Consider the following 56408-nt stretch of genomic DNA (forward strand, 5'->3'; position numbering starts at 1 on the left):
GACGAACTGCATGAAGGTGGGCATGAACGTCAGGGCGCCCAACATGGCGAAGCCGACGACCAGCGACAGTACGCAGCACATCGTGAACACCGGATTGCGGAACAGCCGCATCGGCAGAATCGGTTCGGCCGCCCGGGTTTCCGCCCGGACGAACATCGCCAGCGCCAGGACGGAACCGATGACCAGACCGATGATGGTCGGCGAGGTCCACGCCAGTTCGCCGCCCAGGCTGGTGGCCAGCGTGAGACCGGATGCCCCGATTCCGACCCACACGATGCCGGCGTAGTCGATCACCGGGCGCGCGCCACGGGACACCACTGCCGGGATCGTGGCGGCCGCGACGATCAGGACGACGACGCCCACCGGGATGCTGAGCCAGAACGCCCACCGCCAGCCGAGGTGATCGGTGACGAAGCCGCCCAGCAGCGGGCCGGCGACGGTGGTGACCCCGAAGACCGCACCGAGTGCACCCTGGTAGCGCCCGCGGTCCCGCAGCGGGATGACCTCGGCGATCAGCGCCGAGGACGTCACCATGATCGCGCCGCCGCCGATCCCCTGCAGCGCCCGGGCGGCCACCAGCATGGCCATCGATCCCGACAGGCCGCTGAGGACAGATCCGATCAGAAAACACAGGACCGCCGCCTGGTACACCACTTTTCGGCCGAAGATGTCGCCGACCTTCCCGACCACGGCGGTGACGACGGTAGAGGCCAGGAGATAGCTGGTCACCACCCATGCCTGATGGCCCGCACCGCCGAGGTCCGCCACGACGGTGGGGAGCGCGGTGGCGACGATCGTCTGGTTGAGCGAGGCGAGCAGCATTCCGAGCAGGACGGCAACGAACACCAGGTTGCGCCTGCGCACGCTCAGGATCGGGGCGCCGGTCGGTTGCTCGCCGGTGGATGTTGTCGGGGTGGTCATAACTTCCTTTCGCCGGCCTGCCGGTACACCAGCGATATCGTTAGACAGGCTATGAAAGTTACAGCACAAACAAAGCCGCCCCGGACAGCCGGCGGTTCACCGGCTACCCAGGGCGGCTTCGATTGAAACGGACCGAGCTACCTGAGCTTATTGGGGGGGCCGGGAGACGCACTGCGCTGCGTAGAGCGCGTCACCCAACTTCTCCATCAGCTCGAGCTGGGTTTCCAGGTAGTCGATGTGACCTTCCTCGTCCGCCAGGATCGTTTCCAGGATCCGCGCCGACGTCGCGTCCTGCTTTTCGCGGCACATGATGATCCCGGGCTTCAGGCGGGCAACCACCTCGTACTCGATCGCAAGATCGGCCTCGAACTGTTCCCGAAGCGTCTGCCCTACCCGTAGCGAAAAGAGCCGCTGATAGTTGGGCAAGCCGTCCAGGAGCAGGATTCGGTCGGTGATGGTCTCCGCGTGCCGCATCTCTTCGAAAGACTCGGAACGGGTATGTTCGGCCAGTTCGGTAAATCCCCAATTATCTTGCATCTTTGAGTGCAGGAAATATTGGTTAATTGCAGTGAGTTCGCTCGTCAATTGCTCGTTGAGCAATTTCAGAACATCCGGATCGCCTTGCATCGTCACTCCTAAGCACCTTGAGGGCTGGTCAAGTGTTGCCGTTTGCCGTGCACATCCAATCTAGTGCAGGAAGCACCATGTGACGCAATGATTAACGGCCAATTCGGCGTGTTCGTGCGACGCATCGGGACCCATGGGGGCACCGGACCCGAAGCGTGGCCACGAGGAGTGGACTGGCTGTCCTAACTAAGGTTAGACTGCGCTAATCCGCGATGACACCCCGAAAGAAAGGTCGGCAAGAAATGAGTGAGTACGATTTACACTCGCTCATTCTGTCCTGCGACTTCCGCGTCGACGATGTCGACGAAATGTGGAAATGGATGGGGAAACATCGCTCGGGACTATTGTCGATCGGCGCGCATCACGTCGTGCTTTACAAATCAATTTGGGAGCCGGGCCGGGTATTGGTGACAATCGGCATTCGGCATGCCCGGTCCATCCGCGACGTACTGCGTTCGCCCGCAATCTTCGAGTGGTTCGATATTTCCGGCGTCGAAGATATTCCGCCGATATTCGGCGGCGAAGTGGTGGAGAAGATCGACCTGACCGAGCCCTCCCCGGAGGGCCACGTGGCCGGCGTGATCGTGGGTGCAGTGGCGACCGTCGACGACGTACCCACCTTGATGCGCAAGGTGCACGACGGCCTCGAACGCTTCGAGCAGGGCGGCATCCGCAAGATCTGGGTCTACCAGGCGCTCGACGACGGCCAGGAAGTGATGATCCTGCAGGAGGTCTCCGACGAGATCAGCGCCCGGCAGTGGATCGATCATCCGGACGCGGCCGCCGAGTGGATGACCACGGCGGGTTTCGGTGCCTACCCCAGCCTGTTCGTGGGCAAGTTGGCCCACATCATGAACGTCGACGAGCAGGACGACTGATGTTCGTCTGCCTGTGTACCGGGGCGACCAGTCAGGTCGTCAACGAGATCATCGAGTCCGGCGCCACCACCTCGAAGGAAGTGGCCGAGGCGTGCGGAGCAGGCGCCGACTGCGGCCGGTGCCGACGCACCATCCGCGCCATCATCGCCGCCCATCAGGCCGCCGAGGGGTGCCCCACCCAGTTCAACGGTTGCCCGTCGCGGGCCACCCGCTAACGCTTGCGGTCGGCGAACTGAGCCAGCGCGTCGACGTTGGCCGCCGCCCCCACCAATTCGACGAACAACGCCTTCTCCCGCTCCACAGCCGCCGAGATCTGGTCGCGGATCGGTGCCACCAAGGCCTGCTTGACGGCCATCAGGCTCGAAATAGGCTTGGCCGCCAGGATTTCGGCGTAGTGCCGAGCCTCGGTCAACAGCGTGTCGGGCTCGCAGACCTTCCACACCAGACCCATCTCAAGGGCCTCGGTGGCGCCCACCCACTCCGAGGACATCAGCAGCCACGCGGCATTCTGCCTGCCGAGAAGTCGCGGCATCAGATACGACGAAGCCGCCTCGGGCGCCACACCCAGGCTGGTGAACGGGCACTTCAGCCGCGCCTCCGACGACATGAACGTGAGGTCGGCGAACCCGAGGATGGTGGCGCCGATACCCACGCCGACCCCGTTGACCGCACAGATCAACGGCTTCGGGAAATCCGCGAGCACTTCGAGCATCCCGTAGAACCCGTGTTCGCCCGGGGTCGATTCCGGGTTGGTGATGCGCTCCTGCATCTCGACGAGGTCGTTGCCCGCACTGAATCCCCGGCCGGCGCCCGTCAACAGCACCACTGCGACGTCCGGATCCTCAGCGGCCGCACGCAGCGCGACGGTCGTCGCGTCGTACAGCGCCTCGTTGAACGCATTGAGCGCGTCGGGACGGTTGAGGGTCAGCGTGCGAACCCGGTTGTTGTCCTCGATCAGCAGGGTCATCTCTGTCTCCTCGCGTTCGCGCCGTGGCCGCTGCAGCCTAACTAGAACACGTTCCACTCTTGTCGGCCGGGTCTACCGGCGGACCGATCCGCGCCACGCGCGGGCGGATGTGCCACCGGCAGCCCGCCACGAGTGAGAATGGTGGGGTGCACACGGGTCGACAGGCAGCCGACGCACTCCGGCTCACTACCCCCGACGCCGGTGCGGTGGCCCGAAGCCTGATCGGCGTCCTGGCGGTGACCGCGGTCGCCCTGGCGTGGGGTTCCGGCGCGACAGCGATGTGGACGCTCGGCGGCGGCGTGATCGCGAGTGCGATCGCGCTGCAGCGCAGCCCAGGCGGCCGGGTCCCGCTGGTGGTGACGGGCTCGGTCGAACTGGCCATCGCGGTGCTGCTGGGCACCCTGGCCGGCGGGTACAGCCCCGTCTTCATCGCCGTGGTTGCGCTGTGGTGCTTCGCCGCGGGCATGCAGTGGTCACTGGGAGCCAACGCCGGACTGGTGGCCTCGGCGGCCAGCGCACTGCTGGTGCTGGCGCCGCCGGTCGCACCGACACTGGGTCAGTCGCTGCTGGCACCTCTTCTGGTCATCGTCGCCGGAGTGATCCAGGCCGCGCTCATCGCGATCTGGCCGCCCCGGCGCTGGCGGGCCCAGCGCGACGGACTCACCCGGGCCTACCAGTCGTTGGCCGGCGACGCCCGCAACGTCGCGACCGACTGCACCGCGACCGTCGACGACGCCCCGCTCACGTGGCTGCGGGAGGTGTTCGCCGACAGCCAGGTGAGTCAGCGGCCACGCGCCTACCACGGCGGTTATCAACTCCCGGAGCGCCTCGCCGGCACCCTGGCCTCGTTGCGTTCCACCGCGGACCGCGACACCGCGACCGACGACGAGAAGCCAGGTGACAGCGGACTCCCCCAGTTGCTGACCGCCGCCGCGGTGCTTCTCGACGCGATCGCCGACCACGGTCACACCGCGCGCCGTGACGCCGAGCACGCGCTGGTCCGTGTCCACACCGCGGCCGCCGCCGTCAGCGGACCAGAAGCGGCGCTGGCACAACGCTTCTGCGAACAGCTGCGCGAGGCCGCGGTGCTTAGATTCGGGCAGCTGCACCGGCCCGACCTGATCGGCTCGCTGGCCTCCGCGCCCGCCGTGGTCCGATCACACCTGACCTGGACCTCGCCGATCCTGCGCCACGCCATCCGGCTGTCGGTCACCACCGCGCTGGCGGTGGCGGCGGCCCGCTACGGCGGGCTCGAGCACGGCTACTGGATGCCGCTGACCGCCGTGGTGGTGCTGCGGCCGGAAACGGCGCACACCTACACCCGGTGCGCCGGGCGCATGGCCGGCCTCGGCGTCGGCATCATCGTCGCCTCGATACTCACGTTCGTGTGGCAACCCGGGCCGATCGGTTCGGCAGTGTGCGCGCTGGTGTTCGTCGGACTGGCCTACGGCGTCGCGCAATTCGGCTATCTCGCGGTCGGCGCGGCCGTGGGCGCGATCGTCATGTTCGCGGTCGGGGTGAGCGCGACCGCGCCGTGGTCGGGCAATATGGACCGACTGTTCGCGGTGATGATCGGCGGAGGCCTGGCCGTGATGGCCCACGTGGCCCTGCCCGACCACGCCCTCATCCGGTTACGCCAGCGCGCCGGGGAACTGTTGATGACCGAGATCGACTACGCCGCACTGGTGATCAAGGCATTCGTGCATGAAATCGACCACCCGGCCGAGATCCTGTCGGCAGCCTGGCAACGGGCCTTCCGCGCCCGTGCAGCGTTCGAGGCCGCCTGGGGTGCGACCAGCCTGGAGCCGCCGGTCCTGCGGCGTTGGCTGCGGTCCTACCGCACCGCACTGAATTCGGTGACCAGCGCCTGCACCACGCTGGAGAACAGCCTGCCGACCCACCCGTCGTCCGCCCTGCACGGTGAGTTCATCGCTGCGGTCGACGATTACGTCGAGGCCCTGCGCGGCGCGCCGCCGAGCCCTGCGGTGCCGTGGAGCCTGGACACCGCCGAGCTGTCCACCGCGCTGCGACGGGTACACAACGTGGCATCGACGCTGTCCGCCGACAACGGTGCGGCGCGCATCCTGATCGGAGAACTGACCACGATCACCCGCAGCCTGCAGGAGATCGCCATCGACCGGGTGGAACCGGCGGGTGAGACGCGCTAGCCGCGCGCCCATTTCGGCAGGATGAACACTCCTTCGGCCTCGGCGGTGATTCCGTCAGCATCGGAAACATGGCCGGAGGCAAAGGCTTTGATCCCATCCGTGCGGGTGATCCGCCCCTCGGCGTGCAGATCACCCAGCGGCGTGGCCCGCAGATAACGGATGGTCAGGGTCCCGGTGAACCGCGGGCGATCGGAGTCGCTGGCGGCCACCTCCCCCAGCACATGATCGAGCACCATCGCCACCATGCCGCCGTGGACGTGGCCGGGCGGACCTTCATAGGGCGCGCCGAGGTGAAAGTCGGTTCGCACCCCGCCGTCGGGATCCTTGACCATCACCAGCGGCGGGGCGATCGGGTTGCGGATGCCGATCGCCGGGTTGCCCCACGGCATCCGGTCACCATCGGACGTGAAGCGCACACCGAAGGGACCGTCGATCTGTTTCGCCTGCAGGCGCGCGGTCGCGTCGTCGATCTGGGCCCGTACCGCGGCGACCTCCTGGGCATCCACCTCCGAGCGGATCGAGGCATCGATGAGCGCACGCACCGAGTCGGCCAGCGGTGACCACACCTCCCGCAGACGCTGCACGTCAGCAGAACTGAGACCCTCGACATGCGTGTAACCCGGCATCCCAGCACTAGAACATGTTCGACGCGCCGGTGTCGAGCCACCCGGGTAGCGTCGGCACCGTGACGGACCCCGCCCAGACCGAACCGTATTACCGGCTCGGGACCTATCACCGGCCGACGGACACTCCCTCGCCGCCGGCCCAGGTCTGGTTCGACCGCGGCATGGTCTGGTCCTACGCCTTCAACCACGAAGAAGCGATCCGGTGCTTCGAGCGTGCCCTGCAGCTCGACCCCGAGTTCGCCCTCGCCCGATGGGGTATCGCCTACGCCGTCGGCCCCAACTACAACAAGGCCTGGGACGCTTTCGACCCGGCCGACCTGAGCACATCGCTGAGCCGGGCACGCGCCGAACTCGAGCGCGCTGCGACCGGCCGGGCATCGACGCTGGAACTCCAGCTGATCTCCGCGCTGCAGAAGCGATTTCCGACCGCCGACCCAGATGACGCCGAAGCCCTGACAGCGGGGCACGCCGACTACGCCGATGCGATGGCAGCGCTGGCCGTGGCCCATCCCGGCGACATCGATGTGCAGACGCTGGCCGCCGATGCCCTGCTGAACGTGACCGCGTGGGCACTGTGGGACGGCCGCACCGGTGAGCCCGCCCCGGGATCTCGTGTGGTGGAAGCCAAACGGATCCTCGACGCCGCGCTGGCGACTGCAGCCGGACGGCAACACCCAGGGGTGCTGCACCTCTACATCCACGCGATGGAGATGTCGACGACACCGCAGGCCGCGCTGCCCGCCGCCGATCTGTTGCGCGGGTTGGTGCCCGACGCCGGACACCTGCAACACATGGCCAGCCACATCGACGTGCTGTGCGGCGACTACCGCAGTTCGGTGACCGCCAACCTCGCCGCGGTACACGCCGACCGCAAGTTCGTCGAACGCGAGGGCGCGCTCAACTTTTATTCGCTCTACCGTGCGCACGACCTGCATTTCGTGGTGTATTCGGCCATGTTCGAGGGCAGTTCGCAGATCGCTCTGGATGCGGCCGGGGAACTTGCCGCCCAACTGACTCCCGAGGTGCTCTCGGTCGCCTCGCCGCCGATGGCGGACTGGCTGGAGGCGTTCGTCCCGTTGCGGGTGCACGTGCTGGTGCGGTTCGGCCGGTGGGATGATCTGATCGCCGAACCGTTACCCGCCGATCCCGAGCTGTACTGCACCACTACCGCGACGATCCACTACGGCCGGGGCGTCGCCTACGCAGCGACGGGGCAATTGGAGCAGGCCCGCGCGGAACGCGACAGCTTCATCGCGGCTTACCGGCGCATTCCCGACACGCGCTACCTTTTCAACAACACCAGCCTGGACATCCTGGCCATCGCCGAGCAGATGCTGGACGGTGAAATCGCCTATCGGGCGGGCGATTACGACACGGCCTTCGGCTACCTGCGCCGGGCCATCGAACTCGACGACGCCCTGCCCTATGACGAACCGTGGGGCTGGATGCAACCGACCCGGCACGCCTACGGCGCACTGCTGCTCGAGCAGGGCCACGTGGAGGAGGCCGCTCACGTCTACGCGGCCGACCTGGGCCTGGATCCGACGCTCAGCCGGCCCAGCCACCATCCGAACAACGTGTGGAGCCTGCACGGCTACCACGAGTGCCTCCGACGGCTCGGCCGCGACGCCGAGGCGGCCATCATCGACCAGCAACTGGAGTTGGCGCGGGCCCGGGCCGACGTTGCGGTGCGCGCCTCCTGTGCCTGCCGCCTCGACGTGGCCGATCCCTGCTGTGGCGGCGCCTGACCTGCCCGATGTCGGCACCGGCGTAAACTCGCCTCGTGGCCATCAGCGAGAACGACCTCGGTCAGCTGCGCAAATGTGTCGAGTTGGCCCGTGAGGCACTAGAGGACGGCGACGAGCCCTTCGGCTCGATTTTGGTCGACGAGGCGGGGACGACGGTGTTCACCGACCGTAACCGCGTCAAGGGCGGGGATGCCACCCAGCATCCCGAATTCGCCATCGCCCGTTGGGCGGTCGAGCATCTGCGGCCCGAGGACCGGGCCCGCGCCACGGTGTACACCTCAGGCGAACACTGCCCGATGTGTTCGGCGGCGCACGCCTGGGTCGGTCTGGGCCGCATCGTCTACGCCACATCGTCGGCTCAGCTGAGCGGCTGGCTCGCCGAATGGGGTGTCCCGGCCGCGCCGGTGGCACCGCTGCCCATCACCACCGTGGCTCCCGGGGTAGACGTGGACGGACCGGCCACCGAGCTGGCCGAAACCATGAAAGACCTGTACGCGGCGAAGTTTCGTGCCTGAGCCCGGGTGGATCGCACATGCCATCTGGTGGCAGATCTATCCACTGGGTTTCGTCGGTGCGTTCCCCGCGGACCAGCCGCCGTCGGCCGATGAGCACCGGTTACGCCGGATCGTCAGCTGGCTGGATCACGCCGTGCAACTCGGCGCTTCCGGCATCGCGCTCGGACCCATCTTCTCGTCGCGCACCCACGGCTACGACACCACCGACCATTTCCGCATCGATCCACGCCTGGGTGACGAGCAGGACTTCGACCATCTGGTGGCCGAGGCCCGAGGGCGCGGGCTGCGCATCCTGCTCGACGGGGTGTTCAACCATGTCGGCACCGAGTTCGCCCAGTACCGGCAGGCGCTCGACGGCGGCCCCGACCATCCGGCGTCGCGTTGGTTTCGCCGTCGCGGCAAGGCATCTCGATTCGACACGTTCGAAGGTCATGACGAGCTGATCGCGCTCAACCACGACGAGCCCGCGGTGGTGGAGCACACCGCCCGGGTGTTGCGGCACTGGTTGGGCCGAGGCGCCGACGGTTGGCGCCTCGACGCAGCGTACGCGGTACCCGACCGGTTCTGGGCGCAGGTGCTGCCGTCGGTGCGCCGCGAGTTCCCCGACGCCTGGTTCGTCGGTGAGGTGATCCACGGTGACTACGCCGCGACCGTCGGCGCCTCCACCTTCGACTCGGTGACCCAGTACGAACTGTGGAAGGCGATCTGGAGCGGCCTGAACGACGGCAACTTCCACGAACTGGACTGGGCACTCAAGCGGCACAACGACTTTCTCGGCACGTTCGTACCGCTGACCTTCGTGGGCAATCATGACGTGACCCGGATCGCCAGCCAGTTGCAGAATGCCGCGCACCTCGAGCATGCCCTGGTGTTGCTGATGACGGTCGGTGGAACCCCGAGCATCTATGCCGGCGACGAGTCGGCCTACCGCGGCATCAAGGAGGAGCGGCGCGGCGGCGACGATGCCGTGCGCCCGGAATTCACCACTGCACCAGAGGATTCCGATGCGCTGCGCCTGCATCAGTATCTGATCGGACTGCGGCGGCGGCATCCGTGGCTGCACACCGCGACCACGTCACCGTTGCTGCTGACCAACACCCAGTACGTCTACCGGACCGCCGCCGGCCCCGAATCGCTGATCGTCGCGCTCAACATCGGCGATGCACCGCTGCCCCTGTCGCTGCCCGACCTCGGAATGGCATCGGGCCGGGTGATCGCGGGGTCGGGAGCACCGCCGCAGGACGACCTCAGCCAGACGGAGGCCCCCCCGCACGGCTGGCTGATCATCCAGCCGCACTGAGCGTTTCGAGAGTCCTCGGATCGCCGAGTCCGTCGTAGAACTTGTCGAGCACGGACTGGAAGTCGGCTCGCTCGGCCGGATCGGCAACGGCGGCGAACAGCGTCATGGACGAGCGGACCTTGAGGCAGTCGGGCCAGCCGAAGATCTGCTCGGCTGTCGACCCGTCCACCTGGGCAGCCAGCCGGGCGCATTCCCGTAGCCTCGGGCCCAGAGTCGGGTGGGCCAGGTACGCACGTGCCTCGTGGGCGGAGGCGATGCCGTAATGGTCGGCGGTCTGGCTCCGGCCGAGCCCGCGCAGCTGCGGGAAGATGAACCAGATCCAGTGACTGCGCTTGCGCCCGTCCCGCAACTCGGTGCAAACGTCGGCATAGACGTCGGCCTGGGCGTCGACGAATCTCTGCAAGTCGAACTGATCAGTCATGACGAAGTTTGTCGCGCAGCCTCACGCAATACATCGTGACAAGCTAATCTTCGGGATTCAATGACTACAACAGCCGCCGCCGAGCGCGTCGCTCCCACCAGGACTGTGCGTAGACGCGTGATGTCCCGGATCAGCATTCAATCAAAGCTGCTGGTGATGCTGCTGGTGACCAGCATTCTGTCTGCCGCCGTGGTCGGCGCCATCGGCTACCAGTCCGGTAGGTCATCGCTTCGCCAGTCGGTGTTCGACCGGTTGACCGAGGTCCGGGAATCGCAAACACGTCAGCTGGAGTCGAAGTTCGCCGACCTCGAGGATTCCCTGATCGTCTACACCCGGGGAACGACGACGGTCGAGGCCGTCGAGGCATTCTCCGGCGCATTCGGTCAGCTCGGCAACTCGACGATCAACCCACAGCAATGGCAGTCGATCGTCGACTACTACAACGACCAGTTCAAGCCGGTGGAAGAGAAGCAGACCGGTGACACCGTGGATGTGGCGCGGCTGCTGCCCACCTCCAACGCACAGAAATACCTGCAGGCGAACTACACCGCACCGGTCGTCGACCCGGAGAAATCGATCCGGGTCGACGACGCCCGTGACGGCAGTGCCTGGTCCGCAGCGAATGCCCGCTTCAACGACTACTTCCGTGAGATCGTCGAACGCTTCCAGTTCGAGGATGCGCTGCTTCTCGACACGGCCGGCAACGTGGTCTACACCGCGTACAAGCGCATCGACCTGGGCACCAACATCGTCACGGGGCCGTACCGGCAGAGCCTGCTGAAGGACGCCTACGAGGAGACCCTGGCGTCCAACGCCGTCGACTATGTCGGGGTGACCGACTTCGGTGACTACCAACCGGCCGATGAGCCCACGGCCTGGATGATGGCGCCGGTGGGCCCGCCCGGTCGGGTCGAGGGTGTGCTGGCCCTGCAATTCCCGATTTCCAAGATCAACCGGCTCATGACGGCCGACAAGCAATGGGAAACCGCCGGAATGGGCACCACCGGCGAGACCTTCGTCGTCGGTCCCGACGGTCTGATGCGGTCGGATTCACGTCTGTTCCTGGAGAATCCGCAGAAGTTCGAACGCGACGTCATCGACGCCGGAACACCCCCGGCGGTGGCACAGAAATCACTCAGTCAGCACGGAACCACGCTGGTGCAGCCGGTCGAGACGGAGGCCACCCGATCGGCCCTGCGGGGTCAGAGCGGCACCGTGATCGAGGACGACTATCTGGGCAACGAGACGCTACAGGCTTACGCACCGGTGACACTGCACGGATTGAACTGGTCGATCATCGCCAAGATCGACACGGCGGAAGCCTTCGCGCCCGTGGCGACATTCACCCGCACCCTGGTGTTGTCGACCGTCGTCATCACCTTCATCGTCTGTCTGGCGGCCATGATGCTGGCTCGGTTGTTCGTCCGGCCACTGCGCAGGCTGGAGGCCGGCGCCCAGCAGATCGGCGCGGGCGACTACGACGTGTCGCTTCCTGTGCAATCCAGGGACGAGTTCGGAGATCTGACAACAGCGTTCAACGACATGAGCCGCAACCTGGCGATCAAGGAAGATCTGCTCGCCGAGCAGCGCCGGGAGAACGACCGGCTGCTGCGCACGCTCATGCCGGAGTCGGTGGTGCAGCGGTACCGGGACGGCGAGGAGACCATCGCGCAGGACCATCACAACGTGACGGTCCTGTTCGCCGACACGATCGGGCTGGATGAGCTGACGTCCGAGATGCCATCGGAGGAAGCGCTGGCTATCGTCAACCGCCTGGTGCACCAATTCGATGCCGCCGCAGATGATCTCGGAGTAGAACGGGTGCGCACCCTGCGCAACGGCTACTGGGCCAGCTCCGGGTTGAGCGTGCCGCGGCTCGACAATGTACGGCGGACCGTCGACTTCGCCCTCGAAATGCAGCGCATCATCGAACGGTTCAACACCGAGGCCGGGACTGAGCTGGAACTGCGTGCAGGCATCGATACCGGCGCGGTGAGCAGCGGCCTGGTCGGACGCTCCAACCTGGCCTACGACATGTGGGGTTCGGCGGTCAACCTCGCCTACCGGGTTCAACGGGGCTCACCGCAGCCGGGCGTGTACGTGACTGAGCGGGTGTTCGAGGTGATGGGCGATACCCGCGATCTCGAGCCGGCGGGCACTGTTCAGGTGGACGGGGCCGACGAGCCGATCTGGCAGCTACGGGACCGGCGATGAGCGGCGTGCTCGACGCCCCCTGGTTCTACTGGGCCGTCGGTGTCGCGGTCGGATTTCCGGTCTGCCTGGTTCTGCTGACCGAACTGCAGAACGCATTGCGCCGGCGCGGCAGCTTCCTGGCCGGTCCGGTACACCTGGTCCGCACGTACATCCTGCCGCTGGGCGCACTGCTGATCCTGCTGATCCAGGCGATGCAGATCTCCGGAGAAGCCACGCCGGTGCGGATCGTCTCGACGGTGTTCGGGTTCGTCGTCCTGGTTCTGCTGCTGTCCGGACTCAATGCGACCCTGTTCCAGAGTGCACCGGAAGGCAGCTGGCGCAAACGAATTCCGTCGATCTTCCTCGACGTCGCCCGGTTCGCACTGATCGCTATCGGCATCGGATTGATCTTCGCCTACATCTGGGGCGCCAATATCGGTGGGCTTTTCACCGCCCTTGGCGTGTCCTCGATCGTGCTGGGCCTGGCCCTGCAGAACTCGGTCGGCCAGATCATCTCCGGGCTTCTCGTGCTGTTCGAGCAGCCGTTCCAACTCGGCGACTGGGTCGATGCACCGTCGGCGCGCGGACGCGTCGTCGAGGTCAACTGGCGCGCAACACATATCGACACCGGCAGCGGCCTGCAGGTGATCCCGAACTCCGTGCTCGCCGGAGCGTCGTTCACCAACCTGAGCCGCCCACTCGGTGCGCACACCATCACGGTGATCACGGTGTTCGCCGTCGATGACGCTCCCGACGAGGTCTGCCGCGTACTCAACGAGGTGGCCCGCCGACTCCCCCAGCTACGTACCGACGGCACGGTGTCCACGGTTCCGGCCGGCTCACTGCAGTACAAGACCCAGATCCCGCTGCATTCCCCCGCCGACGATTTCTCCGCCAGGTCCACGTTCCTTCGCTGGACCTGGTACGCCTCGCGGCGGGCCGATCTGCACCTGGACGAGGCCGAGGACGAGTTCGCGACCACCGAACGCGTCGAACAGACGCTGCGTCTCATCGCACCGACATTGCGCCTGACCCCGGAGGACCAGGGCGAGTTACTCCCGCACGCCCGGCTCACCCGTTACGGCAGGGACGAGGTCATCCAGGTCGTCGGGCAGGTTCCCAAGCGCATGACTTTCATCGTCGCCGGCACGGTGCAGTTGGCCGTGGCCGGTGCGGACGACCTCTTCGTCCCGGTGCTGGCCCTGGAACAGGGCGACTTTCTCGGGCAGACGGCTCTGACCAGAGAACCGGTCACCACCACGGCATACGCGCTGACCGAGGTCACCGTTGCGCAATTCGACCGCGACTGCATCGAGGATCTTGTCGCGCGAAAGCCGGTGCTGCTTCAGGACATCGGCCGGGCGATCGAGGAGCGCCGGGCCAACGTCAGACAGGCACTCACCACGGCCGCACGCTGAGCCTCCCGGCAAAGGGTCTCGGCGCCGAGTTCCAACCGTTAGTAAACCGCGATCTGCGCGACCGGTGTTGTTACCCGTGTGACTGATGTGGCACATGTTTCACTACCGGGGACAAGCGGCAAACTGCTTGAGATACGTGCAGAAAGGACGGTTGGTTGCCGTTATGAAGTTCCTCAACAAGATTCGCGGAGCGTGGACGCGTCGACTGGCGGCCGGGGCAATGGCCGCCGCCACCCTGCCCGCGCTGATCGGTATCACAGGAGGTTCGGCGACCGCTGGCGCATTCTCCCGTCCGGGGCTGCCGGTCGAATACCTCGACGTGTTCTCGCCGTCGATGAACCGCGACATCCGGGTCCAGTTCCAGGGCGGCGGACCGCATGCGGTCTACCTGCTCGACGGCCTGCGCGCCCAGGACGACTTCAACGGCTGGGACATCAACACCCCGGCGTTCGAGTGGTACAACGACTCCGGCCTGTCGGTGATCATGCCGGTCGGTGGGCAGTCCAGCTTCTACACCGACTGGTACCAGCCCTCGAAGGGCAACGGTCAGGACTACACCTACAAGTGGGAGACCTTCCTGACACAGGAACTCCCCGCCTGGCTGGCCGCCAACCGCGGCGTGTCGCAGACGGGCAACGCCGTCGTCGGCATCTCGATGGCAGGTAGCGCGGCACTGACCTATGCGATCCATCACCCGCAGCAGTTCATCTATGCCGGAACGCTTTCGGGCTTCCTGAACCCGTCCGAGGGCTGGTGGCCGATGCTGATCGGCCTGGCGATGAACGACGCCGGCGGATACAACGCCGAGAGCATGTGGGGCCCGTCGACCGACCCGGCCTGGAAGCGCAATGACCCGATGGTCAACATCAACCAGCTGGTCGCCAACAACACCCGCATCTGGATCTACTGCGGCACCGGTACCCCGTCGGACCTCGACGCCGGGACCAACGGCGGCAACCTGATGGCGGCCCAGTTCCTCGAAGGGCTGACACTGCGGACCAACGTCACCTTCCGGGACAACTACATCGCCGCCGGCGGCACCAACGGGGTGTTCAACTTCCCGGCCAACGGAACCCACGCCTGGGGCTACTGGGGACAGCAGCTGCAGCAGATGAAGCCCGATATCCAGCGGGTGCTCGGCGCACAGTCCGCCACCTAGAGATCCACCCACCCGGGGAGCCTGTCGTCACCCCTAACGGCAGGCTCCCTGCTTCATGTTCGGGGTAAGTTGGTGACGATGGCTCCGTCCTCGTCGTCCCCGTCGGATCCCTCGCCGAACGCGCGGATGCTCGGCGGAGTTGCCGCCGCCGCGGTGGCGCTCGGCATCGCCACGCTGGCCGGCATTCCGTTTGGGGCACCGGCCGATCCACGCAACGCGGTCGGTTCGGCCGTCGTGGACCTGACGCCGGGTCCGGTCAAGGAATGGGTGATTCAGACCCTGGGCAGCCTTGACAAGCTGTTCCTCGCCGTCGTCGTGCTGGCGGTCATCGCCACCATCGCGGCCCTCGCCGCGACGTATGAAACCCGGCACCGTCCGATCGGCAGCGCGATCTTCGTCGTCGCCGGACTGTTCGCCTGCACGGCCGTCCTCTCCCGGCCGGGCGCGACGCTGCCCGACATCGTGCCCACGTTGGTGGGCACCGCCTGTGGGGTGGCGGCGCTGCGCCTGCTCGTGCGGCGGGTCTGGGCCGCCCCCGACGACGATGCCGAACACGTCGACACCTCCAGAAGGACGTGGTTGGCCACCGCCGGAGTACTCGGTTTCGGCGCGGCTACCGGACTTCTCGGTTTCGTCGTGACCCGGGTGACGAGTTCGGTCGCGGCCGAACGCGAAATCTCCGTACTGCCCCGGCCCCGCGTGCCGGCTCCCCCGGTTCCGCCCGACGTCCAACCGAAAAACGTTGCCCTGCCGAGTTTCATCACCGACAGCGCCGACTTCTACCGGGTCGACACCGCACTGAGCGTTCCGCAGCTGAGCCGCGACGCGTGGCGGCTACGCATTCACGGCATGGTCGCCCACGAGGTCACCTACAGTTTCGACGACCTTGCCAGGTTCGAAGCCGTCGAGAAGCCCGTCACCCTCACCTGCGTGTCCAATCCGGTTGGTGGAGACCTGATCTCGAACGGGATGTGGACCGGCTACCGACTCGCCGACCTGCTGCGGGCGGCGGGTGTGGACCCGGCGGCGGACATGTTGCTGTCGACCTCGGTGGACGGATTCACCGTGGGCACCCCGGTGGACGCCCTCAATGACGGCCGGGACGCGTTGTTGGCCGTCGGCCTCAACGGGCAGCCGCTACCCGTCGAGCACGGCTACCCGGCCCGGCTGGTGGTCGCCGGACTCTACGGCTACGTGTCGGCCACCAAATGGGTCACCGACCTGGAGTTGACCCGATTCGACCGCGCCGAGGCCTATTGGACCCGGCAGGGCTGGGCGCCGCGCGGCCCGATCAAGACCGAGTCGCGCATCGACGTGCCGAAGCGGGGTCAGCAGCTGCCGACGGGGCCGACGACATTCGGTGGTGTGGCCTGGGCGCAGAACCGCGGCGTACGTGCCGTCGAGGTCCGAATCGACGACGGCCCATGGCAACCCGCTGAACTGGGCGCCGCCTACTCCAACCAGACGTGGCGGTTGTGGAGCCTGCCCTGGCAGGCGAGCGGCCCGGGCGACCACACCGTCACGGTGCGGGCTACCGACAACACCGGGGCGGTTCAGACGTCAGACCAAGCCCCGACCGTGCCCGACGGCGCCACCGGCTGGCATACGGTGTACTTCACCGTGGCGTGACGCTATTTCGACGAGAGTTTGCGCCAGCTGAACGCCGCGATCACGACGCCGATCACCGCGGTGATCGGACCGATCACCGACCAGGTGACGGTATTGCTCATCGGGCTGCCCTGCAGCACACCGAATCCCTGCAGCGCCCAGATGAGGCCGAACAGCGCCACAAGCACACCGACCGCGAACGTCACGACGTATCCCCTGTTCATGGTTGGATGCTACGCGCGATGCGCTGCCGCACACGTCCGCTACGTGGCGACCCCGTGCAAGAACATGTCGACCAGATAATCGCCGAGTTGCGCGGTCGGCACCTGCGCCGATCGGGACCAGCTGATGGTGGCCCACAACGTGTCACGGATGACCCTGGAGACCACGTCCACCGGAATGTCCGAACGCAGTGAGCCGTCCGCCATACCTTCGTCGAGCACCCGCACCCAGTGCGTGCGCAGCACAGGCAGGTCGGGATCCAGCCCGCCGAGCACACCTCGATCCTGCAGGTACTGATAGTCCTGCCGGAACATCCGCGTCTCGTGCGGGTGCTCGTTGATGATCGTCAGCGTCGTGTGCACCATCGTCCGCAGGCGTTGCAGCGGTGGTTCCGGCAGCGCCGCGATGGCGGCGAAGTGATCGCCGAGATTGCTGACGAACGTGCGCAGCAGCTCGACCGCGATGGCCTCCTTGGACGGGAAGTAGTGGTAGAGACTGCCCGAATGCACGCCGGCGGCGGCGCCGATGTCGCGCACCGTGGTGGACGCCACCCCTTTGGCGGCGAACAACTCTGCGGCGACGGCGAGGATGTCCTCGCGACGGACCCGGTTCCGCGGCCCACGTGCAGGCAGGGCGACGAGAGGTTCCGCCTGGTCCGTCATGCGTGTCAGCCTGCCATCCGGTGCTGAGCGGACAGTGCCTGACCGGTCCGCCGCGCGGCGCGCACCAACAGCGGCGCCAACTGCTGGAACTCGGCCTGCCTGCGGACGGACAGCGAGATCGCACCGACGGTCCCGGTGGGGCCGGTAATCGGTGCCGCGATGGCGGTGATGCCCAACTGACAGTTGACAGCGGAGTGGTAGGCCAAACCGCGACGGTTCCGGGCCTGTTTGATCGCCAGGTATACCTGATCGGCGCTGCAGGCGGGCGCGAGCACGGGTTGCCGGGTGGGGTTCTTCGCCCGGTTGATCGCGGTATCGGCCTGCTCAGGGTCCAGTGACGCCAGCAGGACGTGTCCGCTGACCGTGTCGGTGGCGGGTATGCGCACACCGATCCGCGACGGAACCGACTGCGCCGCAGCGCCTCCCACCTTGTCGAGGTAGTTCACGTCCAGGCCGTCGAGCACAGCGAGATGCGCGACGCCGTCGGTGGCCAGATGCAACTCGGTGAGCGCAGTACTCGCGGCGACCCGCAGGTCTTCACAATCGGTGGCGCGGGAACGGTAGCGGCGAATCCGCGGCCCCAGTCGGTACCCGTGCTCACCGTGTTCCAGCCAACACAGCTCGACGAGCTGGCGCAGAATCCGGAATGTCGTCGAGCGGGGTATTCCCGACAGCAGGCTGATGTCGTCCAGCCCCATCCACTCGGGGCCGTCCAGGAAAGTGTCGAGCACCGCGGTGGCCCGTTCGATGACGCCACTGCGCGCTGCAGCAGCCGTATTCAGCTTGTCGACCAGCATGAACACTCCTTTATCAAGCGCTTGCTCAAGAGCTTATCAAGCGCTTGCTCAACTGTCTCCGAGGGTGGCGTGGGGCCTCATCCCCCGTCCGCGGAAGCGGCGCGGTTCCGTTGGGTGAAACAGCGATGGCATCGACGCCGCGCGTGGCTAGTGTGCGAGCCGTGGAGCTTCGTCGTGTTGCGTTGGTGACGGGAGCGAGCCGCGGAATCGGCCGTGAGATCGCGCTGGAATTCGCCAGGGCCGGTTTCGATGTGGCGATCACGGCGCGCACCGTGCATGAGGGCGAGGGACGTGTGCCCTCCCGAGAGTCGGACGGAGACTCCGGACCCGTACAGGTCCCGGGCAGCCTCGACACCACGGTCGCCGAGATTCGCGCGCTGGGCCGGCGGGCCCTGGCGATCCGGATGGACCTGCTCGACCTCGCCGACGTCCACGCCGTCACCCGGCAGGTCCTCGACGCCATGGGCCGGATCGACGTGCTGGTCAACAACGCCATCGCCCAGATCGACGGAGTCATGGACCGCCTGCTGGACATCCGTCTCGGCGACGCCGAGACGATGTACGTCGGGAACTTCCTGCATCAGGTGGCGCTCATCCAGCAGGTGATCCCGTCGATGCTCGACGCGGGCGGGGGCGTCGTCATCAACCTGATCTCCGGATCGGCCGAGACCAATCCACCGGCTCCGGCCGGCGAAGGCGGGTGGGGACTCGCCTATGCCGCGTCGAAGGCGGCATTTGGCCGTATCGCCGGAATCATCAACGCGGAGTTCGCCTCCCGCGGGGTTCGCGCCTTCAACCTCAACCCCGGCTACGTCATCACCGAGGCCGGCCAGGCCCGCGGCGGCGCCTCGAAGATCGAGACGGCGGGTTACCAGGCCATCCCGGCCACCGTCGCGGCCCAGGCTGCCCGGAGGCTGGCGACATCACCCGACGCCGACCGGCTCCTGGGCAAGTCGGTGTGGTCGCAGCGTCTGGTCGATGATCTCGCCCGCCGATCGAACTCGGATACCTAGAAAGGTCCAACGGTGTATCTAGCCGAAACGCCCGAGCAACGACAACTTCGGGCCGAACTGCGCGCATACTTCGCCGAGATGATGGCCGGGGACGGCCGCCTCGGAGTCGGTGAAGAGGGTGTCGGCGGAGAGCGGTTCCGCGAAGTGGTCAGCACCCTGGGCCGCGACGGATGGCTGGGCATCGGCTGGCCGACCGAGTACGGCGGGCAGGGCCGGTCGCTTGAAGACCAGTTCATCTTCTTCGATGAAGTCCAGCGCGCCGCAGTGCCGTTCCCGTTCGTCACGGTCAACACCGTCGGTCCGACCTTGATGAAGTTCGGCACCGATGAACAACGCCGCACTTTTCTGCCGGGCATCCTCGCCGGCGACATCGTGTTCGCCATCGGCTACACCGAACCGGAGGCCGGCACCGACCTGGCCACGCTGCGGACCCGGGCCGTGCGTGACGGCGACGACTGGATCATCGACGGCACCAAGGTGTTCACGTCCGGGGCCAACACCGCCGACTACATCTGGCTGGCCTGCCGTACCGGCGAGGCACCGCGGCACAAAGGCATCTCGATCATCATCGTGCCGACCGAGTCCGAGGGGTTCAGCTGGTCACCGATCCGCACAGTCGGCGGGCTCACCGTCACCGCCACCTACTACAGCGAGGTTCGGGTCCCGGCCGAGAACCTGGTGGGCGACCTTCACGGCGGCTGGCCGCTGATCACCTCTCAGCTCAACCACGAACGGATCGGGTTGGCCGCCATCGGCGGGCACGCCGAGGCGCTCTGGGAGAAGACCGTGAAGTGGGCGAAGTCCACCGGCGCCATCGAAAAGGACTGGGTCCGCACCGATCTGGCCCGCACCCACGCCAAGCTTGAGGCAATGCGGCTGCTCAACTGGAAGATGACCGCCGCCGTGGCGGCCGGGACGCTGTGCGGAGCCGACGCTGCGGCAGCCAAGGTGTACGGCACCGAACTCCACATCGAGGTGTATCGAACCCTGCTGGGCATCCTGGGTCCGCAGGGCCGCATCCGCTGCGACGCGGATGCGATGGACTTCGCCAGCGAGATCGAACAGATGTCACGGCAAAGCGCGGTCAACACGTTCGGCGGCGGAGTCAACGAGGTACTGCGCGACATGATCGCCACCCAGGGCCTGGGCGCCGTGGCCCCACGCCGGACGAACTGAAAGGCAAGTCTGACAATGGACTTCAGCTTTGACGAGGAACAGCAGGAAATTCAGCGGCTGGCCGACGACCTGCTTGGCCGGATTTCCGGGAGCACCGACATCGGTGCCGTAGAGACCGGCGCCGACGGTTTCGACCGGGCCCTGTGGCACGAACTGGCTGCCAGTGGTCTGCTGGGGGCAGCTCTACCCGCCGAACTCGGCGGTGAGGGTCTGGATCTGGCCGCACTGTGCCTGCTGCTGGAGCAGCAGGGCCGGCGCACGCTACCGGCTCCGATCTGGCCCTCGGTCGTGGCCGCGCTTGCCATCGCCCAATTCGATCCGGACGGGCCGGGCGCCGGGCTGGTCGAATCGGTGTGTCGCGGAGAGGGCGTGCTCACCGTCGCGCTGGAAGAGGCACAGACCCCGCTGACGGCCTCCCCCACTGCGGAAGGCTGGGCGCTCACCGGCCGCAAGGTCGCGGTCCCGGTGGTCGCGGTCGCCGACGCCGTGGTGGCCACCGCCGTCACTCCCGAGGGCACGGGCCTGTTCCTGGTGAGCCTCCCCGACTCCACCCTGACTGCACACCCGCATCGCAGCACTACCCATGAGCCCTGCGCTACAGTGGATTTCGACTCCACGCCGGCTGTCATGCTGGGCGCTCCCGACGGAACCGCCGTCACCTGGACGTGCAACCGGGCCCGCCTGGCAGTGTCGGCGCTCGCCCTCGGAGTAGGCACGGGAGCGGTCGAACACGCAGTGCCCTATCTCAACGAGCGCCGGCAGTTCGGCCGCCCCCTGTCGGGATTCCAGGCGGTGGCGCATCAATTGGCGGACTGCTACATCGACCTCGAGGCGATGCGGACGACCCTGTGGCACGCGGTGTGGCGCACCACCAACGACCTGCCCGCCGATACGGCAACCTCGGTGGCGAAGTGGTGGGCCAGTGACGCCGGACAACGCATCGTGCACCGCATCATCCACGTCCACGGCGGCATGGGTGTCGACGAGGATTACCCGGTTCACCGATATCTGTTGTGGGGAAAGCAACTTGCTTCCACTCTCGGTAGTGCCGGCTCCGAACTCGCAACCATCGGCGCTCAACTGTAAGCCGGGCACCTCATGTCGATCTGCTCATCGGGTGGCCGAGCGGAATTCTGCGACCAGTTCGGCGAGCAGGTCGGTCGCCTGGCTCACGTCCTTGGGCAGCGACAAGGTGAACCGCACATCGGTGACCCCGGCGGCGATCAAGGGCACAGCCGAGGCCGCGCTGGCCGCCAGGTCGACGGACCGGTCCTCGCGCTTGACGGTTCTCCCGTGACCGAGCACCTGGAGGCCGGTCGGGTCGCCGCCCAGGTCCGAGATCTTGTCCTTCATCGCCGTGATCGCTCCGGCCGGGTCGGCGATTGCGGCACCCCACGGAATCCAGCCACGGCCGAACCGGGTCAGCCGCCGCGCCACGGCAACGTTGACGGTTCCGCTGACCCAGATCGGAACACCGCCCGCCTGAACGGGTTTGGGCATCTGATGAATGTCGGTGAAGGACAACTCGGGTGACTGATAGGTGCTGCGCTGCTGCGTCCACAGCTGCTGGCACACTTCAAGGGTGTGATCGAGCAGGCGGCCGCGGCGTTCGAACGGCAGGCCGGCCGCCTCGTATTCCTCGCGCTGCCATCCGACGCCGACACCGAGATCGACGCGACCGCCGGACAACACGTCCAGCGTGGAAACCTGCTTGGCCAGCACCGCAGGGCGGCGCAGCGCGGCCAACAGGATCGCGGTGCCGAGCCGGATCCGGGAAGTGTTGGCGGCCAATGCGGTGAGCACGGTGAGCGGATCGAGCCACTGACCGTCCGGGCCGGTGGGCTGGCGGCCGCCGGCGATACCGCCCAACGCCGGATTGGCATAGGCGGCCGGGTTCTCGCCGAATACGACGTGGTCGGAGACCACCACTCGGTCGATCCCGGCGGCATCCATCGCCCGGCCCAGCGCCAGGGTCGAGCTCCAGTCATGGTCGGGATCGTCGGTGAACGTCTTCAGCTGCAGCGAAATCTGCGGGGTAGTCAAGGCCTTACCTCCAGTCCTGGGCCGGGTCTACAGCCGTACCTGGCGCGCCGGCCGGGTTTCGATGGCATCAATGGTCAACTCACGCTTGGCGATACACCAACCGGCGGTGGTGCGGAGGTACTCATCGGCATAGCGCAGGTACCAGACCAGGTCGGTGATCTTTCCGTCCTTGTCGATCCAGTGGTGCGCGACGCCCACGACGGCGCCGGTCGCGGTGTCCGCGGCAGGCCCGGCGGTGTAGACCTCGCCGACGATCGCATGCAGGGTCCGGGTGACACCGCGCAGCGACTCCATGGCGGTCCGCACCCCGGCGTGCCCCTCGTGACGCACGCACGGGCCCAGGTCATCGGGTGGCTTCGGGAGGGTCAACTGTGCTGTGGGCGTGAATAATTCGACGAGATCATCGAAGTTCCGGGCGTCGACGCAGGCAGCATAGCGGTGTGCCAGATCGGACAGTTCCAGCCGGTCGGCCGCTGACAATGGTGCAGTCATACTTCCCATCCCGTCTGTCGGCGTTGGGTGATTCCTACCCAATCGGCCCGGCCTGCGCTCACCCGATCTCGTTCAACGAAACCGCATTGCCGCTGAACGGACTGCGGAAGAGGTACCGGCTGGTCGGGACGGTGTCGATGTTCTCGTGGGCGCCGAACTTCACACAGCTTTCGATCATCCGCGTCATCCGGTCCTGCAGGTCCGCCTCGTCCCGTGCGCCGTAGAAGACGTTGAGATCGGACACCGCGCCGTCAGGGAACAGCTCTTCGACGATGCCGTCGATCTGCGGCGCGTCCGGGGTGAGCGCACGGACCACGACGTTCTGGGTGTAGCCGAACGTCGCCTGGGTGTCGATCGCCACCTGGGTGTGGTTGTTGTGCCAGCGGTCGAGCCAGGTCGCCTGATCCATGCCCGCCGGCCGGCGCAACAAGGCCACATTGGCCAAAGCGGGTGTGCGCAGGCCTTCACCCGGGTCCGGCGGCGGCATCGGTGACGATTCGGTCACCAGGTAGGCGTCGACCGCATGGGCTTCGGCCGCCAAAAGTTCGATGGCAGAGCGAATCTGCGTGCCGTAGTACTGCTGTGTCCACAGGCTGATCACGGCGGCGCCGGGCGGGTCCAGCGTCGTCAGTGTCATCAGCGAATCACGGACCGGCTCGTCGCGGACGTTCACCACGACCCCGGGCAACCCCAGGTCGAGCAGCGCACTCGCCACCGGGCCACGCATCCGCCTGCACCACTGCTCATCGAAATCCGTAGTCCGGACGATGACCACCACTTTTTCCATGCGCCGAACTTATCTCCGAGTCGGGTCAGGGCCTGCCCGCCGGTTCCACTGACTGGAACCGCGTCGGCCGTCACCAACCTGCGCGCTCACCAACACGTCATGGCCGCAGCACCAATTTCCCCCTGGTGTGCCGCTTCTCGAGCTCGGTGAAGGCTGCCCGGACATCGTCGAGGGCGTACACCCCGGCGATCGGCACGTCTAGCTCCGCGGGCGGCGAGATCGGCCAACTCGGCAACGATCGCGATGTCAGACCCCTCGGCATTGCCTGCGCTCTGAACACCGAACCGCTCGATGGCACCGAAATCGATGATCGTGTCGACTCGCTGAGGATCGACGGCCAGTTCCTCGACTGCCAGCTGCACATAACCGCCACCGAAGAAATCGAGGAAGGCGTCGACGCGACCCGACGGGGATGCGGCACGAAGCCGGGCGGCCAGGTCGTCGCCGTAGTTGACGGGGACCGTGCCGTGCGTCGTCAGCCAGTCGTCGCCACCAGGCCCGGCGACACCGAGGACAGTCGCCCCCGCCCGCCCGGCGAGCTGCACCGCAATGGTGCCGACCCCGCCCGTGGCCCCCGCGACCGCGACCACGTCGCCGGGTCGCAGCCGCACAGCCCGAACTGCCGCGTAAGCGGTGGCGCCCGCGACATACAACCCTCCGGCCACCTCCCACGGCAGGCCAGGCGGCTTGGCGGCCAACTGCGAGGCGGGAACCGTCACGTATTCGGCGTGGCTGGACCGTCGATCGGAGAATCCGAGCACCTCGTCACCGATCTGGAATCCGGTGACTCCTGCCCCGAGCTCGGCCACCACACCGGCCAGGTCGCTGCCCTGACCTGATGGGAAGGAGGCGGGGAAACGGTCATGCAGGGCCCCGCGACGGATCATGGCCTCACCCGGATTGATGCCGGCCGACTTTACTTCGACCAGTACCTCCCCCGGGCCCGGAACGGGCCGCGGCACGTCCCGCACCTGCAGGACGTCCACCCCACCGTATTCATCGAACTGCACCGCTTTGCTCATATGCCCTAGGACGTAACCGGCGACCGAAAACATTCCGGGCAACCGCCTCATACGCCCGACTCCGACAGAACACACAGGCGATTCACAGAGTGCGTCCATATCTTCGCCGTGGTGAGCAGAGACAACTCACTACGCCCAGTCATGCGGGGCATCCTGCTCGATGTCGCGCCTCCCCTACTCGCCTACTACGGGCTCCGCGCCGTCGGCGTTTCGGAGTACATCGCTCTGCTCACCGCGACCATCCTGGCCGGGATCAAGGTCTCCTATGACGCGATCAAGGCCCGCCGACTCGATCCGTTCTCGGGCTACCTGATGCTGAATTTCGGCCTGAGCCTGACGGTCGGCCTCGCCACCTCCGATGCCCGGATGCTAATGGCAGGCAACACTCTTGTCGGCGGCATCGGCGCACTGCTGTTCCTGGGCAGTTGCTTCGTCGGCAAGCCACTGACCCAGATCGTGGCCGAGCGGGTGGGTACCACGCCCGAAGGCAACCCGGGTCCCCGCGAAGTGGCGTTCAGACACCGCGTCCACATTTCGCTCTCAGCGATGTGGGGCATCGGCCTTCTGATCGGGATGTTGATCAGCCTGGTGATCATCTTCTCGCTGGCCATCGATGTCGCGAACGGGGTGAACACGGTGGTTTCGCTGGCCTGGACGGCACTGCTCATGGTTGCGACCGTGGTGATGGGCAAACAGGCCAGGGCGAAAGGGGAACGCCTCCGGGAACAAACTCAGGCCCGCCAAGGTTGAGCGCATCAGACTGAACTTTGGAGGTATTGATGCCTGAACAAATCGCAGTGCCCGTCCTGTTCTTGAGTGAGCCGATCGTCCTGCCCGGAATGGTGGTGCCCGTCGAACTCGACGATGCCGCCCGGGCGGCCGTCGATGCCGCCCAGGCCAGCGAATCGGGCAAGCTGCTGATCGCGCCACGCCTGGACGACCGCTACCCGACACACGGGGTGATCGCGTCGATCGTGCAGGTCGGGCGCATGCCCGGAGGAGCAGAAGCCGCCGTCGTCCGCGGTGAACGCCGGGCTCACATCGGCTCCGGAACCACCGGGCCGGGTGCGGCCCTGTGGGTCGAGGTGGACGAAGCCGCCGAACCCGAACCGGTGACCGACGAGACCAAGGCGCTGGCCGCCGAGTACAAGAAGCTGCTGCTGGCCATGCTGCAGCGGCGCGAGGCCTGGCAGATCGTCGACGTGGTCAACAAGATCACCGACCCGTCGGCTCTGGCCGACACCGCCGGCTACGCCTCATACCTGACCGATGTGCAGAAGCGCGAACTGCTGGAGACCGAGGACGTGAGCCGTCGCCTCAGCCTGCTCGTGGAATGGACCGGCGAGCACCTGGCCGAGGTCGAGGTCAACGACAAGATCGCCGAGGATGTCCGGTCCGGCATGGACAAGCAGCAGAAGGAATTCCTGCTGCGCCAGCAGCTGGCCGCGATCCGCAAGGAACTCGGTGAAGGCGAGCCGGAGGGGTCCGACGACTACCGGGCCCGTGTCGAGGCCGCCGACCTGCCCGAGAAGGTGCGCGAAGCCGCACTGCGCGAGGTCGGCAAGCTGGAACGCTCCAGCGACCAGAGCCCCGAAGGTGGATGGATCCGAACCTGGCTGGACACCGTGCTGGACCTGCCGTGGAACGAGCGCACCGAAGATTCGGCCGATCTCAAGGGGGCCCGCGAAATTCTGGACGCCGACCACCACGGGCTGGACGACGTCAAGGACCGCATCGTCGAATACCTGGCCGTCCGGGCCCGTCGCGCCCAGCGCGGCATGGCCGTCGTCGGCGGCCGCGGGTCGGGTGCCGTGATGGTGCTCGCCGGTCCGCCCGGGGTCGGCAAGACCTCGCTGGGTGAGTCCGTGGCCCGCGCACTGGGCCGCAAGTTCGTGCGCGTCGCCCTGGGCGGCGTGCGTGACGAGGCCGAGATCCGTGGCCACCGGCGTACCTACGTCGGCGCCCTGCCCGGCCGTATCGTGCGGGCCATCGGCGAGGCGGGTTCGATGAATCCCGTTGTGCTGCTGGATGAGATCGACAAGGTGGGCTCCGACTACCGCGGCGACCCGTCGGCTGCACTGCTGGAGGTGCTGGACCCGGCGCAGAACCACACGTTCCGCGACCACTACCTGGAGCTGGATCTGGACCTGTCCGATGTGGTGTTCCTGGCGACGGCGAACGTCATCGAGAACATCCCGTCGGCGCTGCTGGACCGCATGGAGCTGATCCAGCTCGACGGCTACACCGAGGACGACAAGGTAGCGATCGCGCGGGACTACCTGCTGCCCCGGCAGGCCGAGCGGGCGGCGCTGACCGACACCGAGGTGGCGGTCACCGACGCGGCGTTGCGCAAGATCGCCGCGGACTACACCCGCGAGCCGGGTGTGCGCCAGTTCGAGCGGTTGCTGGCCAAGGCGTTGCGCAAGGTGACGACGAATCTGGACTCGACAGAATCCCCCATCACGATTGATGAGCCGAATCTGGTTGAGTACCTGGGCCGTCCGCGGTTCACCCCGGAATCCACCGAGCGCACCGCGGTGCCGGGTGTGGCGACCGGACTGGCCGTCACCGGCCTGGGCGGCGACGTCCTCTATATCGAGGCCAACTCGAACGAGGGTGAGCCGGGCCTGAAGCTGACCGGTCAGCTGGGCGACGTCATGAAGGAGTCAGCACAGATCGCACTGTCCTACGTGCGGGCCCACGCCTCGGAACTGGGTGTGGATCCCAAGGCACTGGACCGCCAGATCCACGTCCACGTGCCCGCGGGTGCGGTGCCCAAGGACGGTCCGTCGGCCGGCGTCACCATGGTGACCGCACTGGTGTCGATGGCCACCGGGCGGCAGGTGCGCGGCGATGTCGGCATGACCGGTGAGGTCACGCTGAACGGCCGGGTGCTGCCGATCGGCGGCGTCAAGCAGAAGCTGCTGGCGGCGCAGCGGGCCGGGCTGAAGACCGTGTTCATCCCGGCGCGTAACGAGCCCGACCTGGATGAGGTCCCGGCCGAGGTGCTGGAGGCTTTGGAGGTCAAGCCGATGACCGACGTGGCCGACATCATCGCCCTGGCGCTGGAACCCGCCCGCGAGTCCACGTCGGCCGCCGCGTAAGCAGCCGACGGGCCCCGCCGCCAAAACCGCCGTCCGCCGTTGTGACCCAAAGTCGCAACGGCGGACGGTTTATTTGTTCGGCATTCGGGTCAATCTGGCGGCGATGGACGAAAATGAGCTCGACCGGTGGGATCCCGCCGTCACCCGACAGGTGAAGTCGTTGGCGGGGCCGATTGCGAAGTGGTGGTTCCGCTCTGAGGTCCGTGGCCTGGAGAACATCCCGGGCCACGGCGGTGCTCTGGTGGTCGCGAATCACTCCGGCGGCATGCTGACACCCGACGTCCTGGTCTTCGCGCCGGAGTTCTACCACCACTTCGGCTACGACCGTCCGCTGTACACGCTCGCCCATTACGGAGTACTTCTCGGGCCCACCGGGGATCTGTTCCCGCGGCTCGGGGTGGTCCACGCCAGCCGGGAGAACGCGGCGGCCGCCCTACAGTCCGGCGCGGTGGTGCTGGTGTTTCCCGGCGGCGATTACGACGCCTACCGCCCCACCGCCGAGGCGAACACCATCGACTTCAACGGGCGAACCGGATACGTCCGGACCGCGCTGGCCGCCGGGGTCCCCGTCGTGCCGACCGTCTCGATCGGCGCCCAGGAAAGCCAGCTGTTCCTGACCCGGGGCAACTGGCTGGCCCAGCGGCTCGGGTTGCCTCGCATCCGATTGGACATTCTGCCGGTGAGCATCGGGCTTCCGTTTGGCCTCAGCGTCCTCGTGCCGCCCAACCTCCCCCTGCCGACCAAGATCGTCACCGAAGTCCTGCCACCGATCGACATCACGGCACGCTTCGGCGCCGACCCCGATATCGACGCCGTCGACGCGCACATCCGGGAAATCATGCAGACGGCCCTGAACCGGCTCGCCTCACAGCGCCGGTTCCCGATACTGGGCTAGCCGCCGGGGAAATGCCGGGCTGGCTGCAGCCGTCATCTCCTCGCCTGCAATCCTTCACGGTGTGACGTCAGATACATCCACGGACGAACGGCACCTTTCCCGTCAGCTGTCGAACCGGCACATCCAGCTGATCGCGATCGGCGGAGCGATCGGAACGGGCCTGTTCATGGGCTCCGGCAAGACCATCTCGCTGGCCGGCCCGTCGGTGCTCTTCGTCTACATGGTCATCGGCTTCATGCTGTTCTTCGTCATGCGGGCCATGGGCGAACTGCTGCTGTCCAATCTGCACTACAAGTCGTTCGCCGATTTCGCCGCGGACCTGCTCGGCCCGTGGGCAGGGTTCTTCACCGGCTGGACGTACTGGTTCTGCTGGATCGTCACGGGTGTGGCCGACGTGGTGGTGATCGCCGGCTACGTGGCCTTCTGGTGGCCGGACCTTCCGCTGTGGATACCGGCACTCGCGACGGTGGTGGTGCTGATCGGCCTGAACCTGCCGACCGTGCGAGCCTTCGGTGAGACCGAGTTCTGGTTCGCCCTGATCAAGATCATCGCGATCGTGACGTTGATCGTCGTCGGCCTCGTGATGGTCTTCACCAGCTTCACCGCGCCCACCGGCGCCCAGGCGTCCTTCGCCAACCTCTGGAACGACGGTGGGTTCTTCCCCACCGGCCCAATGGGATTCGTGGCCGGATTCCAGATCGCGACCTTCGCATTCGTCGGGATCGAACTCGTGGGAACCACGGCGGCCGAGGCCAAGGACCCCGAGCGCAACCTGCCCAAGGCCATCAACTCGATCCCCGTGCGCATCCTGCTCTTCTACGTCGCCGCCCTGGCCATCATCATCGCGGTCACGCCGTGGCGCGAGATCGATCCCGAACACAGCCCGTTCGTGGCCATGTTCAGCCTCGCCGGTCTCGGAATCGCCGCATCGGTGGTCAACTTCGTGGTGCTGACCTCGGCGACGTCGTCGGCCAACTCCGGCATCTACTCGACCTCCCGGATGGTCTACGGCCTGGCCGCCGAAGGTGACGCCCCCAGCCTGTTCGGCCGGCTCACCTCACGTCGCGTACCCGCCAACGCGTTGTTCCTGTCCGGGGTGTTCCTGCTGTCGGGTGTGGTCATGGTCGCCGCCGGCGATTCGATCGTGGCGGCCTTCACCTTGGTCACCACGATCTCGTCGCTGTGCTTCATCTTCGTCTGGACGATCATCCTGGTCAGCTATCTCGTGTACCGGAAACGCCGGCCGGAGCTGCACGAAGCGTCGAAGTTCAAGATGCCCGGCGGTGTCGTGATGTGTTACGTCGTGCTGGCCTTCTTCGCCTTCTTGCTGTGGGCGTTCACCCAGAAGGAGGACACCCTGCAGGCCGAACTGGTGACACCCGCGTGGTTCCTGGTTCTGGGTATCGCCTGGATGGTGTTGCGGCGCCGCCCAGGACATCTGGCCCGCGAAGCCAAGTTCCACGCCGACCTCGAGTCCACCGAACTTGAGTCGAAGGATTCCGACTGATCCTCGGTAGGGTTGCGCCATGGTGGATCTTCGTGATCTGAAGCGACGCATCGTCCACGGCGCCCAACGCCGCATCGTCAACCCGGTCGGGCGCCAACTGCCTCTGACCATGCTCGAGACCGTCGGCCGCAAATCCGGCCAACCACGGCACACCGCCGTCGGCGGCCGGGTGATCGGGCAGTCTTTCTGGATGGTGTCCGAGCACGGCGACCGATCGCACTACGTGCTCAACATCAAGGCCAATCCAGCGGTACGAGTCCGCATCAACGGGACCTGGCGGACCGGCACCGCGCACCTGCTGCCCGACGACGACCCGGTGGCCCGGCTCAAAGAGCTGCCGACGCTCAACAGCGCGGTAGTCCGCACTGTGGGCAGCGACCTGCTCACCGTCCGCATCGATCTCGACTGACATGGCCTTCGACCCGGACCTGGCCAACCGCATCCGCGAGCTGACGGCATCCGAACGCGGCCTGGACGAGAAGCGCATGTTCGGCGGATTGGCTTTCCTGATCGACGGCAACATGGCGGTGGCCGCGACCAGGGAAGGCGGCCTGATGGTGCGGGTCTCGCGGGACGACGGCGAGAAACTGGTGCAACGCGAGCACGTCGAGCCGATGGTGATGGGCGGCCGGGAGATGCGCGGTTGGCTGCGGATCGCAAGCCCCGGCATGAAGACCAAACGGCAGCTGCAATCGTGGGTCGCCCGGGGTATCGACTACGCCAAGAGCCTGCCGCCCAAGTAGTTTCCGGGACGCCGATCAGAATCGCCATTAACATAGAGCCCGCCTGACAACGACGGGGGCGCACTCACATGTTGACCGCAGTACGCAAGATTCTCGGCTTTCAGATGACCATCGCCGAGTGGATCGGAACCGCCATCATCCTCGCGGTCCCCTATCTGCTCATCGGCCTGATCTGGTCACTCACCCACACCAGCCACCTGGCCGGCATGCACGGGGCCGACGCCGTGGTGTCCTTTCTGGGCTCCATCGTGTCCTGGCCGGTGCTGCTGTTCACCAACGTGTGTATGGCCTGACAGGGAGGGCAGCGCATGACTTCCGCCTCCGCCAACCGGATCTCGATCACCCGCCGCACGTCGCGCTGGTCCGACGACGACGTCACCGTCGCCGAGGCGATGGACCTCTGGGGCTTCGCCGCCGGCGCGGCCAACGTGATCATGCAACTGTCCGCGCCCGGCGTCGGCTACGGCGTCGTGGAAAGCACCGTAGATTCGGGCAATCTGCTCAAACATCCGTGGAAACGGGCCCGCACCACCCTGAGCTACCTGGCGGTGGCCATCCTCGGCAACGCCGAGGACCGCGCCGCGTTCCGCGAGGCCGTCGACACCGCGCACCGACAGGTCCGTTCCGGGCCGGCAAGTCCCGTGCAGTACAACGCCTTCGACCGCGACCTGCAGATGTGGGTGGCGGCCTGTCTGTTCGTCGGCCTCGAGGATGTCTACCAACTGCTGCGTGGCGAGATGACCGAAGCTCAGGCCGAGCAGTTCTACCACTCCGCCGCCACACTGGGCACCACCCTGCAGGTCGACGAGCAACAGTGGCCTCCGGCACGGGCCGATTTCGACACCTATTGGGACACTGCCTGCGCGCAGGTGCAGATGGACGACGTGGTCCGGCAATACCTACATGACCTCGTGGACCTGCGGATGATCAACCCGTTGCTGCGCATACCGTTCCGGCCGCTGCTGAAATTCCTGACCACCGGATTCCTGGCGCCGGTGTTCCGGGACGCTGTGGGCTTCGGTTGGGGCCGCGGGCGGCAACGGTTGTTCGAATGGCTGTTTCTGGCCGTGGCGTTCGGCAATCGGTTCCTGCCCGTGTTCATCAGGCAGGGCGGCAGCTATCTGCTGCTCGCCGATGTGCGTCGGCGGGTGGCCGCCGACAAGGCGCTGATCTGATGCACCGGATTCACCGGATCCTGGGTCACAAGCTGAGCGTCGAACAGGTGCTCGAGACCTTGATGTGGCTGGCCCTGCCCTATCTGGTGATCGGGCTGGTCTGGACGTTCTTCCATCCCGAACAGGTGCAGCTGATTGAGTCGAGTCTGCTGACCAAATTCCCGGCCGGCGCCGACCTGGTGGCCTTCGGTCAGGTCACGCTGCTGTGGCCGGTGCTGCTATTGGGCGCCGAGGTGTGCGTCGCGATGTGAGCGCAGCAGGCGCGTGGCCACACCTGCCACATACAGCCACAGCACTGTTCCGACGACCCAGACCGGTACGTAGTTGAACGTCTCGGTCTGCGCCCCGGCATGGGAACCCAGGTAGGCGAGAACCGCCAGGATCGCGACCCCGATCGACGCCGACATCACCGCCCACACCCGATCTCCGATGCCGGCGAAATACCTTGCCAGCACGAAACATCCGCACGTCATGGCCAGGAAGCCCAGCCCGCCGGCCACGCCGTGAATCGTCGCCGACGTACTCATCTCCTCGCCCCCGGGACAGCCCGGCGGGAACCCGGCCCCCGGATCGGTCGGGTTCAGCCCCACCACGACACCGGCCAGCAGTCCGTACAGCCCCACACACACCGCCGCGATACGTCCCGACCGCATGCCGGCGGCCACCCGCCAGATACCGGCCCCGAACGCGATCAGCAACAGGCCACAGACGACGAAGTCGACCGACTGGATCCATCCCCAATCCCCAAGTGCCAACATCGAATTGGCGTGTCGGGTCAGCTCGAACCCAGGACGGGTGAATGCCAGCGTGTAGGAAATCGCGGTGAGCGACAGGCCACCCACCACGCCGGCGGCCAGCAGGGCCGAAGTGACCCGGGCATCTGCCGGGCGCGCGTCGGGAGTCACGGAAAGTCGACGCTACCGTTCCGGCCGCGACAACAGTTGGCTAGGGTCTTGCGTCGTGAAGGCTTGCCTCGTCCGCTGTGCAATCTTTGGCGCCGCCGCCGCGCTCACCGGATGCACGTCGGGAACCGTCGTCAACACCGACGATGCCGCCGCGCCCCCACCGACGAGCACCACGGCACCGGCGCCACAGTTCGGCACCGCAAACCTGGTCAACGCCGCCGAGTACGCCATCGAGGTCGACCGCCGCAAGGGCTATTACTTCAGCACCCCGAGCGGGCGCTGGCAGTGCGCGATCCTGCCCCGCGACCGCGCCGGATGCCAACCGGCCGGTGGCACCTCGACGATGAGCGTGACGGGCGCCCCCGAAACGGTGCCCGATGCCACCGGCGGGACCGCAGCGCCGAATGCCCTGGTTCTCGACCGGGATACCGACGCGCATTTCGCCAACCTCGCCCAGCCGGATTTCGCGCAGTCGGCCGCGGTTGCGCTGCCGTTCGGCAAGGTGCTCGCGGTGGCGGGTTTCCGCTGCAACGTCCAGGAGCAGTCCGGGGTGTCCTGCGTGCGGGAAGTGACGGGCCGAGGTTTCACGTTCTCCGCCGAGGGCTACACCCTGCACTACACAGACGTCCCCTAGCGATGGCAGATGATCAGGATCGGCACCTCGGGTTGGTCGTACGACCACTGGACCGGGGTACTCTATCCGCGGGGCACTCCGGCGAAGGCGAGACTGGCCCACTACGTCGATGAGTTCGACACCGTGGAACTCAACGGCAGCTTCTACCGCTGGCCCGCGGATACGACGTTCACCGGGTGGCGCGACCAGATGCCCGAAGGTTTCACCATGTCGGTCAAGGCGCAGCGCGGTCTGACGCATTACCGGAGACTGCGGTCGCCCGAGAGCTGGACGCCGCGGTTCGAGAAGTACTGGCAGCTGCTCGAACCGCACAACGAAGCATTGCTGGTCCAGCTTCATCCGGCCGTCGAGCGGGACGACGAGCTGCTCAGCGGTTTCCTCGCCCAACTCCCGCGCCCGATCCAGGTGGCGATGGAGCTGCGGCATCCCTCCTGGCACGAGCCTACGGTGTATGAGCTGTTGGAGAAGTACGGCGCAGCGTATGTCGTGATGAGCGGCCCCGGCTTGACCTGCCGGACCGTGGCCACCAGTGATCTGGTCTATGTCCGCATGCACGGCCCGGCCGACGACGGCCTGTACGCCGGCTGCTACTCCGACGACCAACTGTCGGAGTGGGCACAGCAGATCCGGCAGTGGGACCGCGACAACCACCGCGTCGTCGTGTATTTCAACAACGATCTCGGTGGTCACGCGGTGCGTAACGCCCGAAAGCTGAGGGCGTTGGTCTCGGGCGAGTAGGCTGGATCGACATGACAACGTCGTCCACAATTGCGATCGTCGGCGGTGGCCTGGCCGGAGCCAAGGCCGCTGAAGCACTGCGGGACAACGACTTTGATGGTCATGTTGTGCTGTTCGCCGCCGAGGACCACCTACCCTACGAGCGTCCGCCGCTGTCCAAGGAGTACCTGGCAGGCAAGAAGAAGCTCGACGATTTCACCACCGATCCGGCGGCGTGGTACCGCGACCACAACGTCGAACTACGGCTGGGAACCGAGGTCTCCGCCATCGACGCCGCCGACCACACGCTTGCGCTACCTGACGGCACGACCGTCGGCTACGACAAGCTGCTGCTGGCCACCGGGTCCGCCTCACGACGACCACCGATCCCGGGAGCCGACGCCGCGGGCGTGCACTATCTGCGCACCATCGACGACGCCGCGGCGCTGAGCGAGGCGCTGACCCCGGGGTCGTCCCTGGCGATCGTGGGGGCCGGATGGATCGGACTGGAGGTCGCCGCCGGTGCGCGCGGCCGCGACGTGAAGGTCACGGTGGTCGAGGCCGCACACCTGCCCCTGCTGGCCGCGCTGGGCGCCGAGGTCGGTGAGGTGTTCGCGCAACTGCACCGTGAAAACGGAGTCGACCTACGGCTGGACCAATCGGTGCAGGAGATCACCACGGACAACGGCACCGCCACGGGACTACGGCTCGGGGACGGCTCGACCGTCGCCGCGGACGCGGTCCTGATCGCCGTCGGCGCGGCACCGAACATCGGACTGGCCGAACAGGCGGGGCTGGCCATCGCAGACGGCGGCGTGCTCGTCGACGCGTCGCTGCGCAGCAGCGATCCCGACATCTACGCCGTCGGCGACATCGCGGCCGCGCAACATCCGTTCTTCGGCGTGCGAATCCGCACCGAGCACTGGGCAAACGCACTCAAGCAACCCGCGGTGGCGGTCGCCGGGATGCTGGGCAAATACACCGGGTCCGCCCCGGAATACACAGAGCTGCCCTATTTCTTCACCGATCAGTACGACCTCGGCATGGAATATGTCGGCCATGCACCCGAATATCAGCGCGTCGTTTTCCGCGGCGACGTTGCTGGGCGCGAATTCGTGGCGTTCTGGCTCGACGCCGACAACCGCGTCCTGGCGGGGATGAACGTCAATGTGTGGGATGTCCTTGACGACGTCAAGGCGCTGATCCGATCGGCCGAGCCGGTCGATCCCGACCGCATCGCCGACCCGGCGCAGCCGCTGCCGACCCGGTAGCTGCGGGCACCTCGCCCACTGGGTGGGCGAAAACCCTGCGGCGCAACAAGTTTCTCGCGCGGTCAGGGGTACGCGCTAACGTGCATGGAACACGTGCCCGGCGTCCACCCGTCCGCGTGCAAAAAGCGACGACGGCAGGAAGGTGAGCAACCGGTGAATGTCACGCCCGACGACCTGACCGGCACCGAGCAGGCGGTCCTGCTGGTACTGATGGCCGAGTCCCGTCCGGTGGCCAACGCCGAGCTGGAGCGGCTCGGGCCCAAACTCGACAAATCGAAGCGCGACCGGCTCAACCGGTTGGGCCTGATCGAGTCCACCGGAAGCCGGCCGCTCGTCCATGAACTGACCGACACCGGGTGGGCGCTGTGCCGATCCCTGTTCGGCGCCGACGCGCCGGCCAGATCCACCGGACAGGGCAAGGCCCTGTACACGCTTCTTGGTGCGCTGCACCGCTACTTCGAACACGCCGACCTCGTTCCCGCCGACGTGTTCCTGCCTGCCGAGGTGCCCGCCACGGCAGCCCCGCCGGCGCCCGGAGCCGGTCCCGAAATCCAGCTGCGTACCGCTTACGCCGGGCTGACCACCCGGCCCGGCGGCTGGGTGAGTCTGCTGCGGCTCCGTGAGGCCGTGCCCGGGCTGCCCCGTCCCACCGTCGACGCCGCGCTGATCAGCCTCTACCAGCAGCCTGGCGTCAGCCTGATCCCCGAGGAGAACCAGAAGGTGCTCACCCCCGCCGACCGCGAAGCCGCGGTGGAGATAGGCAACCAGGACAAGCACCTGATCGCGATCGAGTCCTGATGGAGTTACAGCATCGCGAAGCGCTCAGCGCGCTTCGCCTGACCTGGGCACCGACCGCCGACGATCTGTGGCATTCGCAGGGCGCGCTCCACGTACGCGGGCTGCACGACCGGCCGATGGCCGACGTGATGGCCGCCTTCGGCGATGCCGAACGCGAAACCGACTCCAGCCCGCTGGGTGTGGTGGTGCGGGGCCCGGCCGGATCGGGCAAGACCCACCTGCTCGGCCAGGTGCGCGAACAGGTGCAAACCGGCGGCGGCTACTTCTTCCTGGTCGAGCTGCTCGACGCGGCCAGTTTCTGGCAGTCCGCCCGGGCCGGGATCCTGGAGAGCCTGGGCCGGCCGGGCAGCGAGCGCGAGACCCAACTCAAAGACCTGCTGTGGGAACTGTCCTCGGTGGCCCACATCTCCCGGGCCAGCCGGCGGGCCGTGATCGGCGACGACGACCTGACGCCCGAGATCCTCAACGACTTCGTCAACGCGCTGCACAAGGTCCACCGCCACACCGTCAAACGCGCCCACCACACCCTGCGCGCCCTCGTGCTGCTCGGTGCCGGTGACCTCGAGTTGCAGGACATCGGCGAGGCCTTCCTGACCGGCAACGGCGAACGGGAGGCCTGGGGGCTGCCCGCACCGACGCTCACCGCGCAGGAATCGGTCCGCGACATCTCACGGCTGATCGCCCTGGCCGGGCCGTCGGTTTTGGCGCTCGACCAGATCGACACACTGCTGGCCCAGTCCACCGAACGCACCGACACGGCCGGTGCGGCCCCGAGCAACAACGACCTTGAGCACATCGCACACGGCCTCATGTCGGTCCGGCAGACCATGCGCCGCACCGTCGGTGTGGTGGCCTGCCTGCCCGCCGCGTGGGAAGCCATCCAGGACCGCGCCACCGCCACCGTGCAGGACAGGTTCCGCACCACCGCGCTGTTGCAGGGTCTGCCGACACCAGATGTCGGTCGCGCCATCCTCGAACGCCGGTTCACCGCCAGCTACGCCTCGATCGGGTTCACCGCGCCCTATCCGAGTTGGCCGATCCTGCCGGCAGCGTTCGACGAAGCCACCCAGTACACACCGCGTCAACTGCTCAAACGCGCCGACACCCACGTTCGCCGCTGCCTGGAACACGACATGATCGAGGAGCTCTCCAGCCTCACCGCCGAGGCGGTCGGCCCGCACGAGACCGGCTCGGGCGGCGCTGCCCAGGGCGACACCGGCGAACTGGACCGCCGCTTCGCCGACTACCGGCGCCGCGCCGTGACGGTCGCCGCGCTCGACCCCGACGGCGAGGACACCACCATGCCCGGCCTGCTGTCGGCGGCGCTCGACGCATGGATCACCGAACTAGGTGAGGCCGGGCAGGCGTTCCGTCCCGATCCGCTCCCGGGCCAACGGGTGGTGCTGCACGGGCGGCTTCGCCAGACTCTCGACGCCACCACCGACGACGAGCGGCACTGGGCATTCCGCGCCATCTCGTCCGGCAACGCCGTCGCAGTCCAGAACAGGATCCGAAAAGCCTGGGAAGCAACCGGTTTCAATCCAGACCGGCGCCAGCTTTTCCTGCTGCGCAACACCGCGTGGCCCAAGGGCGCCAAAACGACGGTGATGATCGCCGAGTTCGAGGCGGCCGGTGGCCGGGTGCTGCCCATGAGCGAGGACGACGTGCGCACCATGACCGCGCTGCGCGACCTCATCGACGACAACCACCCCGACCTACCCGATTGGCTGCGCCGCCGCCGCCCGGCCCACGGGATCGGCTGGCTGCGTGCCGCCCTCGGGGACATCGCGGGTGATCCTCCGCCACCGGCCCAGATCGACGTGGATGCCGAGCTCGCGACCGGGCCCATACGTGTGCAGCCGCCGGCGCCGGTCATCGAGCACTCACCGACCGCGGTGACCCTGGGCCTGGACAGCCCCGGCGGGCGCCCGGTGTCGGTCGATCTGGCCGCGCTGCGCAAGCACACCGCCATCTTCGCGGGCTCCGGTTCGGGGAAGACCGTGCTGATCCGGCGACTGGTCGAGGAGTGTGCGCTGCGGGGCGTCTCGTCGATCGTGCTCGACCCCAACAACGACCTGTCCCGGTTGGGTGCCCGCTGGCCCGAGAACCCGCCCGGGTGGACCCCGGCGGACGACGAGCGCGCCGACGTGTATTTCGACAATGCCGAGGTCGTGGTGTGGACTCCGCGCCGCTCGACAGGACGCCCGCTGTCGTTCCAGCCGCTACCGGACTTCGCCAGTGTCATCGACGACGACGACGAGTTCGCCGACGCCGTCGAATCTGCCGTCGCTGCGCTCGAACCCCGCGCCCTGATCGTCGGGACCACGGCCAAGGCCGAGCGGTCCCGCGCGGTGTTGCGCGAGGCGCTGCGGTACTACGGGGCGAGGCCCTCGACCAGCCTGGACGGCTTCATCGATCTGCTCGCCGACCTGCCCACCGAGGTCAGCGCACTGGGTGGGGCGAACAAGCTGGCCGCCGAGTTGGCCCAGAACCTGCGCGCGGCGACGGTCAACGATCCGTTGTTCGGCGGCGCCGGCGCCGCCGCCGACCCCGGAGTGTTGTTGACACCGTCGCCGGGCTACCGGGCTCGGGTGTCGGTGATCAACATGGCCGGCCTGACCAGCGACCAGCAGCGTGAAGGATTCGTCAATCAGTTGCAGATGGCGCTGTTCGCCTGGATCAAACGCAACCCGGCCGGTGACCGGCCGTTGGGCGGATTGCTGGTGATGGACGAGGCGCAGAACTTCGCCCCGTCCAGCCATACAACCGCGTCGACACACAGCACCCTGGCGCTGTCGTCGCAGGCCCGGAAGTACGGGCTCGGGTTGGTGTTCGCCACGCAATCCCCGCGCGGTCTGCACAACCACATCCCGGGCAATGCCACCACGCAGTTCTACGGTCTGCTGAACTCCCCCGCCCAGATCGCGGTGGCCCGGGAGATGGCGCGGGTGAAGGGCGGTCACGTGCCCGACATCAGCAAGCTGCGTTCAGGCCAGTTCTATCTGGCGTTGGAAGGCAATGCCTTTCACAAGATCCAGACTCCCTGGTGCCTGTCCTACCATCCGCCAAGCCCGCCGACCACCGACGAGGTGCTGGCGCTGGCCGCTCAGAGCAGGGTCGCGCTGCCGTCGGCGTGAACCTGCACCTTCGCCCCGGCGATGTCGGAAGACATGGTCGCCGCCGCTTGTGACTCGTCGACGATCCGGGCCAGCGTACGTCCGTCATCGGGGGTACGCACCGCCAGGAAGGCGCGCTCCGCGGTGCCGTCGCGACCGACCGGCGTGGTCCACGATTCCACCGTGCCGGTGCCGGTGAAGTCCACCTGCAGTGCCCGGGTGGGCTCGGCGTCGACCTCGGACTGCACGTCCTGCCAACGGAATTCGTGGGTCGGCGGCTCGGTGCCGTACACGCCGAAGCTGTGCTTGGTGAGGTAACCGCCGTTGGCGGTGATCAGCCCGCGCGTGCCGGGATTCGCCACGAGTTTCTCGGCCATGGTGGCGATCGAATGGGACACGTAGTTGTTCCACGGCCCGCCTGCGAAGGTCAGCCCGCCGGTGACCGTCAACGGCCGGGCCGGATCGGCCAGCGGTAGACCGATTTCGGCGGCGGCCACCTGCACCGCCGACGGGAAGCAGGAGTACACGTCGATGAAATCGACCTCGTCGACGTCCACCCCGGCCAGTTCGAGGACGCGCCGTCCGGCGATCCGGATGGCCGGTGACCGGTAGAGCTCGTCCCGCTCGCCGATCGCGTAGGTGTCGTGCGAATCCGTCCCGGCATACGGGAAAACCCAACGGTCGGTCGGGATCTGGAGATACGTGGCCTTCTCGACGGTGGTCAGGATCAGCACCGCACCCTGGTTGACCATGTTGTTCGAGTTCATCAACTTGGTGTAGGGCCAGCTGATCATCCGGTTGTCCGGGCCCGGCTGCCAGATCTGCTCGGCAGGCACCGACTCCCTGCTCCAGGCGTGCGGGTTGTCGGCCGCCACCGCACTGAACTGAGACCACAGCTCGCCGATCCGCCTGCGGTGCTCATCGCTGGTCTCACCCGCCGCGATCCGCAGCGCCTGCTCGAACATCGGATACACGTAGGCCGGTCGGTCCAGATTGATCCGGAGTTCGGCCTCACCGGCCATCGGCACGCCCTCGTGCGCGCCCGGCGCCTCCGGCACCGATTCGTCCTGACGGGTCCAGTCCGGCTTGGTCCCGAGCTTGCGCAGCCGGCTGCGGGTGCGCCAGGTCTCGGCGCCCGCGATCAGCACCACCTCTGCCCGTCCGCCCTGTAGGTCCAGACAGGCCTCGTTCACCAACGACTGCGGGACGTTGCCGCCCACCCCCGTATAGCGGGTCGCCGCCTTGTCGGCCCGGATGCGTTGCGCCAAGAGCAAACCCGGATCCCGGTAGTGCCAAGACAGCAGGTTCACGATCCGCACCGAGTCGACAACCTCCAGCACCCGCGGATCTGCGGCCTCCCGGGCGGCCGCGACCATCAGATCGACCGGCTCGACATCCGGGTTCTCCTCCCGCTGGTTGACCTGGCCGTAACCGACGAGGACCGGAGTGCGTGGGTCGAGGGCGCTGGGGACGGGCATGCCCTCGAACCTAGCCGACGCGAACGCGACCGCGTCGTCGGTGTACTTCGCGCGGCGTTGGTTGAGCGGTACGAATTCGGGTACCCGGAACGCGCGCACCATTCACCGACAACCGCCACTATGGGGACATGAGCGACGCGACTGGATCACCGGCACTCACCGACACCGACCTCGAGCAGCTCAACGCCTACTGGCGGGCGGCGAACTACCTGTCCGTCGGCCAGATCTATCTCCTGGACAACCCTCTGCTCGACGAGCCGCTGGCCGCCGAACACGTCAAGCCGCGACTGCTGGGCCACTGGGGCACCACCCCGGGGCTGAACCTGCTGTACGCCCATCTCAACCGGATCATCCGGGAACGCGACGCGAACATCATCTACGTCACCGGGCCCGGTCACGGCGGCCCGGGGCTGGTGGCCAACGCCTACCTGGAAGGCACCTACAGCGAGGTCTACTCCGCAATCGGGCAGGACACCGACGGCCTGCGGAAACTGTTCCGCCAGTTCTCGTTTCCCGGTGGGATACCCAGTCACGTGGCCGCGGAGACACCCGGCTCGATCCACGAGGGTGGCGAGCTCGGCTACGCCCTGGTCCACGCCTACGGGGCCGCGTTCGACAATCCCGACCTGGTGGTGGCGTGCGTGGTCGGCGACGGCGAAGCCGAAACCGGACCGCTGGCCGCCAGCTGGCATTCGAACAAGTTCCTCAACCCGGTCGTCGACGGCGCGGTGTTGCCGATCCTGCATCTCAACGGCTACAAGATCGCCAATCCCACAGTGCTGTCCCGGATTCCGCAAGAAGAACTCGAATCACTGTTGTACGGCTACGGATATCGGCCCATCACCGTCGCCGGGGACGACCCGGCCAACGTGCACCAGCAGTTGGCCGCGGCCATGGACGAGGCGTTCGACCAGATCGCCGCGATCCAACGCGCGGCCCGCCTCGACGGGGAGGCAGGCCGCCCACTGTGGCCGATGATCATCCTGCGCACCCCCAAGGGCTGGACGGGCCCGCATGAGGTGGACGGCAAACTGGTCGAGGGCACCTGGCGCTCGCATCAGGTGCCGCTGTCGGAAACCCGGACCAACCCGTCGCACATGGCACAGCTCGAGACCTGGCTGCGCAGCTACCGGCCCGACGAACTGTTCGATGCCGACGGCGCGCTGCGGCCCGATCTCCGGGCCCTCGCCCCCTCGGGCACCCGGCGGATGAGCGCCAACCCGCACGCCAACGGCGGGCTGCTGCTGCGTGACCTCGACCTGCCCGACTTCACCGACTACGCGGTCACCGTGGACAGCCCCGCCACGGGCACCGCGGAGGCCACCCGGGTACTCGGCACATTCCTGCGTGATGTCATCGCAGGCAATCCGGACCGCTTCCGGCTGATGGGTCCCGACGAGACCGCCTCCAACCGGCTGGCCGCGGTGTTCGAGAAGACCGACAAGGCATGGCAGGCCGAGACACTGCCCGTGGACGAGAACCTGGCCCCCGACGGCCGGGTGATGGAGGTGCTGTCCGAACACCTCTGCCAGGGCTGGCTGGAGGGCTACCTCCTCACCGGGCGGCACGGGCTGTTCAACTGCTACGAGGCCTTCGTCCACATCGTCGACTCGATGCTCAACCAGCACGCCAAGTGGCTGTTCAACAGTTCGCATCTACCGTGGCGCCGACCGATCGCATCCCTGAACTATCTGCTGACGTCCCATGTGTGGCGCCAGGACCACAACGGGGCGTCGCACCAGGATCCGGGTTTCATCGACCATGTCGCCAACAAACGTCCCGAGGTCGTACGCGTCTACCTGCCGCCGGACGCCAACACCCTGCTCTCGGTGGCCGACCATTGCCTGCGCAGCCGCCAGTACGTGAACGTCATCGTGGCGGGCAAGCAACCGGCCCTGACCTACCTGACGATGGACGAGGCCGTCGCGCACTGCACCCGCGGTCTGGGGATCTGGGAGTGGGCGAGCAACACGACCGGAGAACCGGATGTGGTGCTGGCCTGCGCCGGCGACATCCCGACCCTGGAGACCCTGGCCGCCGCCGACATCCTGCGCCGCCGCCTCCCCGAGGTGAAGGTCCGGGTGGTCAACGTCGTCGACATCATGCGGCTGCAACCCGAGTCCGAACATCCCCACGGCCTGTCCGATCGCGAGTTCGATTCGATCTTCACCACGGACAAACCGATCATCTTCGCCTATCACGGCTACCCGTGGCTGATCCACCGGTTGGCCTACCGCCACACCAACCACGACCAGCTCCATGTCCGCGGGTTCAAGGAGCGGGGCACCACCACGACGCCGTTCGACATGGTGATGCTGAACGACCTCGACCGGTTCCACCTGGTCATGGACGTGATCGACCGGGTCGGGGGCCTGGCGGTCAAGGCGGCCGGGTTGCGCCAGGAAATGGTCGACGCCCGACTGGCCGCCCGCAGCTACACCCGCGAGCACGGCGAGGACGACCCGGCGATCTCGAACTGGACCTGGACCGCGGACTGATCAACCCGGTGTGACCTGGGTAATTGCGCCGCGCCGGTACGATTGCCACGTTATGTCTGATCAGAGCGCCGTGGCCGCGCACCCACATCCGCTGGTGGCCCAGCTCTCTGCGTTACATCACTTCCGCATCTATGCCGACATCGGCATCGTCGTCGTCATCCTCACGGTGACCAACCTGATCGCGCACTTCACCACCCCGTGGGCCAGTATCGCGACGGTCCCGGCCGCTGCGGTGGTCCTGTTGATCCTGGTGCGGGCCCGTGGACTGGGCTGGACCGAGCTGGGCCTGGGCCGCGAGCACTGGCGCGCGGGCGTCGGGTACGCGCTGGGCGCCGTCGCGCTCGTGGTGTCGGTGATCGCCATCGGGGCGGCGCTGCCGTGGACCCGGCCGATGTTCATGAACGACAACTACGCCACCGTCTCCGGCGCGCTTCTGGCGTCGATGGTGATCATCCCGCTGCAGACCGTGATCCCCGAGGAACTGGCGTTTCGCGGTGTGCTGCACGGAGCCCTCAACCGGGCCTGGGGTTTTCGTGGCGTGGCCGCGGGCGGTTCGCTGTTGTTCGGTCTGTGGCACATCGCCAGTTCGCTGGGGCTGACGAGCGAGAACGTCGGCTTCACCCGACTGTTCGGCGGCGGTGTGTTCGGCATGATCGCCGGTGTCGTGCTCGCCGTGATCGCCACCGGCGTCGCCGGCTTCGTGTTCACCTGGCTGCGCCGACGCAGCGGCAGCCTGATCGCGCCGATCGCCCTGCACTGGTCGCTCAACGGTGTCGGCGCACTGGCCGCCGCGCTCGTGTGGCACCTGTCGACCTAACTGCCGGCGCGTCTCCGCGCCCTGAACTCCCGGTTCTTCAGCATGTTCCCGCAGCTGGACATGTCACACCAGGTACCGCCGTGATTGCGGGACCGGTCATAGAACGCCCACGTGCATTCGTCGTTCCCACATGCCTTCAGGCGGGCCCAGGTACCGTCCCGCTGCGCGTCACGCATCACCAGCAGCAGCTCTAGCAGCCGCTCGCCCACATTCTCGCCTGCGGCTGACAACTGCACCTGCCCGTCGGGGGCCAGGTCGACCTTCGCGGTCGAGGCGTCGGTGAGTGCGTTCAGTACCGCGAGGTGACCGGCCGGCGGGGCCGGGCCGCCGCTGTGCTGGATCAGCAGTGCACGCAACGCCTCGCGCACCGCGCGTACCAGGTCGAGCTCGGCTTCCGTCGGGCTGGCTCCGGCAGCGAGCAACCCGTTGGCGGCCAGCCACGGCGCTGCGTCGTCGGGATGGGCGAGGCGATCTGTTCCGGCGGGCAGTTCGATCGTGTTGACCAAGGCCTGGATCCGGGCCAGCGGCCCGGGCGCGGGTTTGGTCTCGGTGTCGCCGGCCCACCTCGTCGTCATGACACCAGCGTACCGCCGTGACCGCTAAATTGGTTTGACTAGTCATTCATGACCGGCGTACGGTCCTAGGTAGTCATGATCAACGGACTCGGGCACCACGGAAACTACGAGGTATCGCCATGAACGACAACCGAATTTCTGCGACACCGGCGCTCACACCCCGTCATGCACCCATCCCCCGCCGCCCGTCCTTCCGGGCCCGCCTGACCGCACGGATTCGATCCGGCCGCCTCGACGCCATGCTGGCAGTCGGCACCCCGACACCCCCGGGCAGCGCCATCGCGGCCCGCGCCGCACGACTCACGTCGATCACCGAGCGTGTTGCCATCGCCCGGGTGTTGCGCCGCTGCGTACACGAGAGCGCCAACGACACCGTCGTCTGGTCGTCACGAATACCGTTGCACCGAAAGAACATTGCTGCAGCCGAGATGACGATCGATGCCATCACGCTTCGGCTGCATTCGCCGCTGCCGGTCAATGCGCGCGGGATGGCCCGCCTCAACAGGGTGATCAACGACGGGCTCGGCCCCCTGTACGCCTACGGCCACGGCGATCTCGACGGCCGACTGGGCGCCGCACTCGCCGCGCTCTGATTGCCCCGACTACCCGCGGAGCACCGCCGCGCCCGCGATGCGGCCGGCACTCAGATCGGCCAGCGCCTCGTCGGCGCGGTCCAGGGCGTACTCGGGTGTGCTGACCGCCATCCGGTGCGCGCCGGCGAACGCCAGGAAATCGCGGGCATCGGCGCGGGTATTGGCGGTCACCGAGCGGATCTCCCGTTCCTGGAACAGGTGCCGTTGATAGTTCAAGGCCGGGATGTCGCTGAGGTGGATTCCCGCGATCGCCAGGACGCCGCCACGGTCCAGGGCCGCCAGCGCAGGCAACACCAGTTCCCCCACCGGGGCGAAGAGAATGGCGGCATCCAACGGCTCGGGCGGCATGTCGGTGCTGCCCTGCACCGACGACGCTCCCAGCGCCAGGGCGAGTTCGCGGGCCCGCTCGCCGCGGGTCATCACATGTACCCGGGCTCCCTGGGCCAACGCCACCTGCGCCGTCAGATGCGCACTGCCGCCAAAACCGTAGAGTCCCAGCCGCCCGCCCGGCGGCAGGTCGGTGCGCAGCAGGGCGCGATAGCCGATGATGCCGGCACACAGCAGAGGCGCGAGCTCGACGTCGGAGTATCCGGTCGGTAACCGCAACGCGAATGCCGCGGGGACCGTGGTGAATTCCGCATAGCCGCCGTCGGCATCCCAGCCGGTGTAGAGCGAGTACGGACAGAGATTCTCCCGCCCGCGCAGGCAGTAGACACATTGCCCGCAGGTGTGCCGCAGCCACGCCACACCAACCCGATCTCCGACCGCGAACCCGCCACCCGTATCGGCACCGACCGCGACGACTTCACCGACGACCTCATGCCCGGGGATCACCCGTGGCCGGTGTACGGCCAAATCCCCTTCGGCCACATGCAGATCGGTACGACACACCCCGCACGCCAGCACCTTGACGAGCAGTTCGTCAGGCCCGGGCTGCGGGGTGGACACGGTAACCCGTTGCAGCGGATGCGAACTCACCGGACCGGGAGTGACGACCTGCCAGGCCGTCATGGTCCCCGCGTCCATCATCGACGCCGAATCAGCTGCCCTTGCGCACGAGTCCGACGAGCCAGAGCAGAATCACCGATCCGAGGATGGCGGTGAAGAGGGTGAACCACCAGCCGCCGCCTCCGGTGTTGAGGAAGAAGCTGAGCAGGAATCCACCGATGAGCGCACCGACCACGCCGATGACGATGTTCATCAGAATGCCGGAGCCACCGCCCTTGACGATCTTGCCGGCGATCCAACCGGCGATCGCACCGATGATGATGTAGCCGATCCAGCCGACGCTGGTCAGCGTGGAGGAGCGAGCCAGGATTTCGGTTGCCGCCATTACATCCATTACAGGTCTCCTACCTGTCACTGGCTATGCCCAGCGGGCTCGCTGAGCCACACCCCAGATGTACCTCCCGAACGTAACAATTCGGTTGGCCAAATGGGAACGATCGGTGCTCGCCTGCTGGATTCCGGCGTTCCGCGTGCTCCGGGTCAGGCCGGGGGCTGCATCTCCGGCGGAGCGTTGGTGACCGGAACCGGCACGCCGACACCCGGATGCGCCGGGTCGGCCGGCGGTGGCGGCGCGTTGGGGTCAGGAGCGGCCGACGCCGGCGGCGTCCACGGCCGGATCGAGTTGGCCAGGGTCGCAGCGGCCGCCTTGTCCACCGGATGGCTCGCCGAGCCCAGCCAGACCACGAACCAGCGTTCCGGAGCCCGCTGCCCGCGGGGGGTGCCAGGGGCCGGCGGCGCGCCGACCACACCGGCCCAGATCTGGCCGTTGGGCTTGTTGGTGTCGGTGAATTTCACCTCGTAGTACGAGGCGACGCCGGTGAGCCCGTTGGCGTCGAGCGGCACGGTCTCCTGATTCACCCGGGTGCCGGGGAACGGCATGAAGAACTCACCCATATCGGAGGCCAACCGGACAGCCGCCTTCGCATTGTCGGCCTCGGCGCCCGCGAACAGCTTCAGGTCCAGACGGCCCAGCAGCACGCTGGTGTCGTTCGGCGGCTCAGGTGTGCCCTCCGGCGGAAGCTTGGTCAACAGCGCCTGCCCGTACGACAACTGGGTCGAGTCGGACACCTTCCATCCGCCGGGCACGACGTAGCTGAAGCCGCCGGCGGCGTTGTCCACCCGGCCGGGTTCCGGCGCGGGGGCCGGGGCGGGAGCGTTCGGGTCGGCCGGAGCGGGCGCCGGAGCGTTCGGATCCGCGGGGGCAGGCGCGGGAGCGGCCGGGGGCGGAACGGGTGCGTTGGGATCGACGGGAGCAGCCGGAGCCGGAGCCGGAGCTCCGGGCACAGCCGGGGCGGGCGCCCCCGGGGCGGGGGCCGGCGCGGGAGCAACCGGTGCCGGCGCGGGAGCACCGGGCACAGCCGGGGCAGGAGCCGGGGCCGGGGGCACCGGCTCGGGATCCGCATACGCCACCGCCGGCAGCGCAACGGCTGCGGCGGTCGCGCCGGTCATCGCAACCAGCGCCAGCTTCTTCGACAGACCTCTGCGCCGATGTGACATCGCATCCGACTCGTCCATGGGGAAGAAACTACCGTGTTACGGCCGTGACGCAAGTGTGAGTTGCTCTTAGAGTGCTCAAAATCGAGATTGCTGTTCACAGCGAATAACCAGGTAGACACCAACATAGTTGATTGCTGACGCGCGGGTGTGTCGGGCGCCACGCCGGAGCTGGCAACCCGCCCCCGACACTGCGCGCGCCGGACCCTCAACAGGTGATTCGGACCTGCGCATGCCCGCGTTACGCGGGCGAACAGCGAGTCACTTCCGGTGCCCCGCCGGGTGAACGGCGACCTCCTGCGCCTTCACCGAGAAATACACCGTGTCGCCGGGTGCCAGCCGTAGCTCGGCCGCCGACTCCGGGGTGATGTCGGCGGCCAGGCCGGGTGCCCCGTCAGGCTGCTCATCGGCCCGCACCCGGATGCCAGGCCCCCGGCTGTCGAGTTCGGCAACCGTCACCTCAACGGTGTTGCGCGGACTTCCGTGCGGTTCGTCGCGGTACACCGAGACCGACGCCGGCGAGAACAGGGCGACGGCCGGCGCGCCGGGTTGCACATCCGTTGCCGGCGACCCGTACCAGTTCGCCTGCCATGCGGTGGTCAGCACGCCGTCGCCGGCAGCCGTGCCGCCGATCAGGTTGACGCCGGCGAACCTCGCCGCAAAATGACTCTTCGGTGTAGCCAATACCTCTGCGACAGAACCGCTTTCAACGATGCGCCCATCCTCCACCACGAGCACCCGGTCGGCCAGCGTCAGGACATCGAGCAGGTCGTGGGTGATCAGCACCGCGCACCTGCCGCCAATGGCCAGCACACGACGCAGCACCTTGCGCATCGATGCCGCCACCGCCACGTCCAGACCCGCCAGCGGTTCGTCGAGCAGCAGAACCTCGGGGTCGGCGGCCAGTGCCCGGGCCAGTGCCACCCGCTGCGCCTGACCGCCCGACAGCCTGCGGGGTCGCCGGTCGGCCAGATCGACAGCGTCGACCTCGGACAACCACCGGCGGGCGCTGTCGGCGGCGGCACGGCGACCGGCCCGGTGCCCACTGCGCGCACCGAATGCCACGTTGGCCAGCACGCTCAGGTGTGGAAACAGCAGTGAGTCCTGCAGCAACAAGCCGACCCGGCGGGCGTGCGTCGGTATCTGCATGCCGGCCGAGGTATCGGTCAGTACCCGGTCCCCCACCCGCACGCTCCCGGCGTCGAGGCCGACCAGTCCGGCAATCGCGTGCAGTGTCGTCGACTTTCCCGCGCCGTTGGGGCCGAGTATCGCGAGCACCTCCCCTGCCGCCACGTCGAATTCCACGTCCAGCCCACGGTTTTCGACGACAGCACGCACGTGAAGCGTCATGTCCATCCGCCTGCCCGCAGCCGGCGACTGCCCAGCCCGACGACCACCACCGCGGCCACCGCCACCAACAGCACCGACAACGCCACGGCGGCGTCAGCGTCGCTCTCGCGCTGCAGATAGATCTCCAGCGGCAAGGTGCGGGTCACCCCCTGGCGAGACCCCGCGAACGTCAACGTGGCACCGAACTCGCCCAGGGAACGGGCGAACGCCAGGACAGCCCCGGAGACCAGGCCCGGCCCCAGCAGCGGCAGCGTCACCCTCCACCACACGGTCCCCGGCGACGCGCCCAGCGTCGCCGCCACGACCTCGAAATCGGCGCCGGCGGTGCGCGCGGCGCCTTCCAGTGAGATGACCAGGAACGGCAGCGAGACGAAGGTCTGCGCAAGCACCACTGCCACCGTCGTGAAAGCGATGTGCACCCCGGCAGCCTCCAGGTATCGGCCCACCAGCCCGAGCCGCCCGAACGCGTACAGCAGCGCGATGCCGCCGACCACCGGCGGCAGCACCAGCGGCAGCAGGATCAACGGTCGTACGATGCGGGTGACGGAACCTCCGCTGCGGGCCAGCACCAACGCCAACGGGACCCCGAACAGCACACACAACACCGTGCTGGCCAGCGACGTCTTCAGGCTGAGCGTCAACGCCGCCGTGGACGACGGACTGGAGATCAGCGACCCGAACTGCGGCCAGTCCACCTTTGCCACCATCGCCACCAGGGGCAGCACGACAAAGATCGCGCCCACCGCGGCAGGCACATAAATCCAGCGCGGAAGACGTGGTGAATTCGTCACGACACGGCCCTACCGACCACGTCGACACAGGTCGCAGCCCTGGGTCGGATCATCTCGGCAACCTTATGCGAGCCGTCCGTGGGCGCGCCGAGTTTCCTCACCTAGCTACTGTCCAGTAACATTGGCCGATGGTCGCCCCCGTCCGGTGCGGTGACCCCCAGGTACACGGAGGTACATCATGGCGGAGGTGCTGGTCACCGGCGGCGACACCGAACTCGGCCGGGCGATTGCGGCAGGTTTCCTCGATGCCGGCCACAACGTGATCATCGCCGGCGCCCGCCGCGAGGATCTGGAGTTGACGGCCAAGCAGCTCGACATCGCCTCGATCGTGTTCGACAACACCGATCCCGCCAGCGTCGAGACCGTCCGCGCACAGTTCCCCCACCACCTCGACACCCTGGTCAACGTCCCGGCCCCGCAGTTCGAGGCCAAGGATCCCCGCACCTTCACGCTGGCCGATCAGGCCACCGCCTGGCGCCACGCGCTGGATGCCACCGTGATCTCCGCCGTGCTGACCGTGCAGATCGTGGGCGACCAGTTGCGCTCGGGCGGTTCGATCGTCAACGTCGTGCCCGCCAGCCCGCGCGAAGGCAGCATCGAGGCCGCCGTCAAGGCCGCCCTCGGCGACTGGACCGCCGGTCAGGCCGCTTACTTCGGCACCCGCGGCATCACCGTCAACGCCATCGCTCCCGGCCTCTCGGCCGAGCCCGGCTACGACGGCCTCGGCGCCACGCCACCTTCGGTCGCCGACGAGTTCGCCCGTCTCGCAGTATTTTTGAGCACGCCGGCAGCTCGCCACATCACCGGGCAGACGATGCACGTCAGCCGCGGTTCGATGGCAACCCTGGGATAGCGCGCTAGGGTCGGAGAAGTGACAATCCGACTCGGACTCCAGATCCCCAACTTCTCCTACGGCACCGGCGTTTCCGAACTCTTCCCGACCGTCATCGCCCAGGCGCAGGAAGGCGAGGCCGCCGGCTTCGACTCCGTCTTCGTGATGGACCACTTCTACCAGCTCCCCGGCCTGGGCACCCCCGACCAGCCGATGTTGGAGGCCTACACCACGCTGGGCGCGCTGGCGACCGCGACGCAGAAGGTGCAGCTCGGCACCCTGGTCACCGGCAACACGTACCGCAACCCGACGCTACTGGCCAAGAACATCACCACCCTCGACGTGATCAGCCAGGGCCGCGCGATCCTCGGCATCGGGACCGGCTGGTTCGAGCTCGAACACGACAGTCTGGGCTTCGAATTCGGCACGTTCACCGAGCGGTTCAAGAAGCTCGACGAGGCCCTGCAAATCATCGTGCCGATGCTCGAGGGCAAGCGCGCGACCTTCAGCGGCACCTACTACCGGACCGAGGAGGCATTCGCCGAACCTCGCTTCCGCGACCACATTCCGCTGATGATCGGCGGCAGCGGCGAGAAGAAGACCATCCCGTTGGCGGCCCGGCACTTCGACCACCTCAACATCATCGCGAACTTCGACGAACTGCCCCGCAAGCTCGATGTGATCCGCCAGCAGTGCGAGCAGATCGACCGGGACCCGGCAACGCTGGAGACCAGCATGCTGGTGATTGCGTTGATCGGCGAGCACTTCACCGCCGATGCCATCCCACCCGACTTCCAGCAACGCGCCGTGTTCGGCAGCGCCGAGCAGATTGCCGAACAGCTGAAGACCAAGCTCTTCGACACGGGGGTGGACGGAGTCATCCTCAGTCCGGTGACCATGGGCGGCTACGTGCCCGGCGGCATCACCGAGGTCGCCGACGCATTGAAACCCCTGATATCCGGGTAAACATTCGGTTCGGTTGCCCATCTCACCGCACAGGTCGGAATGGCGCCGACTAACCTAACGGTTATTACGAGTGGCAAACACGTTCGCGAGGAGCAGCAATGAGCCATCCCGGAGCTACGGCATCGGATCGGCATAAGGTAGTCATCATCGGATCGGGTTTCGGCGGTCTGACCGCCGCCAAGACCCTCAAACGTGCCGACGTCGACGTCAAGCTGATCGCCCGCACCACGCACCACCTGTTCCAGCCGCTGCTGTACCAGGTGGCCACCGGCATCATCTCCGAGGGCGAGATCGCCCCCGCCACCCGCGTGATCCTGCGTAAGCAGAAGAACGCCCAGGTGCTGTTGGGCGACGTGACCCACATCGATCTGGAGAACCAGACGGTCGATTCAGTGCTGTTGGGGCACACGTATTCCACCCCCTACGACAGCCTCATCATCGCCGCAGGCGCCGGACAGTCCTACTTCGGCAACGACCACTTCGCCGAGTTCGCTCCCGGCATGAAGTCGATCGACGATGCGCTGGAGCTGCGCGGCCGCATTCTCGGTGCGTTCGAGCAGGCCGAGCGCTCCAGCGACCCGGTTCGCCGGGCCAAGCTACTTACCTTCACGGTGGTGGGCGCGGGCCCGACGGGCGTGGAGATGGCCGGGCAGATCGCCGAATTGGCTGATCAGACCCTGCGAGGCAGCTTCCGCCACATCGATCCGACCGAGGCCCGGGTGATCCTGCTCGACGCCGCACCGGCGGTGCTGCCGCCGATGGGCCCGAAGCTCGGCAAGCGGGCCCAGGAACGGCTCGAGAAGATGGGCGTCGAGGTTCAGCTCGGTGCCATGGTGACCGACGTCGACCGCAACGGACTGACGGTCAAGGACTCTGACGGAACCCTGCGACGTATCGAATCGGCCTGCAAGGTGTGGTCGGCTGGTGTGTCGGCCAGCCCGCTCGGTAAGGACCTGGCCGAACAGTCCGGGGTTGAGCTGGATCGGGCCGGCCGGGTCAAGGTGGAGCCGGATCTGACGCTTCCTGGCCATCCCAATGTCTTCGTGGTCGGCGACATGGCCGCGATGGAGGGTGTGCCCGGCGTCGCCCAGGGCGCGATCCAGGGCGGCCGTTACGCCGCCAAGCTGATCAAGCGCGAGGTCGCGGGCACCAGCCCGAAGATCCGGGCCCCGTTCGAGTACTTCGACAAGGGCTCGATGGCGACGGTGTCGCGATTCTCGGCAGTGGCCAAGGTCGGCCCGGTCGAGTTCTCCGGGTTCTTCGCCTGGGTGTGCTGGCTGGTACTGCACCTGGTGTACATCGTCGGGTTCAAGAGCCGTCTGGTGACGGTGCTGTCGTGGGGTGTGACCTTCCTGAGCACCAAGCGCGGGCAACTCACCATCACCGAACAGCAGGCGTACGCCCGCACCAGGATCGAGGAACTCGAAGAGATCGCCGCCTCGGTCCAGGAGACCGAGAAGGCCGCGTCTTAGGGCCCTGGCACCTCAGGGGGCAGCCGGTCACCTTGCCAGGTGGCCAGGCTGCCACCGGCGGCCAGCGCCAGCAAGGTGCCGTGCGCCTCGAACACGGGTTCCGGATAACGCAATTCGCTGATGCACGCCCGAGGGGCGGCCAGCACGTCATCACCCACCGCGCCGCAACCGAGTTCGATCCGATGCCGCAGTAGCGGCACGGAGCCGACGTCGACATGCATCGCCGACGACCAGTTACCTTCCCGCTCACCGGATCTGCCGATCTGGACCCGTTCGCGAATCCGCACCTGGGCCGCATCGTCCAGCCGTAGTCGCGTAGTGGTGCGATGCGCCGAACCTCCCGCAACGACGGTCGGCTGCGGATCGAGATCCAACTGCCCGGCGACCTCGAGTTCCCAGTGCGCAGCCGACCGCAACGTGGCGGCACCGGGCAGCACCATGGTTGCCGCCGCGGTGCGAATCCGCAGCCGCGCACCGGGTTCCACCACCACCCGCACCGTGACGGTATCGCCGCCGAGTGGGGTGGCGGCCGTAGATACCAGGTGCACCGTGTCCGCTTCGGTGCACCGGCCGGCCAGCCCGCCACTGGCCTCGATCCGCGGCAACCGCCCCGGCGAGGCCGTGATGGCAACTTCGGAGTGCATCACGACGACGGAGCCTGCGCGACCTTCAACTGTTCACGCACCCAGGCCAGCACCGGGCCCGCGGATGGATCCTCGGTCAGTGAGATGAGCGCCGTCGGGCGGTCTGCTCGCACCTTGGCCGCATCGCGGCGCATCACGTCCAGATCAGCACCCACCATCGGGGCCAGGTCGGTCTTGTTGACCACCAACAGGTCCGAGTACGTCACGCCGGGGCCGCCCTTCCGCGGCACCTTGTCTCCCCCGGCCACGTCGATCACGAAGATCTGCACGTCCACCAGTCCTGACGAGAACGTCGCGGTGAGGTTGTCGCCACCGGATTCGACGAGGATGAGATCCAGCGCGGAGTTGGCCTCGATCAGATCGTCGATCGCATCCAGATTGGCGGTGATGTCATCGCGGATCGCGGTGTGCGGACATCCCCCGGTCTGCACCGCGGCGATCCGCTCGTCGGGCAGCACCGCATGCCGGCGCAAGAAGTCGGCGTCCTCGGTGGTGTAGATGTCGTTGGTCAACACCGCGAGCGACAGCTCGTCGCGCAACTGCCGGCACAACGCCGCCACCAGAGCGGTCTTTCCCGATCCCACCGGGCCGCCGACACCGATGCGCAACGGCTCACCGGGTTGGCGGACCCGCTTGGGCCGGTCTACGTGGGCGTGGGGTTCGCCGTCGAGGAAATGCGGTGGCATGGTGGACCTTTCGAGATGACATAACAGAATTACGAGACGAACAGCGGCCGGTCGCGTTCGGTGTGGCGTTGGGCCAGCACGTCGAGCAACGGGTCGGAAAGATCGGCCAAACCGGTGGCCGCCTCGGCCGCCACCTCGTCGCACAACCCGGACAGCTCGAAGGTCAGGGCCGCGACATCGGCGGGATCCAAGGCGAGCAACCGCTGCGCGGCGGTCGCCGAACCGGTCATCGTGGTGTACACCACCGACAGGGCGGTCTGGTCCGGATCCAGTGCTGCCGCCGCCCCGACCGCACCGGCGGCCACCGGCAGATGTGGCCGGGTTCCGAGTGTGTCCCACGGCTGCTGCGGCCAGACCCGCCGAGCCAGCCGGACCAGTCCGCGCCCCTGGGCGCGGGAGGCCTCCCGCGCCGCCGGAGCCGGGGTACGGGCGTCGGTTTCGGCGTCGGCGGCCCCGGCGTCCAGAGCACCGGTGTGCACCGCCACCGCCAGCGAGGCTGCGACCACCCCGTTGGTACGGATGCGCCGGACCAGGTAGGCGCGCAACGTTGCGACGTCGGTGAGCAGACCGCTGGTGACCGCCTCCTCGACGCCGCCGGAATGCACGTGGCCACCGGTCGGCAAGCGTGAATCGGCCAGGGTCAGAAGCGTTGCCAGGCTGCTCATCTATCGGCCACTCATCTAGAACAGGAAATATCGTTGAGCCATGGGCAGTTCGACCGCGGGCTGCTCCTGCCACACCTGCCCGTCGATCCGCACGGTGAAGGTGTCCGGATCGACCTCGATGCGGGGCATCGCATCGTTGAGGGGTAGGTCTGCCTTGCCCCGACCCCGGACGTTCCTTACCGGAACCAGCCTGCGCCGCAGACCGAGTCGGGCGGCAAGGTCGTCTTCGATGGCCGTAGGCGACACGAAATGCACAGCCAATCCGGCCGCGACGGTGGGATGGGCGCCGAACATGGGCCGCGGCAGCACCGGTTGCGGGGTGGGAATAGAGGCGTTGGCATCGCCCATCGCCGCCCAGGCGATCATGCCGCCCTTGAGCACCGCGTGCGGCCGCACTCCGAAGAACGCGGGTTCCCACAACACCAGGTCGGCGAGCTTGCCGACCTCGATAGACCCGAGTTCGTGGTCTATGCCGTGCGTAATAGCCGGGCAAATAGTGTATTTCGCGACGTACCGGCGTACCCGGTAGTTGTCGTTGCCTTTGGCGCCGGCGGTGTCGCCTTCAAGCGCACCGCGCCGCTTCTTCATTACATGGGCGGTCTGCCAGGTCCGCATCACCACCTCACCGATACGACCCATGGCCTGGCTGTCGCTGCCGATCATCGAGATGGCCCCGATGTCGTGCAGCAGGTCTTCCGCGGCGATGGTCGACGGCCGAATCCGGCTCTCGGCGAACGCCAAATCCTCAGGGACGGCTGAATTGAGGTGATGACACACCATCAACATGTCGAGGTGCTCATCGAGGGTGTTGACGGTGTGCGGCCGCGTCGGGTTGGTGGAGCTGGGCATGACGTTCGGATGGCTGGCCACCGTGATGATGTCGGGCGCGTGACCGCCGCCGGCTCCCTCGG

General features: G+C 67.2%; 56 protein-coding genes and 1 pseudogene (2 of these 57 running past the window's edge). 33 read left to right on the forward strand and 24 right to left on the reverse strand.

Annotated features, from left to right (window positions below; translation table 11 throughout):
- Together AB0876_RS30570 and bfr are read right to left on the reverse strand one after the other, a co-directional pair.
- Window positions 1-921: the 5' end (the start) of an MDR family MFS transporter gene (locus AB0876_RS30570; RefSeq protein WP_526043785.1), read on the reverse strand. Its footprint begins 1143 nt before the window's first position; the window shows 921 of its 2064 coding nt (coding positions 1-921); its start codon is at window positions 919-921; its stop codon lies off the left edge, out of view.
- 147 nt (window positions 922-1068) lie between these two features.
- The gene (gene bfr, locus AB0876_RS30575) at window positions 1069-1548 is read right to left on the reverse strand and encodes a bacterioferritin (RefSeq protein WP_055120222.1); all 480 of its coding nucleotides are present in this window, start codon (window positions 1546-1548) and stop codon (window positions 1069-1071) included.
- A gap of 242 nt (window positions 1549-1790) precedes the next feature.
- Between bfr and AB0876_RS30580 the strand changes: the two genes are divergently transcribed.
- Together AB0876_RS30580 and AB0876_RS30585 are read left to right on the forward strand one after the other, a co-directional pair.
- Window positions 1791-2426: a fatty-acid--CoA ligase gene (locus AB0876_RS30580; RefSeq protein WP_491840984.1), complete on the forward strand. Its 636-nt coding sequence runs from the start codon at window positions 1791-1793 to the stop codon at window positions 2424-2426.
- Complete coding sequence (locus AB0876_RS30585) at window positions 2426-2641, forward strand: (2Fe-2S)-binding protein (RefSeq protein ID WP_055114440.1); 216 nt, start codon at window positions 2426-2428, stop codon at window positions 2639-2641. The genes AB0876_RS30580 and AB0876_RS30585 overlap by 1 nt, the downstream gene beginning before the upstream one ends.
- Here AB0876_RS30585 and AB0876_RS30590 read toward each other — a convergent pair.
- The gene (locus AB0876_RS30590) at window positions 2638-3393 is read right to left on the reverse strand and encodes an enoyl-CoA hydratase/isomerase family protein (RefSeq protein WP_491840930.1); all 756 of its coding nucleotides are present in this window, start codon (window positions 3391-3393) and stop codon (window positions 2638-2640) included. The genes AB0876_RS30585 and AB0876_RS30590 overlap by 4 nt on opposite strands.
- Window positions 3394-3539: 146 nt before the next feature.
- On the opposite strand from AB0876_RS30590, the gene AB0876_RS30595 reads away from it, so the two are divergent.
- Window positions 3540-5561 carry an FUSC family protein gene (locus tag AB0876_RS30595; protein WP_491840929.1) on the forward strand — a complete coding sequence of 674 codons (2022 nt, stop codon included), beginning with the start codon at window positions 3540-3542 and terminating at the stop codon, window positions 5559-5561.
- On the opposite strand, the gene AB0876_RS30600 is transcribed toward AB0876_RS30595, so the two are convergent.
- Window positions 5558-6187 carry a PaaI family thioesterase gene (locus AB0876_RS30600; protein WP_526043786.1) on the reverse strand — a complete coding sequence of 210 codons (630 nt, stop codon included), beginning with the start codon at window positions 6185-6187 and terminating at the stop codon, window positions 5558-5560. The genes AB0876_RS30595 and AB0876_RS30600 overlap by 4 nt on opposite strands.
- A gap of 14 nt (window positions 6188-6201) precedes the next feature.
- Between AB0876_RS30600 and AB0876_RS30605 the strand changes: the two genes are divergently transcribed.
- The 3 genes from AB0876_RS30605 to AB0876_RS30615 are packed head-to-tail and all read left to right on the forward strand — an operon-like array spanning window position 6202 to window position 9750.
- The gene (locus AB0876_RS30605; RefSeq protein ID WP_526043787.1) at window positions 6202-7935 is read left to right on the forward strand and encodes a tetratricopeptide repeat protein; all 1734 of its coding nucleotides are present in this window, start codon (window positions 6202-6204) and stop codon (window positions 7933-7935) included.
- Window positions 7936-7970: 35 nt separating this feature from the next.
- A complete protein-coding gene (locus AB0876_RS30610; protein ID WP_491840926.1) occupies window positions 7971-8450 on the forward strand; it encodes a nucleoside deaminase in 480 nt (159 codons plus the stop codon).
- Window positions 8443-9750, forward strand: coding sequence for an alpha-amylase family protein (locus AB0876_RS30615; protein WP_526043788.1), 1308 nt, complete (start codon window positions 8443-8445; stop codon window positions 9748-9750). The genes AB0876_RS30610 and AB0876_RS30615 overlap by 8 nt, the downstream gene beginning before the upstream one ends.
- Here AB0876_RS30615 and AB0876_RS30620 read toward each other — a convergent pair.
- The gene (locus AB0876_RS30620) at window positions 9734-10171 is read right to left on the reverse strand and encodes a DUF1810 domain-containing protein (RefSeq protein ID WP_526043789.1); all 438 of its coding nucleotides are present in this window, start codon (window positions 10169-10171) and stop codon (window positions 9734-9736) included. The genes AB0876_RS30615 and AB0876_RS30620 overlap by 17 nt on opposite strands.
- Before the next feature lie 60 nt (window positions 10172-10231).
- Here AB0876_RS30620 and AB0876_RS30625 point away from each other — a divergent pair, with 60 nt between their 5' ends.
- The 4 genes from AB0876_RS30625 to AB0876_RS30640 all read left to right on the forward strand — a co-directional run bounded on the left by AB0876_RS30625 (window position 10232) and on the right by AB0876_RS30640 (window position 16570).
- Window positions 10232-12385 (forward strand): adenylate/guanylate cyclase domain-containing protein, encoded by a 2154-nt coding sequence (locus AB0876_RS30625; protein WP_526043790.1) that lies wholly within the window; start codon window positions 10232-10234, stop codon window positions 12383-12385.
- A complete protein-coding gene (locus AB0876_RS30630; RefSeq protein WP_491840922.1) occupies window positions 12382-13782 on the forward strand; it encodes a mechanosensitive ion channel family protein in 1401 nt (466 codons plus the stop codon). Before AB0876_RS30625 ends, AB0876_RS30630 begins: the two co-directional genes overlap by 4 nt.
- A 163-nt stretch (window positions 13783-13945) precedes the next feature.
- The gene (locus AB0876_RS30635; protein WP_491840921.1) at window positions 13946-14941 is read left to right on the forward strand and encodes an esterase family protein; all 996 of its coding nucleotides are present in this window, start codon (window positions 13946-13948) and stop codon (window positions 14939-14941) included.
- Between the two features lie 78 nt (window positions 14942-15019).
- Window positions 15020-16570 carry a molybdopterin-dependent oxidoreductase gene (locus AB0876_RS30640; protein WP_526043791.1) on the forward strand — a complete coding sequence of 517 codons (1551 nt, stop codon included), beginning with the start codon at window positions 15020-15022 and terminating at the stop codon, window positions 16568-16570.
- Window positions 16571-16572: 2 nt separating this feature from the next.
- Here the strand turns inward: AB0876_RS30640 and AB0876_RS30645 are convergent, their stop codons facing one another.
- The 3 genes from AB0876_RS30645 to AB0876_RS30655 are packed head-to-tail and all read right to left on the reverse strand — an operon-like array spanning window position 16573 to window position 18230.
- Window positions 16573-16773, reverse strand: coding sequence for a hypothetical protein (locus AB0876_RS30645; protein ID WP_491840919.1), 201 nt, complete (start codon window positions 16771-16773; stop codon window positions 16573-16575).
- Between the two features lie 39 nt (window positions 16774-16812).
- On the reverse strand, window positions 16813-17433 hold the full coding sequence (locus AB0876_RS30650) for a TetR/AcrR family transcriptional regulator (protein ID WP_491840918.1): 621 nt from the start codon (window positions 17431-17433) through the stop codon (window positions 16813-16815).
- Window positions 17434-17438: 5 nt separating this feature from the next.
- The gene (locus AB0876_RS30655) at window positions 17439-18230 is read right to left on the reverse strand and encodes an IclR family transcriptional regulator (RefSeq protein ID WP_491840917.1); all 792 of its coding nucleotides are present in this window, start codon (window positions 18228-18230) and stop codon (window positions 17439-17441) included.
- A gap of 125 nt (window positions 18231-18355) precedes the next feature.
- Here AB0876_RS30655 and AB0876_RS30660 point away from each other — a divergent pair, with 125 nt between their 5' ends.
- Genes AB0876_RS30660 through AB0876_RS30670 form a run of 3 tightly spaced genes read left to right on the forward strand, consistent with a single transcriptional unit; the run spans window position 18356 to window position 21505 of the window.
- Window positions 18356-19243, forward strand: a complete 888-nt coding sequence (locus AB0876_RS30660) for an SDR family NAD(P)-dependent oxidoreductase (RefSeq protein WP_526043792.1) — start codon at window positions 18356-18358, stop codon at window positions 19241-19243.
- Window positions 19244-19255: 12 nt separating this feature from the next.
- Entirely contained in the window at window positions 19256-20419 is a 1164-nt protein-coding gene (locus AB0876_RS30665) for an acyl-CoA dehydrogenase family protein (RefSeq protein ID WP_526043793.1), read from the forward strand.
- Window positions 20420-20434: 15 nt separating this feature from the next.
- Entirely contained in the window at window positions 20435-21505 is a 1071-nt protein-coding gene (locus AB0876_RS30670; protein WP_526043794.1) for an acyl-CoA dehydrogenase family protein, read from the forward strand.
- 24 nt (window positions 21506-21529) lie between these two features.
- Here the strand turns inward: AB0876_RS30670 and AB0876_RS30675 are convergent, their stop codons facing one another.
- The 4 genes and pseudogenes from AB0876_RS30675 to AB0876_RS30690 all read right to left on the reverse strand — a co-directional run bounded on the left by AB0876_RS30675 (window position 21530) and on the right by AB0876_RS30690 (window position 24763).
- The gene (locus AB0876_RS30675; RefSeq protein WP_491840913.1) at window positions 21530-22462 is read right to left on the reverse strand and encodes a TIGR03619 family F420-dependent LLM class oxidoreductase; all 933 of its coding nucleotides are present in this window, start codon (window positions 22460-22462) and stop codon (window positions 21530-21532) included.
- A 27-nt stretch (window positions 22463-22489) separates the two neighbouring features.
- A complete protein-coding gene (locus AB0876_RS30680; RefSeq protein WP_491840912.1) occupies window positions 22490-22954 on the reverse strand; it encodes a nuclear transport factor 2 family protein in 465 nt (154 codons plus the stop codon).
- A 58-nt stretch (window positions 22955-23012) separates the two neighbouring features.
- Window positions 23013-23741, reverse strand: a complete 729-nt coding sequence (locus AB0876_RS30685; protein ID WP_491840911.1) for an EthD domain-containing protein — start codon at window positions 23739-23741, stop codon at window positions 23013-23015.
- 97 nt (window positions 23742-23838) lie between these two features.
- Window positions 23839-24763 (reverse strand): annotated as a pseudogene (locus AB0876_RS30690) (NADP-dependent oxidoreductase).
- Window positions 24764-24874: 111 nt separating this feature from the next.
- Here AB0876_RS30690 and AB0876_RS30695 point away from each other — a divergent pair.
- The 9 genes from AB0876_RS30695 (at window position 24875) to AB0876_RS30735 (ending at window position 32438) form a co-directional block, all read left to right on the forward strand.
- A complete protein-coding gene (locus tag AB0876_RS30695) occupies window positions 24875-25513 on the forward strand; it encodes a VC0807 family protein (protein WP_491840909.1) in 639 nt (212 codons plus the stop codon).
- A 29-nt stretch (window positions 25514-25542) separates the two neighbouring features.
- Window positions 25543-27867 carry an endopeptidase La gene (gene lon, locus AB0876_RS30700; RefSeq protein ID WP_491840908.1) on the forward strand — a complete coding sequence of 775 codons (2325 nt, stop codon included), beginning with the start codon at window positions 25543-25545 and terminating at the stop codon, window positions 27865-27867.
- A 103-nt stretch (window positions 27868-27970) separates the two neighbouring features.
- Window positions 27971-28762, forward strand: coding sequence for a lysophospholipid acyltransferase family protein (locus tag AB0876_RS30705; RefSeq protein WP_526043795.1), 792 nt, complete (start codon window positions 27971-27973; stop codon window positions 28760-28762).
- Window positions 28763-28823: 61 nt separating this feature from the next.
- Complete coding sequence (cycA, locus tag AB0876_RS30710; RefSeq protein WP_526043796.1) at window positions 28824-30269, forward strand: D-serine/D-alanine/glycine transporter; 1446 nt, start codon at window positions 28824-28826, stop codon at window positions 30267-30269.
- Window positions 30270-30288: 19 nt separating this feature from the next.
- The gene (locus AB0876_RS30715) at window positions 30289-30678 is read left to right on the forward strand and encodes a nitroreductase/quinone reductase family protein (RefSeq protein WP_526043797.1); all 390 of its coding nucleotides are present in this window, start codon (window positions 30289-30291) and stop codon (window positions 30676-30678) included.
- A 1-nt stretch (window position 30679) separates the two neighbouring features.
- Window positions 30680-31012 carry a TfoX/Sxy family protein gene (locus tag AB0876_RS30720; protein WP_491840904.1) on the forward strand — a complete coding sequence of 111 codons (333 nt, stop codon included), beginning with the start codon at window positions 30680-30682 and terminating at the stop codon, window positions 31010-31012.
- A 68-nt stretch (window positions 31013-31080) separates the two neighbouring features.
- Window positions 31081-31305: a hypothetical protein gene (locus AB0876_RS30725; protein WP_003881986.1), complete on the forward strand. Its 225-nt coding sequence runs from the start codon at window positions 31081-31083 to the stop codon at window positions 31303-31305.
- 15 nt (window positions 31306-31320) lie between these two features.
- Window positions 31321-32187 (forward strand): oxygenase MpaB family protein, encoded by an 867-nt coding sequence (locus AB0876_RS30730; RefSeq protein WP_526043798.1) that lies wholly within the window; start codon window positions 31321-31323, stop codon window positions 32185-32187.
- Complete coding sequence (locus AB0876_RS30735) at window positions 32187-32438, forward strand: hypothetical protein (RefSeq protein ID WP_491840902.1); 252 nt, start codon at window positions 32187-32189, stop codon at window positions 32436-32438. The genes AB0876_RS30730 and AB0876_RS30735 overlap by 1 nt, the downstream gene beginning before the upstream one ends.
- On the opposite strand, the gene AB0876_RS30740 is transcribed toward AB0876_RS30735, so the two are convergent.
- Window positions 32406-33092, reverse strand: a complete 687-nt coding sequence (locus AB0876_RS30740; protein ID WP_526043799.1) for a DUF998 domain-containing protein — start codon at window positions 33090-33092, stop codon at window positions 32406-32408. The two genes, AB0876_RS30735 and AB0876_RS30740, sit on opposite strands and share 33 nt — an antisense overlap.
- A gap of 55 nt (window positions 33093-33147) precedes the next feature.
- Between AB0876_RS30740 and AB0876_RS30745 the strand changes: the two genes are divergently transcribed.
- The 5 genes from AB0876_RS30745 (at window position 33148) to AB0876_RS30765 (ending at window position 39649) form a co-directional block, all read left to right on the forward strand.
- Window positions 33148-33726, forward strand: a complete 579-nt coding sequence (locus AB0876_RS30745) for a hypothetical protein (RefSeq protein WP_491840900.1) — start codon at window positions 33148-33150, stop codon at window positions 33724-33726.
- Between the two features lie 9 nt (window positions 33727-33735).
- Window positions 33736-34464 carry a DUF72 domain-containing protein gene (locus AB0876_RS30750; protein ID WP_491840899.1) on the forward strand — a complete coding sequence of 243 codons (729 nt, stop codon included), beginning with the start codon at window positions 33736-33738 and terminating at the stop codon, window positions 34462-34464.
- 11 nt (window positions 34465-34475) lie between these two features.
- Window positions 34476-35714 (forward strand): NAD(P)/FAD-dependent oxidoreductase, encoded by a 1239-nt coding sequence (locus AB0876_RS30755; RefSeq protein ID WP_491840898.1) that lies wholly within the window; start codon window positions 34476-34478, stop codon window positions 35712-35714.
- Window positions 35715-35867: 153 nt separating this feature from the next.
- On the forward strand, window positions 35868-36512 hold the full coding sequence (locus tag AB0876_RS30760) for a hypothetical protein (protein ID WP_491840897.1): 645 nt from the start codon (window positions 35868-35870) through the stop codon (window positions 36510-36512).
- On the forward strand, window positions 36512-39649 hold the full coding sequence (locus AB0876_RS30765) for a helicase HerA domain-containing protein (protein WP_491840896.1): 3138 nt from the start codon (window positions 36512-36514) through the stop codon (window positions 39647-39649). Before AB0876_RS30760 ends, AB0876_RS30765 begins: the two co-directional genes overlap by 1 nt.
- On the opposite strand, the gene AB0876_RS30770 is transcribed toward AB0876_RS30765, so the two are convergent.
- Window positions 39619-41106, reverse strand: coding sequence for an acetyl-CoA acetyltransferase (locus AB0876_RS30770; RefSeq protein WP_491840983.1), 1488 nt, complete (start codon window positions 41104-41106; stop codon window positions 39619-39621). The two genes, AB0876_RS30765 and AB0876_RS30770, sit on opposite strands and share 31 nt — an antisense overlap.
- Window positions 41107-41234: 128 nt before the next feature.
- Here AB0876_RS30770 and AB0876_RS30775 point away from each other — a divergent pair, with 128 nt between their 5' ends.
- Entirely contained in the window at window positions 41235-43604 is a 2370-nt protein-coding gene (locus tag AB0876_RS30775) for a phosphoketolase family protein (RefSeq protein WP_491840895.1), read from the forward strand.
- Window positions 43605-43656: 52 nt separating this feature from the next.
- Window positions 43657-44421, forward strand: coding sequence for a CPBP family intramembrane glutamic endopeptidase (locus AB0876_RS30780; protein WP_491840894.1), 765 nt, complete (start codon window positions 43657-43659; stop codon window positions 44419-44421).
- Here AB0876_RS30780 and AB0876_RS30785 read toward each other — a convergent pair.
- The gene (locus AB0876_RS30785; protein WP_491840893.1) at window positions 44418-44996 is read right to left on the reverse strand and encodes a CGNR zinc finger domain-containing protein; all 579 of its coding nucleotides are present in this window, start codon (window positions 44994-44996) and stop codon (window positions 44418-44420) included. The genes AB0876_RS30780 and AB0876_RS30785 overlap by 4 nt on opposite strands.
- A 119-nt stretch (window positions 44997-45115) precedes the next feature.
- Between AB0876_RS30785 and AB0876_RS30790 the strand changes: the two genes are divergently transcribed.
- On the forward strand, window positions 45116-45589 hold the full coding sequence (locus tag AB0876_RS30790) for a hypothetical protein (RefSeq protein ID WP_491840892.1): 474 nt from the start codon (window positions 45116-45118) through the stop codon (window positions 45587-45589).
- A 9-nt stretch (window positions 45590-45598) separates the two neighbouring features.
- On the opposite strand, the gene AB0876_RS30795 is transcribed toward AB0876_RS30790, so the two are convergent.
- The 5 genes from AB0876_RS30795 to AB0876_RS30815 form a co-directional block, all read right to left on the reverse strand.
- The gene (locus AB0876_RS30795) at window positions 45599-46615 is read right to left on the reverse strand and encodes a zinc-binding alcohol dehydrogenase family protein (RefSeq protein ID WP_526043800.1); all 1017 of its coding nucleotides are present in this window, start codon (window positions 46613-46615) and stop codon (window positions 45599-45601) included.
- 13 nt (window positions 46616-46628) lie between these two features.
- Entirely contained in the window at window positions 46629-46931 is a 303-nt protein-coding gene (locus tag AB0876_RS30800; protein WP_358028167.1) for a GlsB/YeaQ/YmgE family stress response membrane protein, read from the reverse strand.
- Between the two features lie 146 nt (window positions 46932-47077).
- Window positions 47078-48112, reverse strand: coding sequence for an alanine and proline-rich secreted protein Apa (locus AB0876_RS30805; RefSeq protein ID WP_491840890.1), 1035 nt, complete (start codon window positions 48110-48112; stop codon window positions 47078-47080).
- Window positions 48113-48352: 240 nt separating this feature from the next.
- Window positions 48353-49447, reverse strand: coding sequence for a sulfate/molybdate ABC transporter ATP-binding protein (locus tag AB0876_RS30810; protein WP_491840889.1), 1095 nt, complete (start codon window positions 49445-49447; stop codon window positions 48353-48355).
- Window positions 49438-50232 (reverse strand): ABC transporter permease, encoded by a 795-nt coding sequence (locus AB0876_RS30815; RefSeq protein WP_491840888.1) that lies wholly within the window; start codon window positions 50230-50232, stop codon window positions 49438-49440. Before AB0876_RS30815 ends, AB0876_RS30810 begins: the two co-directional genes overlap by 10 nt.
- Before the next feature lie 178 nt (window positions 50233-50410).
- Here AB0876_RS30815 and AB0876_RS30820 point away from each other — a divergent pair, with 178 nt between their 5' ends.
- The 3 genes from AB0876_RS30820 to ndh all read left to right on the forward strand — a co-directional run bounded on the left by AB0876_RS30820 (window position 50411) and on the right by ndh (window position 53502).
- On the forward strand, window positions 50411-51085 hold the full coding sequence (locus AB0876_RS30820; RefSeq protein WP_491840887.1) for an SDR family oxidoreductase: 675 nt from the start codon (window positions 50411-50413) through the stop codon (window positions 51083-51085).
- Between the two features lie 18 nt (window positions 51086-51103).
- Entirely contained in the window at window positions 51104-52030 is a 927-nt protein-coding gene (locus AB0876_RS30825; RefSeq protein WP_491840886.1) for an LLM class F420-dependent oxidoreductase, read from the forward strand.
- A gap of 98 nt (window positions 52031-52128) precedes the next feature.
- Complete coding sequence (ndh, locus tag AB0876_RS30830) at window positions 52129-53502, forward strand: type II NADH:quinone oxidoreductase Ndh (RefSeq protein ID WP_491840885.1); 1374 nt, start codon at window positions 52129-52131, stop codon at window positions 53500-53502.
- Here ndh and AB0876_RS30835 read toward each other — a convergent pair.
- The 4 genes in view from AB0876_RS30835 to AB0876_RS30850 are tightly spaced (at most 29 nt apart) and all read right to left on the reverse strand, a layout consistent with a single transcriptional unit that may run on beyond the window.
- A complete protein-coding gene (locus AB0876_RS30835; protein WP_491840884.1) occupies window positions 53499-54146 on the reverse strand; it encodes an urease accessory protein UreD in 648 nt (215 codons plus the stop codon). The genes ndh and AB0876_RS30835 overlap by 4 nt on opposite strands.
- Window positions 54146-54832: an urease accessory protein UreG gene (ureG, locus tag AB0876_RS30840; RefSeq protein ID WP_526043801.1), complete on the reverse strand. Its 687-nt coding sequence runs from the start codon at window positions 54830-54832 to the stop codon at window positions 54146-54148. Before ureG ends, AB0876_RS30835 begins: the two co-directional genes overlap by 1 nt.
- A gap of 29 nt (window positions 54833-54861) precedes the next feature.
- Window positions 54862-55497: an urease accessory protein UreF gene (locus tag AB0876_RS30845; protein WP_526043802.1), complete on the reverse strand. Its 636-nt coding sequence runs from the start codon at window positions 55495-55497 to the stop codon at window positions 54862-54864.
- Window positions 55498-55512: 15 nt separating this feature from the next.
- On the reverse strand, window positions 55513-56408 hold the 3' portion of the coding sequence (locus AB0876_RS30850) for an urease subunit alpha (protein ID WP_491840881.1). The gene runs 838 nt beyond the window's last position; the window shows 896 of its 1734 coding nt (coding positions 839-1734); the start codon falls outside the window, past its right edge — the gene reads right to left on this strand; its stop codon occupies window positions 55513-55515.

This window comes from Mycobacterium sp. NPDC049093 (assembly GCF_040704635.1).
Classification (GTDB): domain Bacteria; phylum Actinomycetota; class Actinomycetes; order Mycobacteriales; family Mycobacteriaceae; genus Mycobacterium.

What these genes read in the sequence shown, in the direction of transcription:
- AB0876_RS30730 (WP_526043798.1), top strand. Translation starts at nt 31,321, where the DNA reads ATGACTTCCGCCTCCGCCAACCGGATCTCGATCACCCGCCGCACGTCG.
- AB0876_RS30630 (WP_491840922.1), top strand. Translation starts at nt 12,382, where the DNA reads ATGAGCGGCGTGCTCGACGCCCCCTGGTTCTACTGGGCCGTCGGTGTC.
- AB0876_RS30805 (WP_491840890.1), bottom strand. Translation starts at nt 48,112, where the DNA reads ATGGACGAGTCGGATGCGATGTCACATCGGCGCAGAGGTCTGTCGAAG.
- AB0876_RS30780 (WP_491840894.1), top strand. Translation starts at nt 43,657, where the DNA reads ATGTCTGATCAGAGCGCCGTGGCCGCGCACCCACATCCGCTGGTGGCC.
- AB0876_RS30600 (WP_526043786.1), bottom strand. Translation starts at nt 6,187, where the DNA reads ATGCCGGGTTACACGCATGTCGAGGGTCTCAGTTCTGCTGACGTGCAG.
- AB0876_RS30635 (WP_491840921.1), top strand. Translation starts at nt 13,946, where the DNA reads ATGAAGTTCCTCAACAAGATTCGCGGAGCGTGGACGCGTCGACTGGCG.
- AB0876_RS30580 (WP_491840984.1), top strand. Translation starts at nt 1,791, where the DNA reads ATGAGTGAGTACGATTTACACTCGCTCATTCTGTCCTGCGACTTCCGC.
- AB0876_RS30770 (WP_491840983.1), bottom strand. Translation starts at nt 41,106, where the DNA reads ATGCCCGTCCCCAGCGCCCTCGACCCACGCACTCCGGTCCTCGTCGGT.
- AB0876_RS30645 (WP_491840919.1), bottom strand. Translation starts at nt 16,773, where the DNA reads ATGAACAGGGGATACGTCGTGACGTTCGCGGTCGGTGTGCTTGTGGCG.
- bfr (WP_055120222.1), bottom strand. Translation starts at nt 1,548, where the DNA reads ATGCAAGGCGATCCGGATGTTCTGAAATTGCTCAACGAGCAATTGACG.
- lon (WP_491840908.1), top strand. Translation starts at nt 25,543, where the DNA reads ATGCCTGAACAAATCGCAGTGCCCGTCCTGTTCTTGAGTGAGCCGATC.
- AB0876_RS30720 (WP_491840904.1), top strand. Translation starts at nt 30,680, where the DNA reads ATGGCCTTCGACCCGGACCTGGCCAACCGCATCCGCGAGCTGACGGCA.
- AB0876_RS30590 (WP_491840930.1), bottom strand. Translation starts at nt 3,393, where the DNA reads ATGACCCTGCTGATCGAGGACAACAACCGGGTTCGCACGCTGACCCTC.
- AB0876_RS30800 (WP_358028167.1), bottom strand. Translation starts at nt 46,931, where the DNA reads ATGGATGTAATGGCGGCAACCGAAATCCTGGCTCGCTCCTCCACGCTG.
- AB0876_RS30680 (WP_491840912.1), bottom strand. Translation starts at nt 22,954, where the DNA reads ATGACTGCACCATTGTCAGCGGCCGACCGGCTGGAACTGTCCGATCTG.
- AB0876_RS30640 (WP_526043791.1), top strand. Translation starts at nt 15,020, where the DNA reads ATGGCTCCGTCCTCGTCGTCCCCGTCGGATCCCTCGCCGAACGCGCGG.
- AB0876_RS30845 (WP_526043802.1), bottom strand. Translation starts at nt 55,497, where the DNA reads ATGAGCAGCCTGGCAACGCTTCTGACCCTGGCCGATTCACGCTTGCCG.
- AB0876_RS30670 (WP_526043794.1), top strand. Translation starts at nt 20,435, where the DNA reads ATGGACTTCAGCTTTGACGAGGAACAGCAGGAAATTCAGCGGCTGGCC.
- ndh (WP_491840885.1), top strand. Translation starts at nt 52,129, where the DNA reads ATGAGCCATCCCGGAGCTACGGCATCGGATCGGCATAAGGTAGTCATC.
- AB0876_RS30605 (WP_526043787.1), top strand. Translation starts at nt 6,202, where the DNA reads ATGTTCGACGCGCCGGTGTCGAGCCACCCGGGTAGCGTCGGCACCGTG.
- AB0876_RS30820 (WP_491840887.1), top strand. Translation starts at nt 50,411, where the DNA reads ATGGCGGAGGTGCTGGTCACCGGCGGCGACACCGAACTCGGCCGGGCG.
- AB0876_RS30620 (WP_526043789.1), bottom strand. Translation starts at nt 10,171, where the DNA reads ATGACTGATCAGTTCGACTTGCAGAGATTCGTCGACGCCCAGGCCGAC.
- AB0876_RS30755 (WP_491840898.1), top strand. Translation starts at nt 34,476, where the DNA reads ATGACAACGTCGTCCACAATTGCGATCGTCGGCGGTGGCCTGGCCGGA.
- AB0876_RS30650 (WP_491840918.1), bottom strand. Translation starts at nt 17,433, where the DNA reads ATGACGGACCAGGCGGAACCTCTCGTCGCCCTGCCTGCACGTGGGCCG.
- AB0876_RS30835 (WP_491840884.1), bottom strand. Translation starts at nt 54,146, where the DNA reads ATGCACTCCGAAGTTGCCATCACGGCCTCGCCGGGGCGGTTGCCGCGG.
- AB0876_RS30625 (WP_526043790.1), top strand. Translation starts at nt 10,232, where the DNA reads ATGACTACAACAGCCGCCGCCGAGCGCGTCGCTCCCACCAGGACTGTG.
- AB0876_RS30655 (WP_491840917.1), bottom strand. Translation starts at nt 18,230, where the DNA reads ATGCTGGTCGACAAGCTGAATACGGCTGCTGCAGCGCGCAGTGGCGTC.
- AB0876_RS30810 (WP_491840889.1), bottom strand. Translation starts at nt 49,447, where the DNA reads ATGGACATGACGCTTCACGTGCGTGCTGTCGTCGAAAACCGTGGGCTG.
- AB0876_RS30705 (WP_526043795.1), top strand. Translation starts at nt 27,971, where the DNA reads ATGGACGAAAATGAGCTCGACCGGTGGGATCCCGCCGTCACCCGACAG.
- AB0876_RS30715 (WP_526043797.1), top strand. Translation starts at nt 30,289, where the DNA reads ATGGTGGATCTTCGTGATCTGAAGCGACGCATCGTCCACGGCGCCCAA.
- AB0876_RS30685 (WP_491840911.1), bottom strand. Translation starts at nt 23,741, where the DNA reads ATGGAAAAAGTGGTGGTCATCGTCCGGACTACGGATTTCGATGAGCAG.
- AB0876_RS30775 (WP_491840895.1), top strand. Translation starts at nt 41,235, where the DNA reads ATGAGCGACGCGACTGGATCACCGGCACTCACCGACACCGACCTCGAG.
- AB0876_RS30785 (WP_491840893.1), bottom strand. Translation starts at nt 44,996, where the DNA reads ATGACGACGAGGTGGGCCGGCGACACCGAGACCAAACCCGCGCCCGGG.
- AB0876_RS30795 (WP_526043800.1), bottom strand. Translation starts at nt 46,615, where the DNA reads ATGGACGCGGGGACCATGACGGCCTGGCAGGTCGTCACTCCCGGTCCG.
- AB0876_RS30585 (WP_055114440.1), top strand. Translation starts at nt 2,426, where the DNA reads ATGTTCGTCTGCCTGTGTACCGGGGCGACCAGTCAGGTCGTCAACGAG.
- AB0876_RS30790 (WP_491840892.1), top strand. Translation starts at nt 45,116, where the DNA reads ATGAACGACAACCGAATTTCTGCGACACCGGCGCTCACACCCCGTCAT.
- AB0876_RS30765 (WP_491840896.1), top strand. Translation starts at nt 36,512, where the DNA reads ATGGAGTTACAGCATCGCGAAGCGCTCAGCGCGCTTCGCCTGACCTGG.
- ureG (WP_526043801.1), bottom strand. Translation starts at nt 54,832, where the DNA reads ATGCCACCGCATTTCCTCGACGGCGAACCCCACGCCCACGTAGACCGG.
- AB0876_RS30750 (WP_491840899.1), top strand. Translation starts at nt 33,736, where the DNA reads ATGATCAGGATCGGCACCTCGGGTTGGTCGTACGACCACTGGACCGGG.
- AB0876_RS30660 (WP_526043792.1), top strand. Translation starts at nt 18,356, where the DNA reads ATGGCATCGACGCCGCGCGTGGCTAGTGTGCGAGCCGTGGAGCTTCGT.
- AB0876_RS30735 (WP_491840902.1), top strand. Translation starts at nt 32,187, where the DNA reads ATGCACCGGATTCACCGGATCCTGGGTCACAAGCTGAGCGTCGAACAG.
- AB0876_RS30725 (WP_003881986.1), top strand. Translation starts at nt 31,081, where the DNA reads ATGTTGACCGCAGTACGCAAGATTCTCGGCTTTCAGATGACCATCGCC.